At 41.5% G+C, this 57,671-nt stretch carries 50 protein-coding genes (1 of these 50 only partly in view); 33 read left to right on the top strand and 17 right to left on the bottom strand.

From position 1 onward, the window contains the following. Positions 1–86, bottom strand: the start of a protein-coding gene (locus tag AACS92_RS19280) for a TetR/AcrR family transcriptional regulator (RefSeq protein ID WP_099109245.1). Its footprint begins 547 nt before the window's first position; only the first 86 of its 633 coding nucleotides appear in the window; its start codon is at positions 84–86; its stop codon lies off the left edge, out of view. A 247-nt stretch (positions 87–333) separates the two neighbouring features. On the opposite strand from AACS92_RS19280, the gene AACS92_RS19275 reads away from it, so the two are divergent. After that, positions 334–1,563 carry a Tm-1-like ATP-binding domain-containing protein gene (locus AACS92_RS19275; RefSeq protein ID WP_099109244.1) on the top strand — a complete coding sequence of 410 codons (1,230 nt, stop codon included), beginning with the start codon at positions 334–336 and terminating at the stop codon, positions 1,561–1,563. Between the two features lie 376 nt (positions 1,564–1,939). Next, the gene (locus tag AACS92_RS19270; protein ID WP_099109243.1) at positions 1,940–2,326 is read left to right on the top strand and encodes an acyl-CoA thioesterase; all 387 of its coding nucleotides are present in this window, start codon (positions 1,940–1,942) and stop codon (positions 2,324–2,326) included. A gap of 55 nt (positions 2,327–2,381) precedes the next feature. On the opposite strand, the gene lsrK is transcribed toward AACS92_RS19270, so the two are convergent. Together lsrK and lsrR are read right to left on the bottom strand one after the other, a co-directional pair. Beyond that, the gene (gene lsrK, locus AACS92_RS19265) at positions 2,382–3,974 is read right to left on the bottom strand and encodes an autoinducer-2 kinase (RefSeq protein ID WP_099109242.1); all 1,593 of its coding nucleotides are present in this window, start codon (positions 3,972–3,974) and stop codon (positions 2,382–2,384) included. Positions 3,975–4,141: 167 nt separating this feature from the next. Continuing rightward, entirely contained in the window at positions 4,142–5,212 is a 1,071-nt protein-coding gene (lsrR, locus tag AACS92_RS19260) for a transcriptional regulator LsrR (protein WP_099109241.1), read from the bottom strand. Between the two features lie 384 nt (positions 5,213–5,596). Here lsrR and lsrA point away from each other — a divergent pair, with 384 nt between their 5' ends. The 6 genes from lsrA to lsrG all read left to right on the top strand — a co-directional run bounded on the left by lsrA (position 5,597) and on the right by lsrG (position 11,492). Further along, positions 5,597–7,096 carry an autoinducer 2 ABC transporter ATP-binding protein LsrA gene (gene lsrA, locus AACS92_RS19255; RefSeq protein WP_099109283.1) on the top strand — a complete coding sequence of 500 codons (1,500 nt, stop codon included), beginning with the start codon at positions 5,597–5,599 and terminating at the stop codon, positions 7,094–7,096. Between the two features lie 5 nt (positions 7,097–7,101). Further along, on the top strand, positions 7,102–8,130 hold the full coding sequence (gene lsrC / locus AACS92_RS19250; RefSeq protein ID WP_369800377.1) for an autoinducer 2 ABC transporter permease LsrC: 1,029 nt from the start codon (positions 7,102–7,104) through the stop codon (positions 8,128–8,130). After that, complete coding sequence (gene lsrD, locus AACS92_RS19245) at positions 8,127–9,125, top strand: autoinducer 2 ABC transporter permease LsrD (protein ID WP_304440762.1); 999 nt, start codon at positions 8,127–8,129, stop codon at positions 9,123–9,125. The genes lsrC and lsrD overlap by 4 nt, the downstream gene beginning before the upstream one ends. A gap of 87 nt (positions 9,126–9,212) precedes the next feature. Continuing rightward, positions 9,213–10,250 carry an autoinducer 2 ABC transporter substrate-binding protein LsrB gene (gene lsrB / locus AACS92_RS19240; protein ID WP_099109282.1) on the top strand — a complete coding sequence of 346 codons (1,038 nt, stop codon included), beginning with the start codon at positions 9,213–9,215 and terminating at the stop codon, positions 10,248–10,250. A 56-nt stretch (positions 10,251–10,306) separates the two neighbouring features. Beyond that, positions 10,307–11,191, top strand: coding sequence for a 3-hydroxy-5-phosphonooxypentane-2,4-dione thiolase (gene lsrF / locus AACS92_RS19235; protein ID WP_099109239.1), 885 nt, complete (start codon positions 10,307–10,309; stop codon positions 11,189–11,191). Position 11,192: 1 nt separating this feature from the next. Continuing rightward, entirely contained in the window at positions 11,193–11,492 is a 300-nt protein-coding gene (gene lsrG / locus AACS92_RS19230) for a (4S)-4-hydroxy-5-phosphonooxypentane-2,3-dione isomerase (protein WP_099109238.1), read from the top strand. A gap of 104 nt (positions 11,493–11,596) precedes the next feature. Here the strand turns inward: lsrG and AACS92_RS19225 are convergent, their stop codons facing one another. The 3 genes from AACS92_RS19225 to mobA form a co-directional block, all read right to left on the bottom strand. Next, on the bottom strand, positions 11,597–12,346 hold the full coding sequence (locus tag AACS92_RS19225) for a hypothetical protein (RefSeq protein WP_099109237.1): 750 nt from the start codon (positions 12,344–12,346) through the stop codon (positions 11,597–11,599). A gap of 496 nt (positions 12,347–12,842) precedes the next feature. Further along, positions 12,843–13,403: a molybdopterin-guanine dinucleotide biosynthesis protein MobB gene (gene mobB / locus AACS92_RS19220; RefSeq protein ID WP_099109236.1), complete on the bottom strand. Its 561-nt coding sequence runs from the start codon at positions 13,401–13,403 to the stop codon at positions 12,843–12,845. Next, complete coding sequence (gene mobA, locus AACS92_RS19215) at positions 13,400–14,002, bottom strand: molybdenum cofactor guanylyltransferase MobA (RefSeq protein WP_099109235.1); 603 nt, start codon at positions 14,000–14,002, stop codon at positions 13,400–13,402. Before mobA ends, mobB begins: the two co-directional genes overlap by 4 nt. A gap of 241 nt (positions 14,003–14,243) precedes the next feature. Between mobA and AACS92_RS19210 the strand changes: the two genes are divergently transcribed. The 4 genes from AACS92_RS19210 (at position 14,244) to AACS92_RS22050 (ending at position 19,512) form a co-directional block, all read left to right on the top strand. Continuing rightward, positions 14,244–15,221 carry a serine/threonine protein kinase gene (locus AACS92_RS19210; RefSeq protein WP_099109280.1) on the top strand — a complete coding sequence of 326 codons (978 nt, stop codon included), beginning with the start codon at positions 14,244–14,246 and terminating at the stop codon, positions 15,219–15,221. A gap of 17 nt (positions 15,222–15,238) precedes the next feature. Further along, entirely contained in the window at positions 15,239–15,862 is a 624-nt protein-coding gene (gene dsbA, locus AACS92_RS19205; protein WP_099109234.1) for a thiol:disulfide interchange protein DsbA, read from the top strand. Positions 15,863–16,346: 484 nt separating this feature from the next. Next, positions 16,347–19,184 (top strand): DNA polymerase I, encoded by a 2,838-nt coding sequence (gene polA / locus AACS92_RS19200; RefSeq protein WP_099109233.1) that lies wholly within the window; start codon positions 16,347–16,349, stop codon positions 19,182–19,184. Positions 19,185–19,464: 280 nt separating this feature from the next. Then, entirely contained in the window at positions 19,465–19,512 is a 48-nt protein-coding gene (locus tag AACS92_RS22050) for a hypothetical protein (RefSeq protein ID WP_438361642.1), read from the top strand. Between the two features lie 222 nt (positions 19,513–19,734). On the opposite strand, the gene yihA is transcribed toward AACS92_RS22050, so the two are convergent. Next, entirely contained in the window at positions 19,735–20,358 is a 624-nt protein-coding gene (gene yihA / locus AACS92_RS19195; protein WP_099109232.1) for a ribosome biogenesis GTP-binding protein YihA/YsxC, read from the bottom strand. 111 nt (positions 20,359–20,469) lie between these two features. Beyond that, complete coding sequence (locus tag AACS92_RS19190; RefSeq protein ID WP_099109231.1) at positions 20,470–21,366, bottom strand: LysR family transcriptional regulator; 897 nt, start codon at positions 21,364–21,366, stop codon at positions 20,470–20,472. Between the two features lie 124 nt (positions 21,367–21,490). Here AACS92_RS19190 and AACS92_RS19185 point away from each other — a divergent pair, with 124 nt between their 5' ends. The 3 genes from AACS92_RS19185 (at position 21,491) to AACS92_RS19175 (ending at position 24,144) form a co-directional block, all read left to right on the top strand. Then, positions 21,491–22,453: an AEC family transporter gene (locus tag AACS92_RS19185; protein WP_099109230.1), complete on the top strand. Its 963-nt coding sequence runs from the start codon at positions 21,491–21,493 to the stop codon at positions 22,451–22,453. A gap of 238 nt (positions 22,454–22,691) precedes the next feature. Further along, positions 22,692–23,261: a peptidylprolyl isomerase A gene (ppiA, locus tag AACS92_RS19180; protein WP_099109229.1), complete on the top strand. Its 570-nt coding sequence runs from the start codon at positions 22,692–22,694 to the stop codon at positions 23,259–23,261. A gap of 307 nt (positions 23,262–23,568) precedes the next feature. Then, positions 23,569–24,144, top strand: coding sequence for an aminodeoxychorismate synthase component II (locus AACS92_RS19175; RefSeq protein ID WP_099109228.1), 576 nt, complete (start codon positions 23,569–23,571; stop codon positions 24,142–24,144). Positions 24,145–24,345: 201 nt separating this feature from the next. On the opposite strand, the gene crp is transcribed toward AACS92_RS19175, so the two are convergent. The 3 genes from crp to AACS92_RS19160 form a co-directional block, all read right to left on the bottom strand. Beyond that, complete coding sequence (crp, locus tag AACS92_RS19170; RefSeq protein WP_004240730.1) at positions 24,346–24,978, bottom strand: cAMP-activated global transcriptional regulator CRP; 633 nt, start codon at positions 24,976–24,978, stop codon at positions 24,346–24,348. A gap of 406 nt (positions 24,979–25,384) precedes the next feature. Then, on the bottom strand, positions 25,385–26,254 hold the full coding sequence (locus AACS92_RS19165) for a phosphoribulokinase (protein WP_099109227.1): 870 nt from the start codon (positions 26,252–26,254) through the stop codon (positions 25,385–25,387). 159 nt (positions 26,255–26,413) lie between these two features. Further along, the gene (locus AACS92_RS19160; protein ID WP_099109226.1) at positions 26,414–26,632 is read right to left on the bottom strand and encodes a YheU family protein; all 219 of its coding nucleotides are present in this window, start codon (positions 26,630–26,632) and stop codon (positions 26,414–26,416) included. Between the two features lie 139 nt (positions 26,633–26,771). Here AACS92_RS19160 and AACS92_RS19155 point away from each other — a divergent pair, with 139 nt between their 5' ends. Then, positions 26,772–27,374, top strand: coding sequence for a LysE family translocator (locus tag AACS92_RS19155; protein WP_099109225.1), 603 nt, complete (start codon positions 26,772–26,774; stop codon positions 27,372–27,374). Between the two features lies 1 nt (position 27,375). Here AACS92_RS19155 and murP read toward each other — a convergent pair whose 3' ends face one another. Then, positions 27,376–28,824 (bottom strand): PTS N-acetylmuramic acid transporter subunit IIBC, encoded by a 1,449-nt coding sequence (murP, locus tag AACS92_RS19150; protein ID WP_099109224.1) that lies wholly within the window; start codon positions 28,822–28,824, stop codon positions 27,376–27,378. Positions 28,825–28,868: 44 nt separating this feature from the next. Continuing rightward, positions 28,869–29,774, bottom strand: a complete 906-nt coding sequence (murQ, locus tag AACS92_RS19145) for an N-acetylmuramic acid 6-phosphate etherase (protein WP_099109223.1) — start codon at positions 29,772–29,774, stop codon at positions 28,869–28,871. Positions 29,775–30,113: 339 nt separating this feature from the next. Here murQ and AACS92_RS19140 point away from each other — a divergent pair, with 339 nt between their 5' ends. Next, complete coding sequence (locus AACS92_RS19140; RefSeq protein ID WP_193756891.1) at positions 30,114–32,513, top strand: inverse autotransporter beta domain-containing protein; 2,400 nt, start codon at positions 30,114–30,116, stop codon at positions 32,511–32,513. A gap of 234 nt (positions 32,514–32,747) precedes the next feature. Next, a complete protein-coding gene (locus AACS92_RS19135) occupies positions 32,748–37,163 on the top strand; it encodes an inverse autotransporter beta domain-containing protein (protein WP_099109221.1) in 4,416 nt (1,471 codons plus the stop codon). Positions 37,164–37,827: 664 nt separating this feature from the next. Here the strand turns inward: AACS92_RS19135 and AACS92_RS19130 are convergent. Both AACS92_RS19130 and AACS92_RS19125 read right to left on the bottom strand, forming a co-directional pair. Further along, positions 37,828–39,369: a hypothetical protein gene (locus AACS92_RS19130; RefSeq protein ID WP_099109220.1), complete on the bottom strand. Its 1,542-nt coding sequence runs from the start codon at positions 39,367–39,369 to the stop codon at positions 37,828–37,830. Positions 39,370–40,310: 941 nt separating this feature from the next. Continuing rightward, positions 40,311–41,591, bottom strand: a complete 1,281-nt coding sequence (locus AACS92_RS19125; protein ID WP_099109218.1) for an Ig-like domain-containing protein — start codon at positions 41,589–41,591, stop codon at positions 40,311–40,313. 659 nt (positions 41,592–42,250) lie between these two features. On the opposite strand from AACS92_RS19125, the gene AACS92_RS19120 reads away from it, so the two are divergent. Together AACS92_RS19120 and AACS92_RS19115 are read left to right on the top strand one after the other, a co-directional pair. After that, positions 42,251–42,883: a hypothetical protein gene (locus AACS92_RS19120; RefSeq protein WP_099109217.1), complete on the top strand. Its 633-nt coding sequence runs from the start codon at positions 42,251–42,253 to the stop codon at positions 42,881–42,883. A gap of 910 nt (positions 42,884–43,793) precedes the next feature. Beyond that, positions 43,794–44,684 carry a LysR family transcriptional regulator gene (locus AACS92_RS19115; protein WP_099109216.1) on the top strand — a complete coding sequence of 297 codons (891 nt, stop codon included), beginning with the start codon at positions 43,794–43,796 and terminating at the stop codon, positions 44,682–44,684. A 283-nt stretch (positions 44,685–44,967) separates the two neighbouring features. On the opposite strand, the gene AACS92_RS19110 is transcribed toward AACS92_RS19115, so the two are convergent. Next, positions 44,968–46,917 carry an ABC transporter ATP-binding protein gene (locus AACS92_RS19110; RefSeq protein WP_099109215.1) on the bottom strand — a complete coding sequence of 650 codons (1,950 nt, stop codon included), beginning with the start codon at positions 46,915–46,917 and terminating at the stop codon, positions 44,968–44,970. Between the two features lie 125 nt (positions 46,918–47,042). On the opposite strand from AACS92_RS19110, the gene kefG reads away from it, so the two are divergent. The 4 genes from kefG (at position 47,043) to slyD (ending at position 50,380) form a co-directional block, all read left to right on the top strand. Further along, a complete protein-coding gene (kefG, locus tag AACS92_RS19105; RefSeq protein ID WP_099109214.1) occupies positions 47,043–47,606 on the top strand; it encodes a glutathione-regulated potassium-efflux system ancillary protein KefG in 564 nt (187 codons plus the stop codon). Between the two features lie 2 nt (positions 47,607–47,608). Beyond that, on the top strand, positions 47,609–49,408 hold the full coding sequence (gene kefB, locus AACS92_RS19100) for a glutathione-regulated potassium-efflux system protein KefB (RefSeq protein WP_099109213.1): 1,800 nt from the start codon (positions 47,609–47,611) through the stop codon (positions 49,406–49,408). Positions 49,409–49,496: 88 nt separating this feature from the next. Next, the gene (locus AACS92_RS19095) at positions 49,497–49,700 is read left to right on the top strand and encodes a YheV family putative zinc ribbon protein (protein ID WP_099109212.1); all 204 of its coding nucleotides are present in this window, start codon (positions 49,497–49,499) and stop codon (positions 49,698–49,700) included. A gap of 143 nt (positions 49,701–49,843) precedes the next feature. Then, positions 49,844–50,380 carry a peptidylprolyl isomerase gene (gene slyD / locus AACS92_RS19090; RefSeq protein ID WP_099109211.1) on the top strand — a complete coding sequence of 179 codons (537 nt, stop codon included), beginning with the start codon at positions 49,844–49,846 and terminating at the stop codon, positions 50,378–50,380. Between the two features lie 116 nt (positions 50,381–50,496). On the opposite strand, the gene AACS92_RS19085 is transcribed toward slyD, so the two are convergent. Continuing rightward, complete coding sequence (locus tag AACS92_RS19085) at positions 50,497–50,715, bottom strand: SlyX family protein (RefSeq protein WP_099109210.1); 219 nt, start codon at positions 50,713–50,715, stop codon at positions 50,497–50,499. Between the two features lie 369 nt (positions 50,716–51,084). Here AACS92_RS19085 and fkpA point away from each other — a divergent pair, with 369 nt between their 5' ends. The 9 genes from fkpA to AACS92_RS19040 all read left to right on the top strand — a co-directional run. Continuing rightward, on the top strand, positions 51,085–51,849 hold the full coding sequence (fkpA, locus tag AACS92_RS19080; RefSeq protein ID WP_099109209.1) for an FKBP-type peptidyl-prolyl cis-trans isomerase: 765 nt from the start codon (positions 51,085–51,087) through the stop codon (positions 51,847–51,849). 368 nt (positions 51,850–52,217) lie between these two features. Beyond that, positions 52,218–52,970 (top strand): helix-turn-helix transcriptional regulator, encoded by a 753-nt coding sequence (locus AACS92_RS19075; protein ID WP_099109208.1) that lies wholly within the window; start codon positions 52,218–52,220, stop codon positions 52,968–52,970. Continuing rightward, complete coding sequence (tusD, locus tag AACS92_RS19070) at positions 52,970–53,365, top strand: sulfurtransferase complex subunit TusD (protein WP_099109207.1); 396 nt, start codon at positions 52,970–52,972, stop codon at positions 53,363–53,365. The genes AACS92_RS19075 and tusD overlap by 1 nt, the downstream gene beginning before the upstream one ends. Positions 53,366–53,419: 54 nt before the next feature. Next, positions 53,420–53,779 carry a sulfurtransferase complex subunit TusC gene (tusC, locus tag AACS92_RS19065; protein ID WP_099109206.1) on the top strand — a complete coding sequence of 120 codons (360 nt, stop codon included), beginning with the start codon at positions 53,420–53,422 and terminating at the stop codon, positions 53,777–53,779. 19 nt (positions 53,780–53,798) lie between these two features. After that, complete coding sequence (gene tusB, locus AACS92_RS19060) at positions 53,799–54,086, top strand: sulfurtransferase complex subunit TusB (protein ID WP_099109205.1); 288 nt, start codon at positions 53,799–53,801, stop codon at positions 54,084–54,086. 240 nt (positions 54,087–54,326) lie between these two features. Continuing rightward, positions 54,327–54,701, top strand: a complete 375-nt coding sequence (gene rpsL, locus AACS92_RS19055) for a 30S ribosomal protein S12 (protein ID WP_038269449.1) — start codon at positions 54,327–54,329, stop codon at positions 54,699–54,701. A gap of 99 nt (positions 54,702–54,800) precedes the next feature. Beyond that, positions 54,801–55,271, top strand: a complete 471-nt coding sequence (rpsG, locus tag AACS92_RS19050) for a 30S ribosomal protein S7 (protein ID WP_099109204.1) — start codon at positions 54,801–54,803, stop codon at positions 55,269–55,271. Between the two features lie 94 nt (positions 55,272–55,365). Further along, positions 55,366–57,474, top strand: a complete 2,109-nt coding sequence (gene fusA, locus AACS92_RS19045; protein WP_099109203.1) for an elongation factor G — start codon at positions 55,366–55,368, stop codon at positions 57,472–57,474. 71 nt (positions 57,475–57,545) lie between these two features. Further along, a partial coding sequence (locus AACS92_RS19040) for a GTP-binding protein (RefSeq protein ID WP_230333040.1) occupies positions 57,546–57,671 on the top strand: 126 nt, incomplete at its 3' end.

The following is a 57,671-nucleotide window of genomic DNA, read 5'->3' as shown; positions in this document are numbered from 1 at the left end:
AATAGAGTTAGAGCAGTGTTAATGAGTAATTGATAAGTACGCTTACGAGTACCTGTATAGTTCGGAAATGTGTGAATAGGCAGCATCACTGAGCCCTTTTAAAATTAAATTATTTTATTTTTTAATTGGTTATTATTTTTTGTAATTCAATCAACTAGTTGTTTTATATTGATATTGTTATTGGCCTTGTGATCTTTCTCGTCTTTATTGATTAGATAAATTTTAAAATGAGACTGCAGTCTCATTATATATGATTGATAAATGATACTGTAGTCTCATAAAAATAGTTTCTTGCTTTTTACATCATGAGTTGTGGCGAGTAAAGGTCTTCTTATGAAAAAGTATCAAGGATTTGTCTATATTGCCGCAACATTGGATACTAAAAGTACAGAAGTTTTTTATGTAAGTGAACTAATAAAAAAAATCGGTCTTGTTGTCCGTATTGTTGATTTAACAACAAAGCCTAACCAGTTAGTTCATGAGGCAGATGTTCATTCAGAGATAATTGCAGGTTATCACCCTGATGGGAAACAAGCCGTATTTTGTAGTGATAGAGGAGAAGCTATTGCGGCAATGGCAATTGCTTTTCGTAATTATTTACAGCAACAAACCGATATTGCTGGGATTCTAGGATTAGGTGGCTCTGGTGGCACAGCGTTGATTACCCTTGCAATGCAGGCTTTGCCTATAGGTTTACCAAAGCTTATGGTTTCAACGATGGCATCGGGTAACATCTCAGGTTATATCGGGGTAAGTGATATCTCTATGATGTATTCAGTTACTGATGTTTCAGGCCTAAACTTTATTTCTCGAAAGATCTTGAGAAATGCGGCTTATCAGATTGCTGGATCAGTTTATTTTAATGATCAGGAAGATATATATTTCCAGCAGAAACCAGCAGTAGCGTTAACTATGTTTGGAGTAACAACACATTGTGTCCAGCAAATTACTGCCAAATTAGAGAACGATTATGATTGTCTGGTATTTCACGCCACCGGGAGTGGCGGTAAAGCAATGGAAAAGCTGGTAGACAGTAATTTATTACATTCTGTGCTGGATATTACAATTTCTGAGGTATGCAATTATCTTTTTGGTGGTGTTTTGGCTTGTGATGAAGATCGTTTTGATAGTATTGCTCAGACAAAAACGCCATGTGTTATATCTTGTGGTGCACTAGACATGGTTAATTTTGGACACTCCTCGACAATACCTGAACAATATAAAAATCGTCAACTTTATCATCATAACGCACAGGTAACATTGATGAGGACGACTCGAGAAGAGAATCATCAATTAGGGATGTGGCTTGCTGAAAAACTTAACCGTTGTGAAGGGGAGATTCGTTTTATTATTCCAACAGGTGGTTTTTCTGCTTTAGATATTGAAGGTGGAGTTTTCTGGTCTCCAGATGCTAATAATGCTTTCATTCAGTCATTTTCAACTAATTATAAAATAACGGAAAAACGAAAACTTATTTTTAGTCCATATCACATCAATTCAACAGAGTTTTGTGAACAAGTTATTCAGTTACATAAGGAAATGATAAATAGCATAAAAGTTTAGTAATTTCTTAATAAATTAGTTAATCCCATTGTTCAATGATATTGATTCAATTAAATGTCGCGGTAAATAACATAATAATCAACTGCGTGAATTTATAATTAAAACGAAGATTTACTTTATTACCAACACCAGGCACGCCTGTGGAAATATCCACAGGCGTGTTTTTATTTATTGTTTAATTTATCAATTAACTTTATTATCAGATCGGTTTATTAATTAATTGGAAATTTTGTGCTCTTATTATAAAAATGATAGGAGATGGATGCACAGTTGTATGAGATAATATTCCCAGAAATAATATAAATAATGTCTTCAATAAACTAAGACTTATTTTTCCGATGAGATTTGCTCTGTTAAATTATTTTAAGGATCTGTGATGTTTTCTAAAGAGTATTTAGTGGACGATCAGCACGTTGATTTTCAAGGTGTTGTTGATGGACTTTATTATCCGTTCTATCTGGAATGGACCCGGCATGCGTTTATGAAAGAAGCGTTAGGTCTAGATTTAGAAGAAGAATTCAAAGCCGGGCGGATGCACGTCATTATTGAATATAGTCTGCGTTTTAGAAAAAGCCTCCAGAAAGGGAATAAGATGGAGGTGACCTGCAAAGTCGCCAGAAATGAAAAACGTAACCGGATTAATTTTGAGCAGCAAATTTTGGTTGATGGCGTTGTGTATGCTGATGCGACGTTTGTCGCTACTTGTTTAGTGAATGGGCGCCCGACTGTACCTGAAATTGTGATGAATGCGGTTGAAGACTAAAGATAATCGTGTCTATTCTGGCCTCTGATTAATAAGAGGCCACTCAACAAAAAAATCACAAACCCGGCGCTTTCCACAACGAGGTTGTCAGCCCATCATCGACGAGATGAAGTTGATCAGCATAGACTGCCTGCCAATCTTTTTTTGCTTTTTGATAAACATCCCAGTGGCCTGAGTTCGGCAGATATTCCCGCTCCCAGCGCACTAATCTTTCCCCGGTTTCCGGCATGGAGTCATACAGTGACACCCCGACGCCTGCGGCGATAGCACATCCCAGAGCCGTAGCTTCTTTAACGACGGGAACTCTTACCGGTAATCCGGTGACATCGGAGAGGATCTGGCTCCAGAGTTTGCCTTTTGAGCCTCCACCAGCAAAAACCAGAGAATCTGGCTGAACACCCGAGAATGTCGCAACGATATCCAGATTACAGGCTGAGACGATAGCCGCATTTTCTTCCAGTGCTCTGAACAGAGTGGCTTTGTTGCATTTTTCCGGATCAATCGACAGGTTGAGGAAGGAAGGCGCAGCGTGATACCAAGATTTAAAGCGCATGACATCGGAGAAGATTGGCATTACACCATATGATCCGGCGGGAACCCGTGCCGCCATCTCTTCCAGCAGAGCGTAAGCATCAATACCCAGCCGATCTGCCATCAGTTTTTCTTCGGCACAGAAAGCATCGCGGAACCAGCGCATGGTAAGGCCGGTGAAGAAGCTGATTGATTCTGCCTGTGCCATGCCGGGGATGACGTGAGGATTAATACGGATGTTCATGTTGGGGTCGGTCATCGGTTCCGGCAGGTTAACGACCTGCTGCCAGAATGTTCCGCCAAGCACTGCGGTTTGAGCGGGCCTGACAACACCAATACCAAGGCAACCGAGCTGAACATCTCCACCTCCCATAATGACCGGTGTTCCGCTGTCGAGACCACACTCTGCTGCCGCTTTGTTTGTTATGTATCCGAGTAATGTGCCTGTTTCTTTAACCGGAGAGAGAATATCAGAACGCAATCCGGCCATTTCCAGCAGGCTGGGGCGCCAGTCGCGGCTCACTAAATCCAACATGCCGGTTGTGCCTGCGTTGGATGGATCAACGGCCAGTTCACCACTTAGCATATAGGCCAGCCAGTCACTGATCATCGTTAACGTACTGGCTTGTCGATAAATGTCGGCACGGTGGTGAGCAAGCCATAATAAGCGGGGCATTGCTCCCAGCGCTAATGTCTGGCCCGAATAGCGATAAACATCATATTCAAACGTATTATTGTACAGCTCTTTCAGTTCACTGACTTCATGACTGGAACGGGCATCAACGTTGGCACATGCCCAAATGGGATCGCCGTTCCGATTGTACAGGACGATCCCTTCCCGCATTGAGCAAGCCGCAACTCCCTGAATTGCGCTGGCTGGTAGTTCAGCCTTTTGCAAGGCTTGCCGGATACATTGGCAGGTAAGTTGCCAGTTGGTTTGCAGATCAAATTCCATTGAGCCTGCGACATTCGGTACAGGCTGGTGCACCCATTCTGACTGCCCAACAGAGATTTGATTACCTTCCAGATCAAATATGACTGCACGTATACTGCCTGTTCCTGCATCAAGCGCCATCAGATAATTCCCTGATGAGTGAGCATGAGTGCGTTGGTTCATGATGCTATCCTCGTTTGTCGTTATCTCATTAGCCTGCTGGTTGTTGATTAAGGACTACGATATGGCACGGGGAATTTATACTCTTCGTCTTTTTAAATTACCTCTTTGTTGGCTGCATTCCTTTGCTGCCGTGATATTGCTTGAAATCCATTGTGTATATTAGACAATCACATCAGCATCGCCCTTGCGGTTTTTTCTTCCGTGACCAGTGAATTAATATAGCCGCCTTTTAGCGCCGCAACGATGGCATCGGCTTTTTCAATTCCACCAGCGACACCAATCACATTCGGTATGGTTTTCAGCTCTGGTAGTGAGAGGCCGATCAGTTCCTGATGAATATCGATATCACTGACCAATTCACCTTCAGCATTGAAGAAGTAACCGAGAATATCTCCGATAGCGCCTTTGCGCCCGAACATCAGTTGTTCACCATCGCTGATATAGCCGGAACGCATGATGGTTGCCTGTTGCCTCTGGTTGATGGCGCCAATGCCGACAACGGCGATATCAGCAGCACAGGCAGTCAGTATGACATCCCGCACACTGCGTTCTTCACGGAATGTTGTGGCAACCTGTCGGGTTGATGCCCGAAGTGGTGCAGGGATGATGCTGACAGGGCAGTCTGCGTCAAGCTGGCCGATACCGGTCATATAAGAGCCAACACCACCGGATAGTGTTACCAGACGTACCTGTTGGGAGGAAATAAAACCGCTCAGATGCTGTAAAGTGCACATGGGAGCTTCACCAAAACCGATCGCCAGAAGCTGTCGGGGTTCAATCAGTGACATCAGTAAAGGGGCAGCTCCGGTACCTAACCGGGTATTCAGGTTAATGCCTTCAAGGGCGGGAAGAACACGCACTTTATTCAGATTAAAACGTTTTTTCAGAGCATCTTCCAGCTCCAGACAGCCCTCATAGCGAGAGTTTATCTGAACGTGGATCACACCGGATTTCCGCCCTTTTTCCAGCAAACGGGAGACCTTAAGCCGGCTTAGACCAAGCAATTCACCGATGTCTCCCTGTGTCAGGCCATCGTGATAGTAAAACCAGGCAACCCGGGCCAGTAGTTCTTCTTCACTCATGTTGTTTCCTGAATCGCTGTTTTCTGGATAACTATTTTCTGGATAACTATTTTCTGAATAGCTATGGCTGGTATAGCCATTACCCGAATAATGAAGATCCTCGGATGACACGTTTTTTTCTGATGCTGATTTTTTCTTGTTTGGTTTGATTGTCATAACAACTTATTTATTCCCTGAAAAAGAATTAAGCATGAAAGCCTCTGTCGTGCCAGAGGTATTCCACAAAAATTGAACATATCTTAATGAAGATCTAATTTTTTCATAAAATGTGATCAAAATTTTGCAAATATTTCATAATATGAATTAGAGTCATGAACAAAAGATTTTTAATCTTATAAATGTTCATATTGAGTATCGGAGTCAGTGTCAGAATTGGGACGGAAAGCAGAAGCAAAATCATAAACACCCTGAGGTAGCATGATGTCACAAAGCAATTCCGCCAATGATTCATTGCAAACTCATTTATTGCAAAGGCATCCATCACAACAGCATTCGTCACAAAAACATTCGTTACAAAATCAAGCCGCTAATACATTACCTATGTTACCGCTATTGGCTGTTAGAGGGATCGCTAAACAGTTTTCCGGTTTAGCCGTGTTGAAGCAGATTGATTTCACTCTGATGGCAGGGCAGGTTCATGCCTTATTGGGAGGAAATGGAGCGGGTAAATCAACACTGATGAAGATCATTGCGGGCCTTGAGCAGCCGGATGCAGGGACGCTGATGATGGAAGGAAACGCCATTAGTCAGCTGACTCCGGCTAAAGCGCACCAATTGGGCATTTATCTGGTACCGCAGGAACCTTTGTTATTCCCCAATCTTTCTGTTCAGGAAAATATTCTGTTTCGCCTGCCTAAGCACCTAGCCAGTAAAAGCCGGATGCAGCAACTGCTGACACAGCTGAACTGCCGGTTAAACCTGAGTGCACCAGCAGGAAGTCTGGATGTAGCGGATCAGCAGATGGTGGAAATCATGCGTGGCCTGATGCGCAATTCCCGTATTCTGATCCTTGATGAACCGACAGCCTCCCTGACACCCGCCGAAACAGAACGTTTGTTTGAACGGATACGGGAATTACAGCAGCAACAGGTTGGGATCATTTTTATTTCCCATAAAATACCTGAAATTCGTCAGATTGCTGATTATGTCAGTGTGATGCGGGATGGAATGACCGCTCTTAGCGGTGCAATGGCGGGTTTTTCAACAGAAACTATCATTCAGGCAATAACGCCCACGGTAAAAGATTCTGTATTAACAAAAACGCAGAAGTTATGGTTGGATGCCGGAAATCTTCAGCACATTGGTGATCACGCTGATCCAATGCTTGAAGTGACTGCTTTGTATGGTGAAGGTTTCCGGGATATTTCCCTGACACTGAAAGCCGGGGAGATTGTTGGTCTGGCGGGTGTTGTAGGGGCCGGGCGTACGGAGCTGGCGGAAACGTTATATGGATTGCGGCCAGTGGTGAGTGGTGAGATCCGTTTGCGTCAGCAGGTACTTAATTCGTTGAATACCGCAGCCCGATTGCGGTGTGGTCTGGTTTATCTGCCGGAAGATCGGCAGGCATCGGGGTTATTTCTTGATGCTTCCCTGAGCTGGAATGTGTGTTCACTGACTCATAACCAGAACGCTTTCTGGGCTCGCCCTGCCTATGATGCCGCTGTGCTTGAGCGTTATCGCCGGGCACTCAATATTCGTTACAGCCATGCCAGTCAGCCGGTACGTACTTTGTCTGGTGGGAATCAGCAGAAGATTTTGATTGCGAAATGTCTGGAGGCGAAACCCGCTGTTTTGATTATTGATGAACCGACACGGGGTGTTGATGTCGGTGCGCGTACTGATATTTATCAGTTGATCCGTAGTATTGCCAGCCAGCAAGTGGCGGTTCTGCTTATCTCCTCTGATCTTGATGAAATTGTACAACTGGCTGACAGGACGCTGGTGATGCATCACGGAGAAATCTGTGGCCACCTTGATAAATCCAATATGAGTGTAGATGCCATTATGCATCTTTCGTTTGGTGAGAGGGCGCTATGTTGAAATTCATCCAGACCTTTATTCAGAACAATCGCGAAGCTACCGCATTGCTCGCTATTTTAGGTTTGTTTGCCCTGCTAAGAAGTCTGGAGCACGATGTTTTTAGTTTCCAGACTGTCACCATGATTTTTGCGAATGCGCAAATCCTGATGTTGCTGGCAACGGGAGCTGCGCTGGTGATGCTCACGCGTAATATCGATGTCTCTGTCGGTTCGACCACTGGGTTATGCGCTGTGGTGCTGGGGATATCACTCAATGCCGGTTTTCCTCTGTCGATAGCCTGCCTTATAACACTCTTGGTGGGTATGGCCGCAGGGCTGGTAAATGGTGTGCTGGTGGTCTGGCTGAAAATTCCGGCAATTGTCGCTACGTTAGGTACGCTGGGTTTATATCGGGGTCTGATGTTACTGCTGACCGGCGGGAAATGGATCGAGGGCCTGCCAGCTGATGTAAAAGAACTTGCCAGACCTGTTTTATTGGGCATCTCGTTCATCGGGTGGTTGTTGATCTTACTGGTTTTAGCAATGACGTGGATGCTGAAAATCACGAATTTTGGCCGCGGATTCTATGCTACCGGTGACAATCTGCAAGGGGCGCGACAGATTGGTGTGCCGGTGAATCGCATTCGTATTGCTGCGTTTGCCACAAATGGTGTGATGGCGGCACTGGCTGGCATTGTATTTGTGGCTCAGATTGGATTTATTCCGAATCAGACGGGAAGCGGGCTGGAAATGAAAGCGATTGCTGCCTGTGTGTTGGGTGGTATTAGTTTGCTGGGCGGCGTGGGAACCGTGATAGGGGCGATTTTCGGTGCTTACTTCCTGACACAAATCGACAGTGTGTTGGTATTACTCCGGTTGCCGGCATGGTGGAACGATTTTATTGCCGGTCTGGTTTTACTGCTGGTGTTGGTACTTGATGGCCGGTTGCGCAGCGCCGTTGAAAAGAACCTACGTCAGCAACGTTATGCCAGTTTTCTTAAACCCGACGATGAACCCGTAGCCCATTCATCGGAAGCAGGCAGGAGAACATCATGATAAGTGCGATTAAACGTCATGGATGGGAAACGGCCCTCGCTATTTTGCTGGTACTGGAGATTCTGTTATTTGGCATAGCCAATCCACGTATGCTGGATATCAATGTGTTGTTGTTCAGTACCAGTGACTTTATCTGTATTGGTATTGTTGCTCTGCCACTCACGATGGTGATTGTCAGTGGCGGAATTGATATTTCGTTTGGCGCTGTTATCGGCTTATGTGCTATTGCACTGGGGATAATGCATCAGGCTGGAATGCCGATGATAGCCGCTCTTCCTTTGACTTTGATTGTGGGAATGATATGCGGCCTGATTAACCACGGGCTGATTTTCTATACCGGTGTGAATCCTCTGGTGATTACCCTCGGAACTATGTACCTGTTTGGCGGGAGTGCGTTATTACTGTCGGGGTTATCCGGTGCGACAGGTTATGAGGGCATTGGAGGTTTTCCGGCTACATTTACTGATTTTGCCAATCTGACACTATTTAAACTGCCTGTCCCGTTGGTTGTTTTTATTTTTTGCGTTATCGGGTTCTGGTTGTTTATGCATCGCACTCATCGGGGACGCAACGTTTTTCTGATTGGGATGAATAACCGTGTCGCCCGTTATGCGGCGGTTCCTGTTAATAAAACCCTGTGCCTGCTGTATGCCCTGTTGGGTTTGTCTTCAGCTCTGGCTGCGATCATTCTGGTGTCCTATTTTGGTTCAGCCCGCTCAGATCTGGGGAGTTCGTTCCTGATGCCAGCCATTACTGCGGCAGTTTTAGGTGGAGCTAATATTTATGGTGGCTCCGGTTCTATTATCGGCACAGCATTGGCTGTTTTGCTGGTGGGATATTTGCAGCAGGGATTGCAGATGGTGGGGATCCCGAATCAGATATCCAGCGCCTTATCCGGCGCTTTGCTCATCGTGGTGGTGGTCGGGCGTTCTGTTTCTCTGCATCGCTATCAAATCCGGGACTGGTGGCAGCGTTGGAGGACATCGGCTTTTTAATGAACTATTCCTGAATGATTTCTTAAATAGAAAACGGTTCCTGAACTGAAAGAGAAAAGAGCGGAGACAGGCATGAAAGCACTGATAATGAAAAAATCGGCAATGAAAAAACTGGTTTTAGCGGGTGTATTGAGTCTGGCATGTACTTCCTGGGCACAGGCTGCTGACAGGATTGCGTTTATTCCGAAGCTGGTCGGTGTCGGGTTCTTTACCAGCGGTGGGCAGGGAGCAGTGGCAGCGGGTAAGGCGCTGGGGATTGATGTCACTTATGATGGCCCGACCGAGCCAAGTGTGGCGGGACAGGTACAGCTTATCAATAATTTTGTCAATCAGGGATATAACGCAATTATCGTGTCGGCAGTATCACCGGACGGTCTGTGTCCGGCATTGAAACGAGCTATGCAGCGTGGTGTAAAAGTACTGACGTGGGATTCAGACACCGCACCAGAATGCCGCTCCATCTATATCGATCAGGGAACACCAAAACAGTTGGGTGGGTTATTAGTGGAAATGGCCGCCAGTCAGGTGAAAAAAGAAAAAGCGGAGAAACAGGGAAAAACGAAAGTGGCGTTTTTTTACTCCAGCCCCACAGTGACAGATCAAAACCAATGGGTGAAAGAAGCCAAAGCCAAAATTACCGCAGAACATCCTGACTGGGAAGTTGTGACCACGCAGTTTGGCTATAACGATGCCACCAAGTCTTTGCAGACTGCGGAAGGCATTTTGAAAGCATGGGGTGATTTGGATGTGATTATTGCTCCGGATGCTAATGCACTGCCAGCGGCGGCACAGGCTGCGGAAAACCTGAAACGTAAGGATGTGGCGATTGTCGGATTCAGTACGCCGAATGTCATGCGCCCTTATGTCGAAAACGGCACAGTCAAACAGTTTGCCCTGTGGGATGTCGTTAAACAGGGCAAGATAGCGATTCATGTTGCCAGTGAAATGCTGAAAAAGGGCGACCTGAATGTGGGCGATAAATTAACTATTCCTGACATCGGTACACTTGAGGTTTCACCGAATAGCGTTCAGGGATATCGCTTTGAAGCGAAGGGCAATGGCATTGTTGTGATGCCGGAGCGCGTGATTTTTACCAAAGAAAACATCAACCAATACAATTTCTGATTCATGTTTCGCAGAGTCGGCACACAGCCTGACTCTGCTATTTTCTGGAGAGAAAAATGGCAGATTTAGATGATATCAAAGACGGTAAAGATTTTGGCATTGATACACCGCAAAAGAATACGCTGTTTGAACTGAAAGGTTGTGGCGCGCTGGATTGGGGAATGCAATCGCGTTTAGCGCGTATTTTCAATCCGGCAACCAATAAAACGGTGATGCTGGCGTTTGATCACGGTTATTTTCAGGGGCCGACAACCGGGCTGGAGCGTATCGACATCAATATTGCTCCACTGTTTGAGCATACCGATGTGCTGATGTGTACGCGCGGTATTTTGCGCAGTCAGGTTCCGCCAGCCACTAATAAACCGGTGGTGTTGCGCGCATCCGGTGCAAACTCCATGCTGACTGAGCTTTCAAATGAGGCGGTTGCTGTTGCTATGGAAGATGCACTCCGGCTGAATGTTTGTGCTGTGGCGGCCCAGGTTTATATTGGTTCAGAGTATGAACATCAGTCCATCAAAAATATTATCAAGCTGGTGGATCAGGGCACGCGTTATGGTATGCCGACGATGGCGGTAACAGGCGTAGGTAAGGATATGGCGCGTGATCAGCGTTACTTCTCACTGGCAACCCGCATTGCTGCGGAAATGGGCGCGAATATCATCAAAACTTATTATGTTGATACCGGTTTTGAACGCATTGCGGCCGGCTGCCCGGTGCCGATTGTGATTGCCGGAGGTAAGAAATTACCGGAGATGGAGGCGTTAACCATGTGCTATCAGGCCATTGATCAGGGGGCATCCGGTGTCGATATGGGGCGCAACATTTTCCAGTCAGAAGCACCGATAGCCATGCTTAAAGCTGTTCAGGCGGTAGTGCATCACAATGAAAAGCCTGCTCAGGCCTATGAGTTGTTCCTGAGTGAGAAAGCAAAGGGAGAATAATATGCACGTTACTTTAGTTGAGATTAATGTCAAAGCCGACAAGATCGCCGAATTTATTGAGGTATTCCGTGATAATCACCTTGGCTCTGTGAGAGAACCGGGCAATTTACGGTTTGATGTATTGCAGGATGAGAATATCCCGACCCGTTTTTATATCTATGAAGCCTATATTGATGAGGCAGCCGTTGCGGCTCATAAAACAACACCACATTATCTGCGCTGTGTTGAGAAACTGGAATCCCTGATGAGTGAACCCCGGAAAAAGACCTCATTTATTGGGTTGATGCCGGAAGGAAAATAAATCTTCAATTGGGAATAACGCCTTGGTGATAACATCAAGGCGTTTATTTTTTACTGGTTTAATTAAGCCAGTTGTTTGTAATTACATTCAGCAGAAATTTTGCGTTAAATATTCAAGAGATTTTTAATGCTTTCTGCAAGCATTCCAGGATCTCCGATGCCTTGAATTTCTTTCAAGAATGGAAGGCCCAATTGCTCTGCCAATTCATCCATATTGATATCATTACCAATAGTTTGTTCGAATTCCAGCTGATTCATACCGCTTTCACCAGATTGTTCGAATTCCAGTTGCATGATCTGGTTCCAGAGTTTTCCTGCAAACCATGAACAGTTTGTTACAGGCGTATATGCACCATTCTTCATATCTTCAGAGGTCAGTTTCATCAGTTTTGACAACTGATTACTTTCATCGACTAATTCAGGAATAAAATGCTGTTCTATAAATTCAGGAGTGATAGATTTGTCATTAATCTTCACACAATGCTGAATATGAAATTTTCTCTCGGCTGAATCATCGGTCGTGCTATGTTCTGAGTTTTTTACGAATCCATATCCCGGATGAAAAGCATATGAAGTATTATCACCCTCTTTTTCACTATTAAAGTAAATAACCCATGCATGGCCAAAACCGCCACTACCAAAGGCAACTCCCAGTAACTTTAATACGCCTTTAATAACAACTTCTTTCTCATTATCATTCAAACTCCAAGGGAAGTTTTTGGCGATAAACATAGCTGCGGCTATCATTGGCGTTACATTCGTACGTTCAGCGGTTCGATTAGTTCGAATACAAATTTGTGGGTAGCCAATGCTTGCGTCGCCAACTGGCTGATATTTATCTGTCTTGATCATCATTATTCCTTTATCTATATATAATTAAAATGGTCATTCTTTAAGAATGAAAAATAACCTGATTAAATGGTTCGAAGTATTTCACCTAAATAATTAGCGTTCACGTAACTGAAAGGTTGCGTGTTATTTAAGTGAAAATTTTTATTTAATATAAAAGCAATTGGATTAAGTGTTTTTATATTGTTCGGATTTTATTTGTCCTTTTGTTATTTTTTATTTCCTTTTGTTTATCGATATTTTTATTTAAAAAATAGAATTACTAGATGATGTAATCCGAGGTCGGTAATATTGCCGTTTTTATTTTCCATAATAAAATGACCACCACTGTATGGCATGTATTACAATTGGCTCAAATCATTTCAATTGGAAATTACATTAATAAAAGAAATTATTATTATGAATTAAAACAGGGAACCCCTTTGATATAAATCTCAGAGGTTGTTGAGATGGGAAATAGTTATTTTATGAAACTATATTCAGTTAGCAGGTCAGTTTTCTTTTATTGTGAATGAGCCAGAGAGAAAGTAGCTGGCGGGGTTAATAACAGCCACTTCACAATAAATTCAGCTACCTGTTCCGGTCGGTTAATATCAAGCTGTGGTAGTGGCGTATTCAGCGGGATATCGCTGGCGACAGCGATGACATAGGGATCAATGAGTTCTTCGAAGGTGTGATTTAAACCATCCCGGTACAGGGCGATTTTCGCAATAGCTTCATTTTTGAACCCCTCAACCAGAATCAAATCCAGTGAAGTCGCATCAAATCGACTGGCAAGATAATGCAAATCCAGTTCGGGGAGTGCCGGTGTTTCTGTCATTAAGGCCCAGCGTTGTTGGCTGGCAACCAGTGTTTGTGCCGCTCCCGATTTTCTCAGCTCATAGCTGTCTTTTCCCGGCTTATCGACATCCATATTATGGTGAGTATGTTTAATTAACCCCACCCGGATTTGTTGCTGGCGTAACAGGGGAATAACCTGTTTGAGCAGGGTAGTTTTACCGGTTCCACTGTAAGCGGTGATCCCCAGTAATGGCAAATTCATCGGGGTATTACTTTGATTCATGCTGACTCCCGAAGACATTCCCAGTGCTGGCATTGCCAGTTTTGGCACTCTTCTGGTGTATTCAGATTGGTGAAGGATTCTGGATGCGGAATATAGACGGTTTTTGCTTTAATCATTTGCATAAAGAACATCAGTTTTCTGTCACCTAATGCAAGGTAGCTTTCCAGTCTGGGTATCAGGCTGCGGTGCATCAGGGCAAGTGTCGGATGGGCACGTTCACAATCGTGTACATAAGCCGCCCATGCGTGTTCTTTATAGCGCCAAAGCTTTTCCACCAGATCATCAGGGAAATCCGGTACATCGCAAGGCACGAATATCACCCACTCATGAATGGCCTTCTTCAATACTGCCAGCATTCCGGCCAATGGCCCGGAAAAATCAGTGATGATGTCAGGAATAATGGGATAACCACTTTGTTGATACACTGCCTGATTGCGGTTGGCGTTAATCAGCAGTTCATGAACTTGTGGCTGCAACTTTGCAGCTATGTGTTGGTATAATGGTGCTCCACCGAATTGCAGTAATCCCTTATCATTTCCGCCCATGCGGGTGGATAGCCCTCCGGCCAGAATGGCACCACTGATTTTTGGATACGTCATGTTAAATCACCTGATATTTTTAACCGATATATTTTATCTTTGGTTATGTAACCCTTGTGAATCAATATGTAACAGTGCTTATATGAACAAATGAGTATAACCTTTACGCGCGTTGACAGCCCAATTTTTTCTCCCAATCATGTCCCTTTGTTGTAATAAGGGTTATGGTTGCGGGCTGTTCACTGTACCTCCAGGGTATGATTAACGACTGATTAAAGAGAACTTTGTTGTGGCAGAAACTATGGCTTTTAATTTTCAAAATATTACGCCGGATTTGATAATGGATGCACTGGCGCAGTCTGGTCTGCGTGTTGATTCGGGTTTAACTGAGCTGAATAGCTACGAAAACCGGGTCTATCAGTTTATGGATGAAGACCGTAAACGTTATGTCGTGAAATTCTATCGTCCTCAGCGCTGGAACAGGCAGCAAATTCAGGAAGAGCATGAATTTACGCTGGCGTTACAGCAGGCAGATTTATCAGTTGCTGCGCCGCTGGTTCTTGATGGGCAAACAGTACTGGAACATGATGGGTTCTTTTTTGCCGTTTTCCCCAGTGTAGGTGGCCGTCAGTATGAGTCTGATAATTTTGATCAGCTGGAAGATGTCGGGAGGTTACTGGGGAAAGTTCATCAGATAGGCTACCAGAAAACATTTTCTGCCCGCCCGACTATCAGCCTCAATGAATATTTATACCAACCCTATCAATATTTGACAGAATGCAACCTCATACCTGATGCGCATAAAGCTGCTTTCTTTGCTTCGCTGGACGAACTGAATAAAGTTGTTGAGTCACAGTGGAATGTTGACTGGCAGGGATTACGGCTGCATGGTGACTGCCATGCTGGTAATATCTTGTGGCGCGACGAGGCATGGTTCGTTGATCTTGATGATGCCCGTAATGGTCCGGCGATTCAGGATTTATGGATGTTACTTAACGGCTCACGGCAAGAACAGTTGATTCAACTGGATATTCTGCTTGAATCATATAACCAGTTTGCGGAGTTCGATCTGAAAACACTGGCTCTGATAGAACCTTTGCGTGCGATGCGGATGGTCTATTATCTGGCATGGGTTGCTCGTCGCTGGCAGGATCCTGCTTTTCCCAAAGCGTTTCCATGGATGGCCGACAGTGACTTTTGGCATAAGCAGATAAGTCTTTTTGCTGAACAAATCCGGCTGTTACAGGAACCCCCCTTACAGCTAACCCCGATGTATTAATTTTTCTGGAGATCACGATGAAAAAATTTTGGTTCGCATTGGTGGGAGTGTTTATGGCATTTAATGCCAGCGCTTCTGATTTTTCTGAAGGCAAGCAGTATGTTGAACTTAAAAAAGCGGTTGCTGATCAACCTCAGGTTGTGGAGTTTTTCTCTTTTTATTGCCCGCACTGTTACCAGTTTGAGAATATCTTTCATGTTCCCGGCACGATAGCAAAAAACCTGCCGGAAGGCGTTACGCATGAACGTTATCACGTTGATTTTCTCGGGCCTTTGGGGAAAGATCTGACAGATGCCTGGGCTGTTGCTATTGTTCTGAAAGTACAGGATAAAGTGTTACCTGTATTATTTGATGGCATCCAGAAAACTCAGACTATCAATACTAAAGCTGATATCCGTAATGCATTTATTAAAGCCGGTATTTCTGGTGAAGATTATGACGCAGCGCTGAATAGTTTCATTGTGAAATCGGTAGCATCTAAAGAACGTCAGGCGGCTCAGGATTTTCAGTTGCAGGGTGTTCCGGCCACGTTTGTTCTTGGTAAATACATGATTAATAATGGCGGAATTGAGACTAAATCGGTTCAGGACTACGCTAAAAAATTCTCGGATGTTGTGAATTATCTGGTAACCAAAAAATAAGCAATAAAAAAACTTTAGTTTTATATGTACTCAATGGATTTCAAGCCGTATCGCAGTGCAAGGGAATAACAAATTTGTCGTGAGCGAATTTTCCCGGCCAACCTGAAAGACAAAGAGTAAAAAATAATACAGGCATTGTGCCAGCTAATTACAGGGCTGGCACAATGCTTGCTGAAATTACCCTTTCATAACATAAACTCCGGTTATATCCACAAGTCGGTGATTTGTAAGCAATTGCAATATTTTCGTAATATTTGACGTAATTCATTGATTTTTACCTCCAGTTATCCGTTTTTGATATGGATATACATAAATCTGTTTTATGTGCCAATTTTTTGTGCACAAAGTTATCCACAATTCATTTATCAGAAAACTTATTAAAGAGCGGGTATCAGAACGAGAAAATGATCGCAACATTCGTCTATGACAGTACAGTGTGGCATCCTATTCTTTATTCATACTCCAGAACGACGAAGACAATTTTATGGTACAGATAGCAGATAATCCCCTGATTTTGGTTGATGGTTCTTCATACCTTTATCGCGCATACCATGCTTTCCCTCCTCTGACAAACAGTGCGGGCGAACCGACAGGCGCCATGTATGGTGTACTGAATATGCTGCGCAGTTTGATCATGCAGTATCGGCCCAGCCATGTTGCGGTTGTGTTTGATGCCAAAGGCAAAACATTTCGTGATGAATTATTCGCTGAATATAAATCCCATCGCCCGCCGATGCCGGATGATTTGCGTGATCAGATTGAGCCTTTGCATAACATGGTCAGGGCGATGGGCTTACCCGTTCTGGTTGTGCCGGGCGTTGAAGCGGATGATGTCATTGGCACACTGGCACTACAGGCAGAAAAAGAAGGCCGTTCTGTCCTGATCAGTACGGGTGATAAAGATATGGCTCAACTGGTCACGCCGAATATCACCCTGATAAACACCATGACCAACACAATTTTAGGTCCGGAAGAGGTCATTGAAAAGTATGGTATTCCTCCGGAACTTATCATCGATTTCCTCGCACTGATGGGAGACTCTTCCGATAATATTCCGGGTGTACCGGGTGTCGGTGAGAAAACGGCTCTAGGGTTATTACAGGGGCTTGGCGGGCTGAATGATATCTATGCCAGACTGGATGAGATTGCAACGCTCAGCTTCCGTGGTGCAAAAACACTGAGCGGCAAAATGGAGCAGCATAAAGAGGTGGCTTATCTCTCTTACCTGCTGGCAACCATTAAAACCGATGTTGATCTGGATAAAACTTGTCTGGATTTGGCGGTCTTTGCCCCTGATAACGAGGAATTATTGGCACAATTCAGCCGCTACGAATTCAAACGCTGGCTGAATGATGTACAAGACGGCGGTTGGCTGGAAAGTCGTTCGGCGGAAAAAGGCGGGAAAAAGTCAACGACAGGCGCTGCACCGAAATCTTCAGCTCCCGGAAAACCCGCTGTTGTCAATATTTCTCCGGAAAGCTACCAGACTATCCTTGATCGGAAATCCCTTGATGAATGGATTGAAAAACTGAAACAGGCTCCGGCATTTTCTTTCGATACAGAGACCGACGGACTGGATACGTTAACTGCTAATCTGGTGGGCATGTCTTTTGCCGTTGTAAGTCAGGTCAATGATGTGGAAAAACCGGCAGAAGGGGAACCGGATGTTGAGGCTGCATATCTGCCGCTGGGGCATGATTATCTGGATGCCCCACAACAGCTGGATCGGAATGAGGTGCTTGAAGCACTGAAACCGCTGCTGGAAGATGCGAGCCTGCCTAAAATTGGTCAGAACCTGAAATTTGACCGAGGCGTGCTCGAACGTTATGGCGTGGCACTGAATGGTATTGTTTTTGATACGATGCTGGAATCCTATGTGCTGAACAGTGTTGCAGGGCGGCATGATATGGATAGCCTTGCAGAGCGTCATTTAGGCTATAAAACCACGACTTTTGAAGAAATTGCCGGAAAGGGTAAAAAACAGCTTACTTTCAACCAGATCGCTCTGGAAGAGGCGGCTAAATATGCTGCGGAAGATGCCGATATTACTCTGCGTCTGCATCAGGCTATGTACCCACAGGTTGATTCTGTTCCGACACTGAAAAAAGTTTTCCAGAATATCGAAATGCCGCTGGTTCCGGTGCTTTCCCGCATGGAAAGAACGGGTGTTCTGATTGATGCCAACACGCTGGCAGAGCATTCAAAAGAAATTACGGCACGTTTACTCGAACTGGAAAAATCGGCTTATGAGCTGGCTGGAGAAGAATTTAATCTGGCTTCACCTAAGCAATTACAGGTTATTCTGTTTGAAAAAATGAGCCTGCCTGTTGTGAAAAAAACACCGAACGGTGCGCCATCGACCAATGAAGAAGTGCTGGAAGAGCTGGCAGAACATCATGAGCTGCCGAGGGTTATTCTCGAACATCGCGGTCTGGCAAAACTGAAATCGACCTATACTGACAAGCTGCCACAGATGGTCAGCCCAGTGACACAGCGAGTTCACACCTCTTATCATCAGGCTGTAACTGCGACCGGGCGCCTCTCTTCCCGTGATCCTAACCTGCAAAATATTCCTGTCCGTAATGAAGAAGGACGACGTATCCGTCAGGCATTTATTGCACCAGAAGGTTATCGCATTCTGGCAGCGGACTATTCGCAGATTGAGTTGCGGATTATGGCGCATTTATCGCAGGACAAAGGCTTGCTGGAGGCTTTTGCACAGGGTAAAGACATTCACCGTGCAACTGCCGCAGAAGTTTTTGGACTCCCTCTGGAGCAGGTGACGAGTGAGCAACGCCGCAGTGCTAAAGCGATTAACTTTGGCTTAATCTATGGCATGAGTGCGTTTGGCTTGTCCCGTCAGTTGGGTATTCCGCGTGGAGAGGCCCAGCGTTATATGGATCTTTATTTTGAGCGTTATCCGGGCGTGCTGGAATATATGGAACGTACCCGTCAGCAGGCGGCTGAACATGGGTTTGTTGAAACGCTGGAAGGGCGTCGCCTGTACCTGCCGGATATCAAATCACGTAATGGCATGCGCCGTAAAGCCTCTGAACGCGAAGCTATCAATGCTCCAATGCAGGGTACTGCGGCGGATATTATCAAACTGGCCATGATTGCAGTCGATGAATGGATCGTCCGTGAACAGCCAAAAGTGCGTATGATCATGCAGGTTCACGATGAATTGGTATTTGAAGTGCATGAGTCAGAGCTGGCTGCCGCAGAACAGAAAATCAGAGAGCTTATGGAGAAAAGCATGCAGCTCGATGTCCCTCTGAAAGTAGATGTAGGAACGGGGGATAACTGGGATCAGGCTCACTGATTTTTCTTGAATAATTTTTATATAAATGACGTCTATTTAATGAGCCAAAAATCTCTCCGTTATGCCGTGAATAGGCATGATATAAGAATTTTGGTTCATTTTTAGATTAGATCTAGATCTCACAAATATGTAATTAAACTACAAAAAAAATGGTGTAATCTCGGTGTTTGATCACATAATTTGGGCTTAATCGAGACATTTTATGAAAATTAATTACAAAAAAATCTTTTGCTGATAAAAAAAATAGGGTAAAGTTGTCGGCGTAGGGTACAGAGGTAAGATGTTCTATCTTTCAGACCTTTTACTTCACGTAATCGGATTTAGCTGAATATTAGCTGCCCCAGCCATCTCTTTTGGCTGGGGCATTTTTTTATTTCCCCTTCATCTTTCAAACCGCCTCTTTGTTGGCTTCACTCACTCACCCCAGTCACATAGCTAACTATGCTCCCGGGGATTCGCTCATTTGCCGCCGCGATGCAACTTGAAATCTATTGGGGAAGAGGGCGTGGTTTACGGTTTTTTCCGAGGACGGGAGAAAAAAAGGTGGAAATTACTCCACCTCAATAGCAGGCTGGCTGAACCAAGTATCAAGTTTTTGTTCAAGTTTATCGATACCGATTTTTTTCAGAGCAGAGAAATACTCAATCTGAATGTTACCTTCCAGAAATGCCAACTCCTGACGTACCTTATTCAACTGACTTTTACGTGCACCTGATGCCAGTTTATCGGCTTTGGTCAGCAGAACCATGACAGGAACCTGCATCACAACGGCCCATTCGATCATCTGCATATCCAGATCTTTCAGCGGATGACGGATATCCATCAACACAACCAGCCCTTGCAGACACTCACGTTTCTGGAGATATTCACCCAGTGCTTTCTGCCATTTGAGTTTCATCTCCTCTGGCACCTGTGCATAACCATAACCCGGCAGGTCAACAAGGCGTACGCCTTCCTCTACCTGAAACAGGTTAATCAGCTGGGTACGTCCGGGTGTCTTACTGGTACGAGCAAGGCTCTTTTGCCGGGTCAGTGCATTCAGGGCACTGGATTTACCTGCATTTGACCGACCGGCAAACGCGACTTCAATGCCCGTCTCCGGAGGCAGGTGGCGGATATCTGGCGCACTCGTGACAAAGTGGGTCATGTGATAGTTATAGTTCTTGATGGTCAAAATGGTTATCTCCCTGCGGAATACACGAAAAACAGCGTGGTGATTATAGCGAGAGCAGCGGCTTGTGGACAGGTTAACTTTTTGGCTGCTCTTGTTGCTGCTAAGCAGAGATCAAGCTTCTGCCAGTGAACGGCGTAGATATTCAGCAAAAAGTGTGTACAGTTCACCTTGGGTTACAATTTTAAGAGCGAGCTGAATTGCCGGAACGCCGGGAACAGCATGCTTAGAAGATAAAACGCATAAATCATCAGTTATGGCACTGTCCGGTAATAACCCGATTCCCAAACCATGTTGTATTGCACTGCTGATATTACTAAATGAGGCACTGACGTACGCCAAAAAATAGGGCTTATTCATATCTTCCAATGCCTTAATAGCACACGCTCTGATGACGCATCCTTCAGAAAAAGTCACTAATGGTATTTCTTGCAGTTCATTGAAATATAAATCTTTTGAGGCAACCCAGTGTAATGGCTCAATTTGAAGAAGTGTTTCAGTCTCAGTATTGACGGGTTTTCCTTCCACACTTTTAAGAATAACCACATCCAATTGTTGCTTCTCAGTCATAGCCGAGAGTATCGGAGAGGGCGCTGCCGTAATTTCTATCTTTAACCCCGGATTTTTTTCTAGACACCATGAGATAGCCTGGTGTAGGTTTTTAATGTTGAAATCATCCGGCACACCGAGAGCGATCCTGCCTCTGAGCTGAAATGACTTCACTGAGTGCAGGGCTTGTGTCATGCGAAATAAAATATCTTTTGCTACGGGTAAGAGTTGTTTTCCTTCATTGGTTAAACCAATAATCTGCCCTTGTCGTCGATTAATTAAACGGCAGCCAATATCTTCTTCAAGTCGTTTAATACTCAAGCTAAGCGTAGATTGAGTTCTTCCTAATTCTTCTCCTGCACGGGTAAATCCGCCGTGTTTGGCGACGAAGACGAATGCTCGTAATTGTTCAAATGTGACTTGCCGACCATCCAGACGATCAGCACGAATATTCTGCTCCATAGGGCACCTCGCATTACCATCATTGATAAATTCAATGATAAGAAAGGAATTATTTATTTAACAAAATTAAACCGTTATCGCAATATTGGCAAAAAAGAACTTTGACCTGCATAGGAGTGATTCAATGTTTATTATCGTTATTCCTATATTTCTCATCATACTGGTTGGGTACTGTTTTGGTCGTCTGCGCCCTGATAGCGGTAATTCCGATAAATTAATTAATGATTATGTTCTCTACATCGCACTGCCAGCCTTATTATTTCTTTCTATTGCACGTTCAGATATCAACGAGTTAGAACAGTGGGGATTTATAGGAGCCAGTTTAGCCGGGATCTGCATTGTCTATGCCATGGGAACTGTCATCGCAAAGTTTATGGGGATTGGTTTTCCTCAATCTTCAATTTTAAGTATGGGAGCCTGTTATGGCACAACGGGATATATGGGTATCCCAATATTGCTCTCCATTTATGGGGAACCCGCAGCGCTTCCGGCAGCAATCGCGACAATTTTACATAATATACCTGCCATCATAGCGGTTATCATTAGCTATGATATGACTACCACGCGGCACAGCGCTAATGGCAGAATTTCTTTTTTCTACAGTATAGCGAAAGCATTAAAAACAACCTTTACCAACCCACTCACTGTTTCAGTTATTGCAGGATTAATCTTTGTTGTGTTTAGGATCCCACTGCCAGAATTTTTACAGTCATTTACCCACCTTCTGGCAAATGCAGCAGGGCCAACGGCATTATTTGCATTGGGGTTAGGGTTGTCCCGCTTTAACTTAAAAGAGCACGTTAACAGAGATGCACTAAAATTGGTGGCCCCGATGTTATTACTGAAATTAGGAATACAACCGTGGGTGACTTTTATTTGTGCTTATTATTTATTTGGTATGCAGCAACTCAATAATATTTGGTTTATTGTTGCTGTTGTTATGGCTGCACAACCTATCGGTGCCAGTGTTTATATTTTCGCCAGAATATATAATTTCAGGCAGGAAGTCATTTCGCTCTCTATCATCATTTCACTTCTGGTCGCATTGATTACCATTCCGCTTATATTACAATTTATTTCGGTCTAACAACGCTTTTCGGCCTAATTTGTATGAATACATATCAAGGCAGGTGTTATTCGGAAAATAAACACTATCCGAAATATGAGAAGATAATATTTATCTGGATGATATTATTCAGTAAAACGCATTATTGCTCGTAAAAATGAGTAAATCTTTGCCACTTTGCTTGGTGGGGAATTACACTTAATGCGTTTTACTGATTTTATGAGTTTTGTTATTGACCTCGAGAATAAAGGAACCATCAATGTTTAAACGTATTTTTGTGCCGCTTATCACGGCATGTGCTATTAGCGTGATGGCTGCCCCAGCACTGGCTGCCGAAACTTATGTAAAGCTGGTGACATCAGCGGGTGAAATAGAGCTTGAGCTGAATGGCGATAAAGCACCAATCACCACAAAGAACTTCATTGAGTATGTGGATGAGGGGTTTTATAACAACACTATTTTCCATCGTGTCATCCCCGGCTTTATGGTTCAGGGAGGCGGCTTTACAAAAGATATGAAGCAGAAAGCAACCAAAGCCCCTATCAAAAATGAAGCTGATAATGGGTTGCGTAACCTGCGTGGCACGATAGCAATGGCACGTACCGCAGATAAAGATAGTGCAACCAGCCAGTTTTTTATCAATGTGGCGGATAATGCCTTCCTTGACCATGGTCAGCGTGATTTTGGTTATGCTGTTTTTGGTAAAGTCGTAAAGGGGATGGATGTGGTTGACAAGATTTCTCAGGTCAAAACAGAAAATGTTGGTCCTTATCAGAATGTTCCGGTTAAACCAATAATGATCCTCTCTGCTAAGGTGGTTTCTCAGTAACTCTGATGGGAAAACCGCGTTTTTTATCTGTAAATTAGAACATCGGCGGTATTTGCCTGTTATTACACTTTTCCGAAGTGTCAGGCCTTTAAAAATACCGTCTCTCCCTCAATTCTTTTTCATCACTCCTGCAATCATGGTTCACTCCGCTGGTCGCCGACCCTATTTTAAAGTAGCTTATGTGGTATGATGAGTGTCCTGCTATCGTTGACGTTGATTTACCTGATTTTACCGTAATACATAACGCACAGTGCCCAATAGGGCAAAGCAATATATAAAACTATAAAAATCAGTAGGATGTGATCCTATGCTATTAATAATAGATAACTACGACTCTTTTACATTCAATTTATATCAATACTTTTGTGAGTTAGGGACGCGTGTTTTAGTTAAACGTAATAATGAGCTACAGCTTGAAGATATCGAAGAGCTGGCACCGACCCATTTGGTGATCTCTCCGGGGCCCTGTACGCCGGATGACGCTGGGATCTCACTGGAGGCTATCTCTCATTTTGCCGGGAAATTGCCGATTCTGGGCGTGTGTCTCGGGCATCAGGCGATTGGACAAGCCTTTGGTGCGAGTGTTGTTAAAGCTCGTGAAGTCATGCATGGTAAAACCAGCTTAATTCACCATAATCAGCAGGGTGTATTCAAAGGATTGAACCGACCGCTGACAGTAACCCGCTACCACTCTTTAGTTGTTGCGGCAGAAACATTACCGGCTTCTTTTGAAGTCACCGCATGGAGTCAACATGATGGTAATGTGGATGAAATAATGGGAATACGTCACCGTACTTTACCTCTAGAAGGCGTGCAGTTTCATCCGGAAAGCATTCTGAGTGAACAGGGGCATGACTTACTGAATAATTTTCTGAAATACTAACGAAAACTATTTAATTCCTCTTTCGGCTATTTTTCATATCAGCTTTTGTGTAATACCCATAATCAGGTTATGGCGCTTAATTTATTTATGCGTCTGCGGGTTTCATTTCTTAGCAGGGGAATGAAGGGAGCTGAGTGATGAAAAACAAAAAGCCAGTGCGCGATGGGATGCACTGGCCTAATTCAAGCGCGATTTCAGGAACTAACGTGTTCCGTAAACGACAATAGTTTTGCCGTGCGCAGAGATCAGGTTTTGATCTTCCAGCATTTTCAGAATGCGACCGACTGTTTCACGGGAGCAACCGACAATTTGCCCGATTTCCTGACGTGTAATTTTGATTTGCATACCGTCAGGATGAGTCATTGCATCAGGCTGTTTAGCCAGATTCAGCAATGTTTGGGCAATGCGGCCTGTAACATCCAAAAATGCAAGGTTTCCTACTTTTTCTGACGTTGTTTGTAAGCGGCTTGCCATTTGAGCAGATAAACGCATTAAAATATCAGGATTAACCTGAATTAACTGGCGAAATTTCTTATAGGAAATTTCAGCCACTTCACAGGCGCTTTTAGCTCGCACCCATGCTGTACGCTCTTGCCCTTCTTCAAACAATCCAAGTTCACCAATAAAATCCCCCTGATTTAAATAAGAGAGGATCATCTCTTTACCTTCTTCATCTTTTATTAGAACAGCAACTGAACCTTTAACAATATAGTAAAGCGTTTCTGCCTTCTCACCTTGATGAATAAGCGTGCTCTTGGATGGATATTTGTGAATATGGCAGTGTGACAAAAACCATTCAAGAGTAGGGTCTGTTTGTGGCTTGCCGAGAACCATTCGCTTTATCCTCTGTTGTTATTTCCGCCTTTATGGTCAGAGAAACAGATCGTTTCTCATCAGGCTGGCTTTATAAAGTCAATAGATTAACATATTAACTTGCTGAAAAACTGACAAGCAGGAATTTTATATGGAAATCTCAGGGTATCAGCATGTCGATGCATTGCTCCGAGCCCATAAAACTTGCCCGTTTCACGTGTAGCACTGTTTGTAACACAGGAAAAGGATTATGTCTCCTCCTGTATCGCTTCAGCATATAAAACCAGTTAACAAATAGCCAGAATTCTATTTGAAAAGCCTGATTTACTACATTTTCATTTATAAATGAGTGAATAATTGATGTTTTATCACAGGTAACATTATTTTTTGTTACCTGCATTATCGATAAATAAATAGCGGGCAATATTTAGGATATTTTTTTGCCTTCAAGTAATTGCTGAACTAACGGCGCCATAATTAACTCCATTGCCAGCCCCATTTTACCACCCGGAACAACGATAGTATTTATACTGGAAATAAACGAACCTTGGAGCATTGCCAGTAAATAAGGAAAATCGATTTGGCTTAAACCGCGGAAACGAATAACGATAAAGCTTTCGTCTAAGGAGGGAATTGCCTTGGCAGAGAATGGGTTGGAGGTATCGACTGTAGGAACACGCTGGAAATTGATGTGAGTGCGGGAAAACTGGGGCGTAATATAGCGGATATAATCGTCCATTGAACGTACCACAGAATCCATCACAGCTTCCCTTGAATGTCCGCGTTCGCTGGTATCACGAATGAGCTTCTGTATCCACTCAAGGTTAACGATGGGAACAACACCAATCAGCAGATCCACATGGCTTGCGACATTATGCTGTGGAGTGACAACACCACCGTGTAATCCTTCATAAAATAGCATATCGGTGTTTGATGGTAGTGGCTCCCACGGGGTAAACGTACCCGGTACCTGATTGTAGGGAACAGCTTCATCATACGTATGCAGGTACTTCCGCCAGCGGCCTGTGCCTGTTTCGCCATAATCAGAAAATGCTTTTTCCAGCATCTGGAAATCATTCGCTTCTGGGCCGAAATAGCTGATATGCCGTCCTTGTTCTTTTGCTTTACGTATTTCTGCGTCCATTTCGGGACGGGTATAACGGTGAAAGCTATCCCCTTCGATAAGAGCAGCGGTAATACCCAGTTGTTGGAAAATCTTGCGGAATGCCACACTAGTGGTTGTCGTTCCGGCTCCACTGGAACCGGTTATGGCAATGACAGGGTGTTTGGCAGACATAAGAACAGACTCCTTATCAGTAAAAAAACAGTTGGGATGATCTTTCTCGTAACCAGCAATTTTGAGCCAATAAAGCAGTACCAATAAAACAATGCCAATAGAACATACAAAAATTGAATAAAATGCTATTGAGCCGAAAAGGGTATAAAAAGAATCAGCTTACGGGCGAAACTGCTCCTTAGGCATGATATTGACAGTTTCGTGCAATTCAGACCAGACCAGAATAACTTCGTTCCGTTCAAGCTGGCGTTTTACATCCTGTACTTTCTGCTCCAGCGTTTTTTCAGACTCACCATAATCAGTGCCTTCCCGTAAGACAAAACTCTCGATTAAGTTACGTAAAGTATCAGGTTCTATTTGCTGCCACGGGATAATCATTTTGTTCTCCATATATACCCTGCATCTTCCAAGTTGAATTACACACTTCGAAAACGGGTATAACTCATCTTGTGTGCTAAATAACATACTGCTATTTTCTCTGAAAGAAAATGACAATAATTAAGAGATATCACAACTCATGACTGCTAGCCTCCTCTTCTCACTCAGTACATTTATGTTTATTTCCGCCATTACGCCCGGCCCTAATAATATGTTAATGACAACATCGGGTGCTAATTTTGGATTCCGCCGCTCGTTAATACTTTTTCTGGGAATGGTAATTGGAATGCAGACCATCCTGCTATTATCTGCATTTGGTGTTGCCGGGTTATTGTTGATCTATCCGGCTGTACACACAGGTTTGAAAGTGCTGGGTAGTCTGTACTTACTCTGGCTGGCCTGGAAAACCGTAACAGCACAGTATAAACAGTTGGATGCACAACCCCTCGGAACACCTCTTAAAGGCTATCAGGGCTGGCTATTACAGTTTCTGAACCCCAAAGCATGGATGATGGGATTAGGATCTGTCAGCAGTTACAGCTTAGCCGGAGATTTATATATCCACTCTATTTGGGTCATCAGCGTAGTGATGATACTCAGTAATATAGCCACAGGCTTGGTATGGCTGAATCTCGGTGTCATGATTGGTCGCCTGTTAAAAGGCCGTACAGCATGGTTTACTTTCAATATCGTGATGGGGCTCTTGACAGCAGCCTGTGTGCCATTGATATGGATTAACTGAATCAGCTTAAATCAATATTTTTGCTGCCAAAGAAGAACGTCAGCACAAAGCCGCTGATATACGCAACAATCAGCCCCGCACCGTATACCGCCATTCCCGTGAATATTCCTGTCAGGGATGTCATCAAGGGCAACGCGACTACACCGGAGGGGCCGAATACCGTATTCAGGCCGACAGGTACACCTAACCAGGCAATCAGCCCGATAAAAAAGCCGCCGATTGCGCCACCAAAACAGGCCGTTACAAAAGGCTTAATGCGGGGCAGAGTCACGCCATAGATTAAAGGCTCACCAATTCCCAGAAAACCGGGGATAATGGCGCCTTTGATTTGAATACGCAGCAATGAATCTTTTTTCGCTCTTGCATATAACGCGAGAGCAGAACCAACCTGCCCGGCTCCTGCCATCGCCAGAACCGGAAACAAGGAGTTAAAGCCCTGTGTTTCCACCAGAGCAAAATAAACCGGTATAAATCCCTGATGCACACCAAACATCACGGCTATCAGGAACAACCCGGCTAAAACAGCCGTCCCGAACGGATTACCATTCAGATTGGTGAAAAGCCATGACATTGCCATAAACAGGTAGCTCCCGATCGGCATAATCACGATAAAAGTTACTGCACCCATGATAAGAAGTGTGATGGCAGAAGTCAGGATCATATCCAGATCAGCGGGTATGATTTTGCGGATCTGCTTCTCAACCCAGGCTCCCAGAATACAGGCAATCAATACCCCGAAAATATTGCCCCGTGGGTCGATAGCAAAGCCAAAGAAATTGTTGATACCGGAATAAAAACCACTGGTGGCATCGGGGTTATAACCCAGAATAAACAGAGCAGCGATAATCGCACCATTAATACCTGAACCGCCGAATGCCTTCTGCGCATTATAACCAATCAAAATGCTGAAGAAAGTGAACATCCCTTTACTGAAAATCTTCATATAGCCGATCATTTCAACCAGCACAGCATTAGGTTGTGCAACGCCCTGAATAAAAATTTGTTCCAGTAAAGTGGCGATCCCCAGTAACAGTCCGACAGCAATAAAACCGGGGATCAATGGTGTAAAAATAGTGGCGAATTTAGCAAGGAACTTATGGATTGAGCTGGTTTGCTTCTCTTTGAGGTGTTTTTTATTGGAAGAAGCAATATCTTTCAAATCTGCTGAATGGTGTTCCGGAGCCGTATGCTCGGCAGAACTTAATAACTCATTCATCATCGCTGCGGCTGTCTGGGCTTTGCCGGGGCCAAGAACGATCTGAAGCTGCTCATTACTTTCGACCACACCCAGAACGCCGGGGATTAGTTTTAGTTTTGCCTTATCGACGATTGAATCATCACGTAATGTTAACCTCAGGCGGGTCATGCAATTACCGCACTGTATGACATTACTTGCCCCGCCAATGGCGCTGAGTATTTCAGGCAACATATTCGGATTAATTTTAGCCATTTAGCACCCTTACCATCTATACCTATATAGGGAAAAGGTAATCACTATCGGACTGTTGAAATGGCAGGCCGGATAAATCCCTGATGTTCTGTTAATAACACTCGGGCTTCTTCGGCGCTGATCCCCGATAGAATCATCACAATTGCGGTTTTGCAGTGGCCGTTACAGGCACTCAGGGCTTGTTCTGCCACTTCTCTGTTGCATTCAGTAGCTGCCATCACAATATTTTTTTGCCGTTCGATTAACTTAGCATTAGTGGCTGCAACATCCACCATCAAATTACTATATACCTTGCCGATACGGATCATGGCACCAGTTGTGATCATATTCAGTACCAGCTTTTGCGCTGTACCTGCTTTCATACGGGAAGAACCGGTGACAACTTCCGGCCCGACAACCGGGGTGATTGCGATATCAGCCAGCCGGGTCATCGGGCTGTCAGGGTTGCAACTAATACAGGCGACAGTTGCTCCTATGGATACCGCATATTCCATCGCACCTAACACATAGGGAGTCCGGCCACTGGCGGCAATCCCGACCAGTACATCTTTTTCACTAAAGTGTAGTCCTTTAAGATCATCTGCGCCCAGTTGCCGGTTATCCTCCGCATTTTCTACCGCTTGAAGAATAGCCTTATGCCCGCCAGCGATTAAGCCGACAACCTGTTCTGGTCTGGTGCCATAGGTTGGCGGGCATTCACTGGCATCCAGAATTCCTAATCGCCCCGATGTACCTGCACCGCAGTAAATCAATCTCCCGCCACGACGGAAAGCCTCTGCCACTTTATCCACTACAAGAGCAATTTGAGGTAACGTCTGCTCAACGGCAAGAGCAACTTTTTTATCTTCATCGTTAATGACACGCAGCATATCCAGTGTCGATAACTCATCAATATGAGTACTGGCAGGATTGCGGCTTTCCGTTACCAGATTATTGAGATTGATTTTCATGGTTTGTTCCAACTATCTACTATACGGTGTGAGAGCGATTATGGATTATTACATTGATCCTACAATATAGCTCTTATAATCATAGCGCTCACTTCCCGGATTATTTCTTTTCTCGAATGATTCATCGTAATAGAGAACAATATTTTCAAATAATAGAATTGATTACCTTTTGATAAATAACAGTGATTACTTTTATTTATTGCCTGATAAAAATCTTTCATTACTTAATAATAAAAAAGTTTCCTACTTTATGTTGATTGTGCAAAAAGCTTTTATTTCAACTGATAATTTAATGTGAATGTGCAGATGAAATTTTGCATTCTCTTGAGGAACGTACCTATGAAGTTTATTTTTGTTAATAAATCCCTGCGATTTTTAATATTAATTTTTTCTTTTTTATTGCCGTTTGTCTCGATGAATACATTTTCAGTGAGTGAAGATCATCAAAACCTAACAGTAAAACCACTTTTTCCGAGTGCGAGCGATGAAAATAATTTAGATGTAACAGAAAAAGATAAAGCTGGCGTAATTGCACAAAATATTCAGACGATAGGTGGTTTATTATCATCTTCGTCATCTCAACTTACAGAACAGGCGAAATCCTACGCTTTAGGAAGAGTAAACGGAGTAATAAATAGTGAGGTACAAGAATGGCTGTCACAATTTGGTACAGCCAAAGTTAATTTATCTCTCGACAGAAAAGGTAAACTGCATAACAGTTCATTAGATCTGTTATTTCCACTTTATGATAACAAAGTAGATTGGCTGGTTTTTTCTCAGTTGGGTTATCGTAATAAAGACAGCCGAAATACGGTTAACCTCGGTTTTGGCAGCCGTTATTTCACTTCGGGCTGGATGTATGGTTTTAATACTTTCTTTGATCAGGACATCACAGGAAAAAATAACCGGCTGGGATTAGGGGCAGAAGCATGGGCTGATTACCTGAAATTATCAGCTAATACTTATATTCGCCTGAGCAAGTGGCATCAGTCACGGGATGATAAAGACTGGGAAGAGCGCCCTGCTAATGGCTTTGACATCAATGGCGAGTTCTTTCTGCCCGCTTACCCGCATATCGGCAGTAAACTGGGTTACGAAAAATACTTCGGTGATAACGTGACTCTGTTTAACCGTGATACCAAACAGAAAAATCCCGGCTTTGCTAAAGTAGGCATTACTTATACGCCGATCCCGCTGATAACGATGGGCATAGATTACCGGCATGGCAGTAACAAACACAGCGATGCCCGCTTTCAGGCCAATTTAAACTATAGATTTGGTGTCCCGCTGAGTGTTCAGTTATCACCGGATAGCGTTGCATCAATGCGCACACTGGCAGGTAGCCGCTATGATCTTGTGGAAAGAAATAACAACATTGTGCTGGATCATAGGGAGAAACCGAGGCTGGAAATTAGCTTACCGAATATCATTCAGGGACGTGGTGCTCAGGAGGTAACAGTAACAGCTAACGTGGAGTCAAATAGGCCGGCTAAAGCGGTTAAATGGAGTGCAGGAGAAGAGTTCCACAAAAATGGAGGAGTGCTACCGAGTAGCGGTAATTCTATTAGAATTACACTACCAAGATATTTTGATAAAGGTGTAAACAGTTACCCAATTCATGCAATGGTGGAATTAGAGAATGGCAAGCTCTCCAAAACAGCTGAAATGACTGTTAAGGTTACTGGAGGAGGTCCATTCGAAGGTAATATGAAAGTTTCTCCTGACGGAATTATTTTCGGAAATGGGAGAGATGCGTATACCTATAAGGTTTTAATTGTTGATGAAAAAAGTGCTCAACCGTTGCGTAATCATAGTTTTGAGAATGTAACATGGAGTATTGTAAATAATAAATTACCAGAGCATGTGAAATTTAAAGAAACTAAAACTACTACAGACGGTGACGGATATTTAACTGCTTCATTGGTTAGTAATGTAGGAGTGAATGGTGTCATAGCTAAAATGGAGCTTACCGCTGCTGACAATAACGTATATGAAATCAGTGACAAAAATGGTGTGAGTTTTAAAGCGGTGCCGCAAAGTGCAGATTTGATGTTCACCGCAGCTAATCATCACTTCGGGTATCTTGAAGGACCGAATAAGCCTTATAATGTTTATGAAGGTTTAAGAATCAAACTTGCAAAAAAAGGATTTAATTCAGAAGGTATGCTCGAGCCTATTGCTGGACATCATGAGAATGTCAAATATGAACCTTCATCTGACCTTGTGAAAATAATTGAAGAACCAGGAGGGCCTGAAATTATTTTCCCAGCTGAAAATTTTAGATCATATAAAAAAGCAACGGTTACTGCGACAGTCACTAATATGGAAACAGGGGCTAAATATGTTTATGAATATACATTCGAACCTCTGAGATATGTTTTTAGCCCACAGGTTGGTAATGATGGTTATGTAAGCCTTGGAGATAACAATAGTAAGAACAGTACGTGTGAAAAACTTGATCCTAAGAAGCTTGGGCGTAACGCTATATCAATGACTGAGGAAGATGTTGGGATAACAATTCCTAGTGATACTTCTTTAGAAAGTGATTATGGGGATATTGACGGTTTTGGTTTTTTACCTCTTCCTCATTATGATGAAAATGAACATGAGATGAAAATAAAAATAGCAAAAGATAAATCGTTATCGGTATTCTCTTTAATTAATTACATTTCAAAGAGTAAGTTGGTGGATATTAATCCTAAGGATGTTGGAAGGTTACTGTGTAAGTTCGAAAGTTAAAATATAGTATCGATAAAAAAGTACAGGCTTTTGTAGTCTGTACTTTTTATTTTTAATTAATTAAGGATGTCAATAATTTTATATAATAACAAGTTATTATCAACCGATAACCAAAAGTTATTGGAGGAGTATAAAATTTTTTCTAATATATAAATTGGATAACTAACACTTACTCTAGTGGAGTTAGTATCAAAATAAGGTTACTAATAATAACATCTAATTGGGTGCTTATATATGCCATCATATATTGGTAAAATTATTGTTTTTTTCACAATCCTTTATACGTTACTTATCCCTTCTACCATTATGAATGCGTTTGCTGAGGGGTATATAACTAATGAAAAAACAAGCAAATCCAAGATAGATAATGCAGACACCCAAGTAACCGAATCAAGTAAAAAATTTCTAACTCCAGAAGCTGATAAAAAAGGTGGAACAGGAAATACAAGTCATACATCAGAATATGAACATGCCGATGCTATTGGACGTAATATTCAGATGGCAGGGAATATTCTATCGTCATCCTCTTCAGAATTAGCAGAACAAGCCAAATCTTATGCTTTGGGTAAAGTTAACAGTACTATCTCTTCCGAAGCTCAAAAATGGCTCTCCCAATCTGGTACAGCAAAAATTAACTTTAGTTTTGACAGAAAAGGCAGGCTGGAAAATAACTCAATAGATCTGTTATTGCCTATTTATGATAATCAAGCCACCTGGCTGTTTTTTTCTCAATTAGGTTATCGCAACAAAGATAGCCGGAATACAGTTAATCTCGGTTTGGGAGGGCGTTATTTTTCTCCGAACTGGATGTATGGCCTGAATACTTTTTATGACTATGACATTACGGGTAAAAACAGGCGGGTAGGGTTAGGAGGAGAACTTTGGGGAGATTATATTAAATTTTCCACCAACGGCTATTACCGTTTAAGTGACTGGCAAATCTCGCGGAATTTCGAGGAGCATCACGAACGACCCGCCAATGGCTACGATATTAACGGAGAATTCTTCCTATCTGCCTACCCTAATCTGGGAGGCAAATTTTCTTATGAGCAATACTTCGGTGATAACGTGACGTTATTTAACCGAAAGACCAAGCAAAAAAATCCAAGTCTGGCAAAAATAGGCGTGACGTATACACCAATTCCATTGATAACAATGGGCGTGGATTATAAACAAGGCGAGAGAGGACAGAGTGAAACCCAATTTCTGACAAACTTTAATCTCAGATTTGGTGTGCCACTGAGTGCACAGTTATCACCGGATAACGTTGCATCAATGCGAACACTGGCAGGCAGCCGTTATGATTTGGTGGAAAGGAATAATAATATAGTGCTTGATCACCGGAAGGTTCCGGTTGCTAAGTTTTCTATACCAAAAACAATTGTGGGTTATAGCTATGGCGTATTTGATATCCCAGTGAAATTTCTTACTGATGCCTCTGTTAGGTCTTTTGGCTGGAGTATGCCCGGCAATAGAAAAGAAAAATTTGAAAATAATGGCGGTAAACTTGCCTATAAATCAGGAAACATTAAACTTACTTTCCCTAACTATCTAACTGAGGGAAATCAAGATACAAACAATAGCTACACGGTTTTTGTTGATTTTGGATTAACTAATAATGAGAAAACAGAGTCGGAGCAAATACAAGTTATTGTTAAACCTTTTATGATACAAAAAAAAGGAGAGGGTTCTAATTTTACTCCGTCAGGACCACAACCTGCGACGGGGAAAATAAAAGACGGATATACTTTTGACCCTGTGATTACTTTCGATACGCAGAATAATTTGAAAACAGTCCAGAATGACACTATTCATAATGTTGAGTGGGTGGCTATACCAGAACAAGATACACCTGAAAATAGGAAGAAATTGAAATTTCATCCCCAAGGTGAATTTGATCAAATAACCTTAGATGAAAATGGCCATTTTCCTAAAGATGCACGTGTTATTTTAACCAGCGATGGATATGTCGGGAAAGTAGATGTTTATTTATCAATGGATGGGCAAGATAAACAACTTGTGGGAAAAGTAATCTTTAAACCTAATAACTTAAAATATAAAATTAGTGATATAACTGTCTTCCCTAAACCTTCTAATAAAGTATTTGCAGATGGTAAAAGTACATATACATATAGTGCAACTATTGAAAATGGCGATAATACTAAAATCAAAGAAGGAACAAAAATAGATAACGTAAAATGGATTGCAAAAGATGCTACTGATAAAGATATTACTGATAAACTTATAGTAGTTAAAAAAAGTGATTTAGTTGATAAAAATAGTAATTTAGAATGGGAAATAGCTAGTGTTCAACCCTTTAAAGATATAACGGTTTCTTTATCGATTGAAAATCAGCCTTCAATCTTAGCTAAACAGAAAGCTACTTTTCTAAAACCTGAAATCAGACTAGAGATTCCTTCTGGTCCATTTATTGTAAATGAGTCTTACATAGTAAAAGCAATAATTGATGATGAAAACTTAAAAGGATCAATTAAATGGGATATCAGTTCTGAAGCTATATCAAAAACTTCAGATATTAAAAATGAAATTAGGGTAACCACTGATAAAAAAGATGAAATTAGAGTTGTAGCTTCTATTAATAATAATGGTGAAATTATTTCCAGTCCTCCTGTAACACTAAATTTTGAATGGCCAGTTATAAATAAAATAACAACTGTTAATGCAGATCATTATCCCGGAGATAAATATACTTTTAAGACTGCTGTTACAGATAGTACTGGTAAAGTTAGTTATACTGGACATGGAAATACATTTAATTGGTATATTAAAACTCCAACTAGTTGGGAAGAACAAGGTTTAACATTATCACCTTTAGAATCAAAAGATGTGTTAGTTGATAACGAAGGAAATTTAAATTCAGTTCTAATTAGCTCACCAGATAAATCAGCAGTAACTGGAATTACTGTTTGTGCTAGAATAAAAAATAAAAATATTATTATACCTGAAACTGAGATGTGTAGTAATCCAGTGGATTTTATTGAAAATAAGTCGGAATATACAATTAAATACCTCGATATCATTCCTCCTAAAAAACCTGTACCTTTAATTGCTGATGGCGAACAAACTTATGTTTACGAAGCACTTATTATTAATCATGAAAAAAATCCCGTAAAAAATGAAATAATTTCAGGGGCGAAATGGAATATAGATAATCCTACCGATGGAGTAAGTATACATTTCCCCGAAGGGAAATTACGAACAGATAGTGAAGGAAGATTACGAGCAACATTAACTAGTACTAAAAAAGTAGAAGATATATGGGTTTCACTTATTATTGAAAACCACCCCCCAAAAAAAGCTAAAAATGGAGCATCTTTTACGTGGCCACTTATTAGTAAACCAGAATTTACACCAGAAAGTGGAGATGTGATTAACGATGGAAAAGATTCTTATACATATACAGCTCAATTATATGAATCTGACGGTAAAACGCCTTATATTGGAGATAAAATAAAATTTATATGGAGCCTTCAAAAACCAGAAGGAGATAGTACAACTTATTTGAAACAAACAGGAGAGGTTACTACCTCCCCTAAAGGAGAACTCACAAATTCTTTGGTTAGTTCCCATAATCCACCAGTAGAAGATGCCGTAGTTTGTGTTGCCATTGCTAATAATCCTCCTTCTGAAAATGGGCAGAAATGTGCAAATAAGGTTTCTTTTAGTAATAAGTATATTTTGAATCTTACGGTTAATAATCCTCCAGAGGGACTTAAAGGTGATGGTGAGCAGAACAAATATATTTTTACTGCGACAATTAGAAATAAAGAAGATAATAGTTCACAACCAAATATACCAATAACCTGGAGCACATCTTTACCAGTTCCTTTATCGCAAGAACCTAATCTCATGATAACGCATGAAGATTCAACAAATTCTAAAGGACAAGCAACCTTTACGATGTATAGTAAGCTAGGAGGATTTGAAGGTATTACAGTAACTGCTGCAGCTAGTAATAGCAGTCCAGCGACTAAATCTGTAACAGTAAAAATCGACACTAAACCTAAATATGTTGATAAAATAGTATTATTAACATCTAGTGGTGGTAACTCAGGTACTGCAGCAACTACGCCAGAAAATGGATTTTTCGCTAAGGATTTAACGTTTGGTTGGAAAAACTTGCAATTTATACTTTATTCTAATCCGGATGATAGGGATATTTGGAATGCTAATAGCTACCAGTATATTTCTAAAAAACCTGATATAATTGAACCCATAAATAATAGCTATTTTCAAGTAAAAAAAGCTGGAGATTCAGAGGTGGAAACCCGTTATTTATTTTCTTCAGGTCGTTATTTTTCACGTATAACAACAATAGCTATTAATAAAATGGTATTTTCTGATACTGCAGGGCTTAATGGCAATGGTGCTGGCAATATGTTTTCTGATGATAACCAGGTTAAACCTCCCGCTAGTTGTACGACAGGAATACCAGTAAAAACTACCGATATAGGCGTTAATCTTGAAAAAATTATAACTCAAGGAGTAGAGTTGCAACCTGCGGGATTAATCGATAATGCTACAACATTTCAATATGTTGGATTAAATACTCCGGAGTATACTCAGGCATATCAAATAAATAGTGATGCTCCTCCTCTGTATATTTTACTTTGTCAGGAGGGAGAATGAATGCCTATAAGATGGAGTTTGTCGCATTAACGGAACCTCAGGTAAACTCCCAGGGTTTCTGCGTGAGTTCCAAACGATGTACTTGATCTGAAATGCGTTTAAGTGCTTACATTGTCTTGTCGATATGATTGCTTAATGTGTCTATTGGTATCCAGAAGGGGGATTCGTCAGCATGGTCAGCCAGAAAAACCCATATCTCAATAACCGGATTGAGCAGGATTATTACAATATCAAACGGTGAATCTTTCCTATACTGGGATTTAAAAATTTAATGGTTGCTCAACCTTGTTAGCGGCTATTGAGTTCGTCAATATGTTGAAAAAGGACAATACACTAAGAGTCAGAATACCCATTATCACTTGCGCTCTTTTTCTACCCATTCACAATATAAAAATTATTCAATGCAATTCAGTCCGCAACCTTTCTGCGAATACGGTAGAACCATTTCTAATTATCTCCATTAAAAATATATGATAGGACTTGTGTACCATATTTTTTGAAATTATTTTCATTAGAATTCATCTGAAAAGTAAGCTGGAATTTATAATATACCAATTCAACTTCAAGATGCGTGTTATATCTCCCTGCGTCGCGGGGAGATATAATAACTCGTCTCACATTATCAGTTGTAACTTGAAGTTTATCGGTATATAAATTATTTTAATCAGAGGTCTGATGGTTGTGTATCAATATATGCTTGCCAGGTCTTTGAATATTCCCGACCATTATTAATATAATAAATAGCTATAGGAGATGGATGACCCTGAGAATCTGTGTTAAATCCCATTAACGCACTTTGGGGAATCGAGACGTGAATCTGCTTTGCTTGAACATCTTTAGGTTTTATGGATTTTGAATCTATTAAAGGATTATCAACACTTGGGTCATCAGTTTCTGGATCAAATCTAATGACATAGATATAATAATCAACTTTATCTCCCAATTGTACCTGATTTTTATCTCCAACAGGAATAATACAAGTCAATCCATTTTTAACTGAATCTATACCAAGAACATGATGTTCGTCAAAGTCAAGTCCGGAAGAGTCCTGAATTGTAACTCGTTCCAAATTTCCACTAGGTACAAGATAATCGTTACTCTGACCTAATTTAAAAAGTAACTCTCTAGATCTATAAATATTGCCGTTTAACTTTAAAACATAATAAAAAAGAGTGTTAATTTGAAGTGGAGTGAAAATATCATAAGGAATTTTAAATGGTTCATCTATGTTTTTTCTATTACCATATAAATCTGATGTACATAATGTATTATATTGATTATTTACTTTACTCATAATGTATATAGTATCTGTTGATGTAAGTGTATCAGAGTAAGGTAAATTAGCATTAAAACTAATATCTAGTTTACTAGACGGGGGGGGGACTTCATCTCCATCCAGATATTCAATTGTAGGATTATCAAAATTGTCAGATGGAAGGATCTTTTTTGTGATAATTAATATGTTTTTTGAAGGAGGAGCTGTTTCATCTCCGATAACATTGGAAATAATTACCTCTTTGAAATATGAACTTGCCATCTGTCTGGCAAAAATTGTAACATCAAGATTACCGTCATCTCCGGTATTAATATAATACATGTTATCATTAAAAGGAGGAACTTCTGTTTCTCCATTATATAAACGCATATACTCTATATTAGTTACCTTTAGTGCGATTTGACAATTATTCATTGCAACGCCACTTTTATTTCTTGGGTAAATTAATACATTTAAATGTGCATTCTTCTGATTATCAGGTAGTTGTCCATCAGGTGCTGGAGAAAAATCTTCAATAAGATTACTACCTATTACTATAGGAAATAGAGATTTTAGTTGGAGATCATGGTCGCTATACGGATGTTGTGTCAGAGTAATATCTTTTATACCTGCAGCTGTAGAGTTAGTAACATTCTTAATTGAAAACTCTAGCTTAATAGAAGAGTTTTCTGTGGAATTTTTTATTTCGATAATATAAGGTGCTATTATTTTATTTCCTTTGTTATCAGTGTGTTTATACCTATATTTATCTTTATAAGGACTAATTATTACATTTTGATTGCTTGATGTATTTTCGACAGTGATATCACTACTATCAGATACAGTTTGATGTTTACTAGTATCTCCAGTATAAGTGGCTATTATAATAATCTTTGAACCTTGAAAAACATCAGTACCTTTAAAATCAATGTCTAAATTTTCAGTAGCCATATTAGTGCCTCTTAATGTTTTTAATGATTTCTATTAAAAAAATAAAGCTCATCACTACTTGATTTCTATTTCAATATGGTTCTTCTTTAAGGAGAACTGTATCTATACATGGTTTCTATTTTTACTATATTTTTCAGTGTAATTAAACTCCTCAATTATTTACTGTTAATTTAACTATATAAAGTTATTTTTTAAAGCAATTATAAAAAGTGATGGTTTTCATTGTGTTTAAATAATAATGAAAAAATGTTATAAGCGAAGTAAGTAAGTTGATGTTTCTTTAAATTATTAATTAGGTGTTTCACAAAGATTATTATTCAACTAATTTATCATTAGGCTAACCTCTTGCTCTGATTCTTGTTAAAATTAGTTTCCTTTGGATGGGGATTTTTGATTAATTCATTTGTATTTTCATATTTTTTCTTTCCCAAGATAAATATGGTTGAGAGAGATAAATTTTGTCCCTGAAATTTTACTGTGTTTGAAACACCGTTTACTATTTTATCTCCAAATTTAATTAACTATTTTTATTCAAATAAGATCAATAATGCATTTTTATGGTTTTTGCCAACGATAGTATCTTCTTCCCAATTACCGATATGCTACTTTTTATCAATACATTCTGGGTGTTTTTCAATGATGATTTTGTTTTTGATTTCCTCTTTGTGTTCATTACTCCTATAGTGTTTAAGATACGGTTTTTTCAGGACTCAAATCTTGCCAAATTAACTGATTAATCGATTTGACGATATCCAGTGTCATTTTCACGATTTTTATCGCGGGCTCTAAGATTTTAAGCTGAAAATTTGGTATCTTTCTGTTTCGGTCAGTTTTGTATAGATTATAATGTATTCTCCTTTAGCGAGAAAGATGCCTATTATAGTAACTAACCACCTTTCTTAGAAATTGCATTTATTAGGTGAATCCAAGTAAATATTCATTTATCCGATACCACTACTTCTATGTATTTGAATTTGTGTGCTTACATATTCAGTATATCCCTGAGGACCTTTAATGGTAGCTACAGCAGTAACATACTCTGGACCATTTGACCAATTTATATTTCCACCGCTTACATTCGTTATAAACTGACCATTTTCAGTTAGGCCTGAAATTGGCGTAAAAAACAACGTACCATTACTGAACTCATCATTACTGAATTCAACTAACACACCATTCAACAAATGATTATTTTTATCTTTTACGGTCACTGTAAGTATTATGATACCTTTAGGGTATAAAACATCACCTGAGCACTCCATTGTAATATTATTCAGATTAGTAACTATAATATCTGCTAAGCCATGAAATCCTAAGGAATAATTTTCAGCTTGTACTTGAATACGGCTTGCGTTATAGCTAGTAAATATTGTTGAAGCCTCTCCCATATCGTTTGTTTTTTTAGAGGGTGGATTAAATGTGGCCTTAACTGGAATTGATGTAAAATAATTTCTTGCATTTAAGAAATCAATTTCTATTTCTTCTTTAGTTCCCCACATTACAGTAGCTGTTAGCGTTACGGGAGATCCTACAGTTATTGTACTATTCATGAATTTTAAAGGTAGAGCGTTTATTGAAGTGAATTTAACTGGTAACGGCGGAGCTTTAATTTTTGGATTGTTGGTAAAATAAGCACTTATAGTAAATTCAATATTTTTATTTTGTAGGGAAATAATAGATAGGTTTACTAGACCGCTAGAATCTATTTTAGTATTCCACTCTTGGCTATTTGTCATTTTAAATACTACATCAGTATGATCTAGTTTAAAAGTAACATCAGTCTTAGGAACGATACCATGAGATTCTAACAATAATTTTTCATGTAATGTTTCATTTGCATTAGCTTGAGAAAGTACATTTATCCATTGAAGTTTAATATTACCTATTGATGGAGAGTTAATTATTTTAACATGAGCTGGTTCAGAAAAACCTGTGTTAGCAGCATCAGTTACTGTATAAACAACATCATAATCACCATCAGGTATTTTAGAAAAAGGGATTGGTATATGTATAGAATATGGAATAGGGGGTTCTATAAAATAATATGCATCTTTAACTTTAACACCATTCAATAATATGTTTATTTTTTCTTCTGGTTTTTCAGTGTCAAAATAGTTAATAACAATTAACATGAAATCATTATGCTTTATACTAACATCAATAATTCCATTTTTATCTTCTTGTGGTAATGTGGGTTTTTTTAGAGGGTTGTTTTTAAACATGATATGCCTCTTTAGTTATTTTTTTAAAAAAAGGTAAAGTTCATCATTACTTGATTATTATTTCAATATGGTTCTTCTTTAAGAAGAGCTGTATCTATATACATTTTACATTTCACTATATTTTTCAGTGTAATTAAATCCCTCGATTATTAACCGCTAGTTATTAATCATAAAAATTATTAATTGTTATTAAAGATCGATTAACTATATAAAGATATATTTTAAAAAATCAATTATAAAACTTATAAGTGATTTCATAAAAAATGATAGTTGTCATTGTATTTAAATCATAAGTGAAGCACAGTTATGAAAAAAATAAATAAGTCGATGTTTCTTTCAATAATTAATTTTGTATGTAGCAATGGTTATTATTAAAGCAGCTTATCATCAGGTTGGTTTCTTTCTCTGATACCTGACTAAAATTAGTTTTGGTTTGAAACTAATTCATTTTGGATTTATATATCCGGGGCTTGTTTCTAAATGTAATGTAATATTTATGTAAGCTGTTGTTTTTTTATTTTTCACTCTATCGATAATTTAAGTCATTGCATGGTGATAACTTTTTTTCATTGGTTTTGTTTTTTCTTATATATATTCTAATTAAAGATTGATGTGGTTATTTATAGAGTTTTAATTAATTAAATAAGGAGATATTATTTATGGCTGATATTATCATTCAGAAAAAAACTCAACCTAAAGATGTAAAAATAGCTAATGTTGCTGGTGATGATCGTATTGTTGTATATTCCAGTTTCGGTGTGAGTCCTGATAATATAGTAGAGCAGTATCCGGCTGTTTGTGGTAACGAAACAGTTCATAATGTTATTAATTGTTATACTTTATCTAATTATAAAAATAATCCACTACCTCCTGGTTCTACTGATGATGCAGATAGGGCTGGGTTATTTGTAGTGGTTAATACGAATCGTTTAGCACCTTCAGATTCTAGTGTTACTTTAGTTATGAATATAGCTGCTTGTTATAATGTTTCAAGGAACTATGGACCAATATATATGCCTCCAGGTAGTGATAATGTTACTTTTTCTATTCCTTATTATGACGTGACTGGAATATTTAATCGAGGAGATTGCCGGATTAATGGTGGTTCTCCATTTGGATATGGTTCTATTACGTTCCAATTTTATTCAGATGTAATTAATTCTCTTTCTATACCACCCTGGCAGGGAAGAATTATCACTTGTGGCTCAGCGTATCAAGGGTGTTCTGGCCCCGGTTGCCCTGACCATAGTTATGACTGTCCGGACTGTGCAAGTGATTGCCCTAATGGTTAAGGTGGAAAAAATATCCTTTTGTAAGAAAATAGAATAAATATAACGTTACATTAGTCTTAAGAATAGATAATTGCTTAAGTTAGCACCCATATTTATGGGTGCTAATAACAGAGGAATTATTGCCTTGAGATATTTTTAAATAGGAACATTATATTTGTGATTAATTAACGTTTTTTGATTTCTATCTCATATAATATAGATTATTGAGATTAAATTGATGTTATATGATTAATAATATTCGCTAAAATAGATGTCAATTACTGCTCTAATTTTAACTTTTTTGTTTTTATATATTTACCTTGCCATCGTTTCTAAATTCATTTTCCCTTTCCTTGATACGCTTCAATTATCACATAACAGGTGTTTATAACACTTTACTGATAAAATTATAGTGATTTCATTACAAATAAAAAATTAACCTCCATTTATTTTTTCATTATGCGAGTGAATCAGGCTTATGTTCTTTTGTTTGTTTTTGTTATTAATCTATTCACTTGTGATTTGATTGTATGGTATTTTATTAAAATAATACTTTACTTAATCAATTTTTGGTTTGATGCTCTTAAGTTATTTGATGTAAAGGTTATTGTTTTTGCAAATGTCAATAATTGTAATAAATGAAGTGAAAAACGTGGTTTTATGTATAAATAATTTAATTATTTTGAGGAGATAAAATTATCTTTTTGTAGTATTAAATTCTTCACTTCCATTACCAATGTTATTATAAATTACTGTGATTAAGAAGTCGTGGTAAATCTTTTGCTAATTGTATCCTTATTAACTAACATTTCATTAGTCAACGTTTTTACCAGTAGTTCCGATAAGACCTTTGGCAAAGCGCTAAGTTAAAATGCTATCACCATGAATCTGTAATGTTTTGTAATTATTAACAACCATTGGGCGAAAGAACATGGATATACGCAATCTTGAAGCTTTCATCGTTTTGGCTGAGACTCTTAATTATCACAAGGCATCAGAGAGGCTTTACCTTTCTCAGCCTGCTTTGACGAAAAAAATACACGGTCTGGAAGATATTCTGGGGGCCGAACTATTCAGAAGAGGACCAAACGGAACAAAATTAACAGATTTTGGTCAGAAAACGCTGGAGAATGCCAGAAAGTTTTTAACGCATTATGAACAGTTTAAAAGCCAGGTGCAATTTGATTCAAAGAAGGAAGTGACCCGGCATTTATATGTCGGCTCGTGTTTTCCTATCCATAATTATTCTCAAATCGAGAATCAGCTTGCAGAGAAAAAAGGTAATATTGTATTGGCTTTGATGACAGGTCTATCAGTTGAGCAGCAGGTTAATTTACTTAATGCAGGTATGCTTCATGTGGCTGTTATGCCTCTGGCAGCGGCAAAACCGTTTGACTTAAAAAAAACATTTACTGAAGAATTAGTTTATCTTTTTAAGAAAAGGAGTCCGTTGATATCTAAATTCAGAATAGGAAATAGTCAGTATGGTAGTAAGAATTCTTTGACGATGACGTCTGAAAAAAGAGAAAATACTGATTTGAATGACTGTCTGAATGTTTTTCCTATTTATGGTAGTGATAATATGAATTTGTTATTAAAAACAAATGATATTATGTTGATGATGGAGATGATTACAAAAAATGGTGCTTACGCATGTGTGCCTAAGAGAATGATAAGTGCAATTCCGGCTTATTATTTGAATTCCCTGGAACTTGTTGAAACAGATAAGAAAATAGATTTAGGTGTCGTATGGAGTAAGACAATAGATGAGGATCTGATTGGTGATGCTGAAAGCTTTTCTGCATGGGTGATCAATCTTTAAAATAACAGTCTAAATAATCAGTGAATCACTTTTTTTAATTGTTAATGCTTTTTCAAAGCAGATTATAAACAATATGATTGTGCGATTTTTATGATGAATATTTCTACTAATCGATGTGTGAAAGATATTTCTTAATTATATGATTTTAAGTTTTTATCATCAGCAGGGTAATTTCTTGTGTAGATTACAAAATGGTATGTTTTTAGGTCTGAAAATATCATAATCGGGCATGAGGTTAAAATGCCCGATTATGATTGCACGAGAATAAATATTCAGAATAAATTTACTGATTCACGTTAAACGTTTCTGTCATTTTTTCAATTTGCTCCTGAATATCTAACCACTCCATTTCAATATCTTCCAGTTTGGATTTAGTGTTATTCTGTTGATACAGGCACTCGGTTAATTCCGTTTTCCGATCATTTTCATATATTGTGTTATCTGACAGCTTTTCTTCTATATTTTCCAGCTTTGTGCTTAAATCATCCATTTGCTTTTCAAGAGCTGTTAGCCGCTTACGTAATGGTTGTGTTTGGCTGCGGAATTCTGCTTCACGTCTTTTTTGATCTTTACGCTCCTGCGCACTGAAATTCTGTGTGTTATTGGTAGATGAATCAGTGTCGGCAGCAGTTTTTTCTTCCTGGCTTTCACGCAACTGTTGACGCTGTAATTCTGTCAGCCATTGTTGGTAGTCCTCGAGATCCCCTGTGAAAGATTCTACTTTGCCATCATGTACCAGATAGAGCTCATCAGTAGTAGAACGCAGCAAGTGTCTGTCATGGGATACCACGACAAGAGCGCCATCGAAATCGATCAGAGCTTCAGTCAGTGCTTGTCTCATATCCAGATCAAGGTGGTTGGTGGGTTCATCGAGTAGCAGAAGGTTCGGGCGTTGCCAGACAATCAGGGCAAGCACCAGACGCGCTTTTTCCCCGCCGGAAAAACGGGCACTCGGGTCAGTCACTTGGTCTCCTTTGAAACCAAAACCGCCAAGATAGTCCCTCAGTTGCTGTTCTGATTCCTGTGGTGCGAGTCTGGCTAAGTGCTGTAAAGGCGATTCATCCGCACGCAGGAATTCCAGCTGGTGCTGGGCAAAATATCCCAGTTTGATACCTTTGGCTAAGGCAATATCCCCCTGCTGTGGTTCAAGTTCACCTGCCAGTAATTTGATAAGGGTTGATTTACCTGCCCCGTTACGACCTAGCAGACCAATGCGTGAACCGGGAACCAGATTTAATTTAATCGAATCCAGCACGGTCTTGTCGCCGTATCCGGCACTGATTTTTTCCATATTCAGTAGCGGGTTTGGCAGGCTATCCGGCTTGCGGAAGCTGAAACGGAAGGGGTTATCAACATGGGCTGGGGCAATCAGTTCCATGCGCTCCAGCATTTTGATCCGGCTTTGTGCCTGTTTTGCTTTGGTGGCCTGTGCGCGGAAACGGTCAATATAGCTTTGCAAATGCGCCACTTTTTCTTGCTGGCTTTGGTACAGAGCCTGTTGTTGGGCAAGTTTGGCAACGCGTTGCCGCTCAAAGGAAGAGTAATTACCCGTATATTCGAATAAATTTTGTTGCTCGATATGCAGGATTTTATCGATGATCGGGTCGAGGAAATCCCTGTCATGGGAGATCAGAATCAAAGTGCCTGTGTAGCTTTTCAGCCATTTTTCAAGCCAGATTACTGCGTCCAGATCAAGGTGGTTAGTCGGTTCATCCAGCAGTAGCAGATCAGAGCGGCAAATCAGTGCCTGAGCCAGATTGAGGCGCATACGCCAGCCACCGGAAAATGAACGGACAGGCTGTTCCAGTTGTGCCTGAGAAAATCCCAGCCCATGCAGCAAGCTGGAAGCGCGGGAGCGGATTGTCCACGCCTGAATAGTGTCCAGTTGGCCGTGAAGGTGGGCGATAGCGTGGCCGTCATTCTGTTCATTGGCTATGTTCAGTTTTTGCTCCAGTTGGCGGAATTCGCGATCACCGTCGATCACATATTCAAGCGCTGAAATTTCCAGAGCGGGAGTTTCCTGATTTACCCATGCCAAAGCCCAATTACCGGGAAATGTCACAGAGCCATTTTCAGCCTGAAGTTCACCTTTCAGTAATGAAAGCAGAGTTGATTTGCCACAGCCATTTTTACCCACCAGTCCAACTTTCTGGCCGGGATTGATGGTTGCGCTGGCATTGTCCAGCAGAACACGGACGCCTCGTCGGATTTGCAGAGAAGAAAAAACAATCATGATGTTGTCTGTATAGAGTATGTTAAGTTAATAATTACATTGTATCTGTTCGTTTCGTTGTTTCGATAGTCTGGCGTGCATGGTAGCGGAAAATAGGTGACCTGACACGTCCTGAGGGGGGATTGATGATATTGTCATCTCATGTTTTGCCGCCCAAGGTATTGCTGGTGTATATCCATCCCGAATCGCAGGGTTCTGTGGTCAATAAGGTGTTGCTCCAGACGGTTCAGGAGTTGGAAAACGTCACTGTTCACGATCTGTATGGCTGTTATCCTGACTTTTTTATTGATGTTCGGGCAGAGCAGAAGCTCTTAAGTGAACATCAGATCATCGTGTTTCAGCATCCTCTTTATACTTATAGCTGCCCTGCTTTATTGAAAGAGTGGATGGATCGCGTGTTAAGCCGTGATTTTATTGGCGGCACCGAGCCGATGCTGAGAAATAAATACTGGCGCTCTGTCATCACTACGGGTGAGCCTGAAGGTGCTTTTTGCAGCAGTGGGCACAACCGTTATTCGATGGAAGAAATTCTCCGGCCTTTTGAATTGGTGGCTTCGATGTGCCATATGCACTGGCTGTCCCCGATGATCCTCTACTGGGCCAGACGTCAGCCACCTGAGGTGCTTGTCAGTCATGCTAATGCATATTGGGAATGGCTTAAAGCGCCACTGTCTTTGGGAGGGCTTTAATTATGGAGACTTCAGCGCTGTTAAGCGCCGGAATATTGTTTCTGTTTGCTGCTGTTGTCGCTGTTCCTCTGGCTCAGAAGTTCAGAATCGGAGCCGTTCTGGGGTATCTTCTTGCCGGGATCGCACTTGGCCCTTGGGGAGCCGGGCTTATCAAGGATGTCGGTGAGATCCTCCATTTCTCTGAGCTTGGTGTCGTTTTTCTGATGTTCATCATCGGTCTTGAACTGAATCCGGCAAAACTCTGGCAACTCAGGCGTTCTATCTTTGGTGCTGGTACAGTGCAGGTTGTGCTGACTACTCTAGTTCTGGCCTCATTTCTTTGTCTGACAAATTTCTCATGGCAGGCTGCTGTTATCGGTGGTGTGGGGCTTGCTATGTCGTCAACCGCGATGGCCCTGCAGTTAATGCGGGAAAAAGGCATGGCAAATAATGAAGGCGGGCAACTTGGTTTTTCCATTCTGCTGTTTCAGGATATTGCGTTAATTCCGGCTTTAGCTTTAATACCGATACTGGCGGGTGGTACGGCTTCCGGTGACTGGTATCGTATCGGCCTTAAAATTATTGCCTTTGCCGGTATGTTGTTGGGGGGGCGCTATTTATTACGTCCTTTATTTCGTTTGGTGGTGAAATCAGGTGTCAGAGAGGTATTTACCGCTGCTGCGTTGCTGGTTGTTCTTGGTGCTGCGGTTTTTATGGAAACACTGGGTTTTTCGATGGCACTGGGGACGTTTATTGCGGGGGTGTTACTTGCTGATAGTGAGTATCGCCATGAGCTGGAAATTTCCATTGAACCCTTCAAAGGATTGTTGCTGGGGCTGTTCTTTATTTCTGTTGGTATGTCATTGAATATTGGTGTGCTGTTGAGCCATTTGCCTGATGTATTGCTTGCTGTTTTGGCTTTGGTGCTGACAAAAAGCACCATATTGTATGTTCTTGGTAGAATTTCTGGGCTGGGAAACTCATTGGGTATGCAGCTTTCCGGTGTGTTAAGTCAGGGGGGAGAATTCGCCTTTGTTTTATTTTCAGCCGCGCTTGGGGAGAAGGTGTTAGACCAGAACCAGATGTCATTTTTGTTGGTGGTGGTGACATTATCGATGATGACAACACCACTGGTGATGACATTGGTCGAGCGGATATTAACCGGTCGTTACAATACACAACCGGAAAGCAGTGAAACACCTTTTGTGGAAGATAACGCTCCACAGGTTATTGTGGTGGGATTTGGTCGTTTCGGACAGGTTGTCGGGCGGCTTTTAATGGCAAATAAAATCCGTATTACTGTGCTGGAACGCGATGTCAGTGCGATCGGTACGCTGCGCCGTTATGGTTATAAGGTGTATTATGGTGATGCAAGTGAGCTGGAACTGCTGCGTTCTGCGGGAGCTGACAAAGCTAAAGCGATAGTCATTACCTGTAACGAGCCGGAAGATACTATGACCATTGTCCGATTATGCCAGCAACATTTTTCTCACCTGCACATCATTGCACGTGCAAGAGGGCGCTTTGAAGCCCATGAGCTGTTACAAAGTGGTGTACAGGATTTTAGCCGGGAAACATTTTCAAGTGCGCTGGAAGTCGGGAGAAAAACCATGATAGGGCTGGGTATTCATCCTCATCATGCCTATCGTGCCCAGCAACATTTCAGGCGTCTGGATATGCGCATGTTGCGTGAGTTGATGCCTCATCTACAGGGCGATGTGGCGCATATATCCCGTGTAAAAGAAGCCCGTCGGGAATTAGAAGAATTATTTGAACGGGAAATGCTCAATGAACGTCGTCAGCCGGAAGGTTGGGATGAGTGATGATATGAAATAACTATACACTTTGTCGAAATCCATTGTGTATAACAACAATAATAACATCGCAGTATATGAAGTAATGGGGGAAAGTATGTCAGTCAGTCGTAAGCGTTTTATTGCAGGAGCCGTTTGCCCGAAGTGTCAGTCACAGGATACTTTGGCCATGTGGCAGGAGAATAAAGTGGATGTTGTGGAATGTGTCAGTTGTGGGCATATTCAGCGGCAAACCGATGAATCTGTAACGCCCCATGTCAGAGATCAGGAGCAGGTTATCGGTATTTTTACGCCGAAATAACTGAATTAAGTTACAACAGATAATGGATAAATTTTTTCATTACCAGATACAGTGAAGTAGAATTCCGGTACAATCAGCGGCATTTTTAGTCGTAACGTAAGAATTTTCCCTCACGTTTTTACCCCGGTATTGTAGGAGATGTCATGAAAGTAGCAAAAGATTTGGTGGTCAGCTTGGCTTATCAAGTAAGAACAGAAGATGGTGTTTTAGTTGATGAGTCCCCGGTGAGCGCACCGTTAGACTATCTGCATGGCCGTGGTTCCCTGATCAGCGGTTTAGAGAAATCACTGGAAGGTCGTGAGGCTGGTGAGCGCTTTGACGTAAGCGTTGAAGCTGACGATGCATATGGCCAGTATGATGAAAATCTGGTTCAGCGCGTACCAAAAGATGTTTTTGTTGGCGTTGAAGAATTAGAAGTGGGTATGCGCTTCTTGGCTGACACTGATATGGGGCCTGTACCTGTTGAAATTACCGCTTTAGAAGGTGATGACGTTGTTGTTGATGGCAACCACATGCTGGCTGGCCAGAACCTGAAATTCAATGTTGAAATTGTTGCGGTTCGTGAAGCAACAGAAGAAGAACTGGCTCACGGTCATGTGCATGGTCAGGGCGGTTGTGGTGATCACGATCATCAGCATGATCACGAAGGTCATAGCTGCTGCGGCGGCAGCTGCCACTAATTGGCAGGAAAAAAGGGAAGCTGACGGGCTTCTCTTTTTTACGGTTTGCCCCGGCCTTGGCTGGCAGGTATTGACTCTGGTCAGTAATGCTGGGGCTATCCCCACTGAGTAGGCTCTTAATAGTGCGGAGGGGGTGTTTCTTCTGACATTGGTGCGATAATTGATGACTGGTGGGTTTTCAGTCGTTCGGCCATTAATTTTAGCTGCTCTTTCAGTCTATCTATTTCTACCTGCTGCTTTCTAACCTCTTGGTTTAATTCTTCAATGGTCATTTCCTGATAGGCTAGTTTAGTTTCCAGTTGCTCAAATCTTTGTTCAAAGCTGGATAATTCCATTATTTCCCCTCTCATCTTTGTTTGTTGTTTGTTCATTTAATTTCATGACGAAACGATTATTCTAATCGGGTTGATACTATAATACCGGTGGCCTGATGCCTATACCCTTCGTCTTTCAAGTTGCCTCTTTGTTATTGGCGGCGATGCAACTGGAAATCCATTGGGTATAAACCTGTTAGCAAAGGGAAGTGCAGAGAAAAGTGAAGAAAAAACGGAATAAGTAAAAAGCTTTTGACATCAATATGGTGCTAATCTTTTTCAGGCCACTGTATAGCAAATATTGTTATTGGTTTTAGTAGGCAGTTATAGTACACGTGGTTGCATGATTTTTGCTGATGACAAATTCAGTCAAATTTATTGGAGAATATGATGAAATCATTCTTAAAAACAACTTTGTTAGCAACTACACTGGCAATGACATTCGGTGTGCCTTATGTAATGGCTAATGAAGCAAAAGCCAGCGAAGAAGTGAAATTGAATAAAGCTTTCAAGACCGCAGAACAGCAGAATTCTTATGCGCTGGGAGCTTCCATTGGTCGTTATATGGAAAAATCTTTAGAGGAACAGAAAGCTCTGGGTATCGATCTCGATAAATCTCAGGTTATGTCTGGCTTTGGAGACGCAATAAATAATAAAAGCAAACTGAATGATAGCGAAATTCAGCAGATCCTCAGTGAGTTTGATGCAAAAATCAGGGCTTCTTTACAAGTTAAACTGGAAAAAGAAGCTAGTGAAAATAGCGAGAAAGGGAATAAATTCCGCGAACAGTTCGCTAAGGAAGCCGGAGTAGTCAAAACTAAATCGGGTCTTTTGTACAAAATTGAACGTGAAGGAACGGGCAAGACTCCTACATTAACCGATACTGTCATCGTGAACTACAAAGGTTCCTTGATTGATGGGAATGTGTTTGATAGCTCCTATGACCGGAAAGAGCCTTTGTCTATCCCTCTGGATGGCGTTATCACAGGTTGGAAAGAAGGCCTTCAACACCTGAAAAAAGGTGGAAAAATGAAGCTGGTTATTCCACCTGAGTTAGCTTATGGTAAAAATGGTGTTCAGGGAATTCCGGTTAACTCAACTCTGGTCTTTGAAATTGAATTGCTGGATATTAAACCTAGCGCGAAAACAAAATAATTTTCAGCGTAATTAATACGTGATTTTATAACAGGGGCTATCATGCCCCTGTTTTGTTATGAGAATATTTACTTCGGCTTGATAAGTTATAAAGATTAAATATAGAAAATGAGTTTGACCACTTATTATTTTCTACGGTATTAAATAGAATAACTTTCTCATATATCAGGTGTATTCGAACACTAAGCGGTGATAAAGCCGAATGGTCTGCCCAGCGAGAACTTGACGATAATTTAATGTAGTTTTAACGTCATTATTCTGGATAGAATACAGCGTATTAAAAATGTTTTCTGCTAAGTGCGGTTATAATAAATCTCTCCCTGATGTTTTGGTGAGGCGGAGTCTAAGCTTGAAGGATGGTGTATTACATGTCTACCCCGTTATTTTCTGGTGAAAAAATATCTGGTGATAAAATATCCGGTGATAACAGTGATATTGATTTACTGGAAAATCAACCGTTCAGTGAAACGGATCATGAAATCTTAAAGTCTTATGAAGCGGCAGTTGATGGCCTGGCTATGCTGATTGGTGGGCATTGTGAAATTGTTCTTCATTCACTGGAAGACCTTAAATGTTCAGCTGTCAGAATAGCTAACGGAGAACATACCGGTCGTCAAATCGGTTCTCCTATTACTGATCTGGCATTGCGGATGCTGCACGATATTACCGATGAAGACTCTTCTGTTTCCAGAGCCTACTTCACAAGGGCGAAAAGTGGCGCATTGATGAAATCGGTCACTATTGCTATTCGCAATCGTCAGCGCCGGGTTATCGGGCTTTTGTGTATCAACATGAATCTTGATGTTCCTTTTTCTGAAATTATTCAGACTTTTATCCCTGAGAAAACCCACGACGTTTCTTCAAACGTCAATTTTGCTTCTTCCGTGGATGATCTTGTTGCTCAGACACTGGAATTCACTATCGAAGAAGTGAATGCTGATCGCAATGTTTCCAATAATGCTAAAAACAGGCAGGTTGTTCTGAACCTTTATGAGAAGGGCATTTTTGATATCAAAGATGCGATTAATCAGGTCGCTGACCGCCTGAATATCTCCAAGCATACGGTATACCTCTATATTCGCCAGTTTAAAAACGGTGAATGTGCACACCCGGAGAAGTAATGTTGCCACTGTCTTACTGCTTACTGGTAACCGGGCCGGCATACGGGACTCAGCAAGCCAGTAGTGCCTATCAGTTTGCTCAGGCACTTATTGCCTCTGGTCATAAATTGCATAGCGTGTTTTTTTATCGTGAAGGCGTCCAGAACGGTAATCAGCTCACTGCACCTGCCAATGATGAAGTTGATCTTGTCAGGGCGTGGCAGTCATTGGCTGTTCAGCATCAGTCTGAGCTGTTTATTTGTGTCGCAGCCGCGTTACGACGCGGTGTCGTGGATGAACAGCAGGCAAATGAACTGGATTTGAGATCCGCAAATCTCGCCGATGGTTTTGAACTCAGTGGCCTCGGTTCTTTGGCTGAGGCCATGATGCTGTGTGATCGCGTAGTACAATTTTAAGAGTACGACAGCTTAATAGCACAGGGTTAGGGGCATAACAGGAAGACATTTATAATGAAAAAAATCGCCTTCATTTTTACTGAGGCCCCCCACGGCTCTTCTGCTGGTAGAGAAGGGCTGGATGCACTGCTTGCAACATCAGCACTGACGGAGCAGGTTGGCGTATTCTTTATTTCTGATGGAGTACTTCAGCTGCTATCCAACCAGCAGCCGGATAAAATCCTGTCACGGGACTATATTTCAACATTTAAGATTTTACCTCTGTATGACATTGAAGAATGTTATATTTGCCTTGAAGATCTGACTGTTAGAGGGTTTTCTCCAGACGATGATTTTATTCTGGAAGCTGAATTTCTCTCGGCTGCGGCAATCCGGCAAATGCTGGCGGGCTACGATGTTGTGTTGAAATTTTAATCTACTTTGGAGAGATGACATGTTATATACTGTTAGATGCTCACCTTATCAGAATGACTTCAATGCAATACTTGGCTTGATCACTGATGCAGATGATGTCCTGATGCTGCAAAATGGGGTATTACTGGGTGTTAATGACAATCCCTATTTAGCTGAGCTGATTCACACGGGTGCGGGTATCTATGCCTTACAGGAGGATTTGGATGCCCGAGGGCTTACGGAGCGGGTTTCAGAGCATGTAAAGATGGTCAATTACAATGGCTTTGTCAGTTTAACAGTGAAACATCAGCAAAGTTTAAGTTGGTAAATATTCCGCTTTTTTTCCGCAGATATTGCCTGTGATCATTCAGTTAATAAATCAGTGGCCTGTGAACTTTGTAGTACGCTGACATAATACTGACAGATACCAACATATAGAAAGACTGTATATTTCTTGACACCTCGTCAAGTCAGCAATAAAATTCCGCGTCCTCTCGTTTTGTCATCATGGCTGACAGAGGGTAAAATCCGTGTTTACGAAGCAAAAAAACCAGGAGTTTTTTTAATAATGGCTACTATTAACCAGCTGGTTCGCAAATCTCGTAGCTCGAAAGTTGTGAAAAGCAACGTTCCTGCTCTGGAAGCTTGCCCGCAAAAACGTGGCGTATGTACTCGTGTATATACTACCACTCCAAAAAAACCAAACTCAGCACTGCGTAAAGTATGCCGTGTTCGTTTGACTAACGGTTTCGAAGTGACTTCTTACATCGGTGGTGAAGGCCACAACCTGCAAGAGCACTCCGTTATCCTGATCCGTGGCGGTCGTGTTAAAGACTTGCCAGGTGTGCGTTACCACACTGTTCGCGGTGCACTGGACTGTTCCGGTGTTAAAGACCGTAAACAAGGTCGTTCTAAGTACGGTGTGAAGAAGCCAAAGGCTTAATGGGTCTCCGTTAAGTAAGGCCAAACATTGTTCACTTTAAATGTCAAAATAAACTCGTAGAGTTTTGGACAACCCTGAAATTCGAAACGGAGTATTTCCATGCCACGTCGTCGTGTAATTGGTCAACGTAAAATTCTGCCAGATCCAAAGTTCGGATCAGAACTGCTGGCCAAATTTGTAAATATCCTGATGGTAGACGGTAAAAAGTCTGTCGCAGAAGCAATCGTATATGGTGCGCTTGAGACCCTGGCTCAGCGTTCCGGTAAAGAACATCTGGAAGCATTCGAGCTGGCACTGGATAACGTGCGCCCGACTGTGGAAGTTAAATCCCGCCGTGTAGGTGGTTCTACCTATCAGGTTCCAGTTGAAGTTCGTCCGGTCCGTCGTAATGCTCTGGCAATGCGTTGGATCGTTGATGCTGCTCGTAAACGCGGTGATAAGTCTATGGCTCTGCGCCTGGCGAATGAATTATCTGATGCGGCTGAAAACAAAGGCGCTGCTGTTAAGAAACGTGAAGACGTTCACCGTATGGCAGATGCTAACAAGGCGTTCGCACACTACCGTTGGTAATCCATTTTTTTTGGAATCCATCGGCAGTAATATGTTCTGGGTAGCTGCGGCTGCCCGTTCTCCAAATTGAAGAACGCCCACGAGAGAGGAAAAAATGGCTCGTCAAACACCTATAGCACGTTACCGTAATATCGGTATCAGTGCCCACATCGACGCCGGTAAAACCACAACAACTGAACGTATTCTGTTTTACACAGGTGTAAACCATAAGATCGGTGAAACTCACGAAGGTTCAGCAACGATGGACTGGATGGAGCAGGAGCAGGAGCGTGGTATTACCATTACCTCCGCAGCGACTACTGCGTTCTGGTCTGGTATGGCTAAACAGTATGAACCACACCGTATCAACATCATCGACACCCCAGGCCACGTTGACTTCACTATCGAAGTAGAACGTTCTATGCGTGTTCTTGATGGTGCAGTAATGGTTTACTGTGCAGTTGGTGGTGTTCAGCCTCAGTCTGAAACAGTATGGCGTCAGGCTAACAAATATAATGTTCCACGTATCGCGTTCGTTAACAAAATGGACCGTATGGGTGCGAACTTCCTGCGCGTTGTTGATCAGATCAAAACTCGTCTGGCAGCTAACCCAGTTCCTCTGCAACTGGCAATTGGTGCAGAAGATACCTTCACCGGTGTTGTTGACTTGCTGAAAATGAAAGCAATCAACTGGAACGAAGCTGATCAGGGAACTACCTTCACTTATGAAGATATCCCAGCTGACATGGTTGAACTGGCTCAGGAATGGCATCAGAACCTGATCGAATCCGCAGCAGAAGCATCAGACGAACTGATGGACAAATATCTGGGCGGTGAAGAGCTGACTGAAGAAGAAGTCAAGGCAGCTCTGCGTAAGCGTGTTCTGGCTAACGAAATTATCCTGGTTACCTGTGGTTCTGCATTTAAGAACAAAGGTGTTCAGGCAATGCTGGATGCAGTTATCGAATATCTGCCAGCACCAACTGACGTTGAGTCTATCAAAGGTATGTTGCCAGATGGCAAAGATACCCCAGCAGAACGTCATTCAAGTGATGATGAGCCATTCTCTGCACTGGCGTTCAAAATCGCAACTGACCCATTCGTGGGTAACCTGACGTTCTTCCGCGTTTACTCCGGTGTTGTTAACTCTGGTGACACCGTACTGAACCCGGTTAAAGATAAGAGAGAACGTTTTGGCCGTATCGTTCAGATGCACGCTAACAAACGTGAAGAAATCAAAGAAGTCCGTGCAGGCGACATCGCTGCTGCTATCGGTCTGAAAGATGTAACTACAGGTGATACTCTGTGTGACATGTCTTCTCCAATCATTCTGGAGCGCATGGAATTCCCAGAGCCAGTTATCTCTGTTGCTATCGAGCCAAAAACTAAAGCTGACCAAGAAAAAATGGGTATCGCTTTAGGCCGTCTGGCACAAGAAGACCCATCATTCCGCGTGAGCAGTGATGAAGAGTCTGGTCAGACTATCATCGCAGGTATGGGTGAACTTCACCTCGACGTACTGGTTGACCGTATGCGTCGTGAATTCAACGTTGAAGCGAACGTAGGTAAACCTCAGGTTGCTTACCGTGAAACTATCCGTGCTTCTGTTGAGCAGGAAGGTAAACACGCTAAACAATCCGGTGGTCGTGGTCAGTACGGTCACGTTTGGCTACGTATCGAGCCTATGGAAGCTGGTGGCGCTGGTTACGAGTTCGCGAACGAAATCGTTGGTGGTGTAGTTCCTAAAGAATACATCCCAGGCGTTGACAAAGGTGTTCAGGAACAGCTGAAGAGCGGTGTTCTTGCAGGTTACCCAATTGTTGACGTTAAAGTTGCTCTGTTCGATGGTTCTTACCATGACGTTGACTCCTCAGAAATCGCCTTTAAAATTGCCGCATCCATGGCATTTAAAGAAGGCTTCATGAAAGCGAAGCCAGTTCTGCTGGAACCAATCATGAAAGTCGAAGTGGAAACACCAGAAGACTACATGGGTGACGTCATCGGTGACCTGAACCGTCGCCGTGGTATGATTGATGGTATGGATGATGTAGCTACGGGCAAAATTGTTCGTGCTCAAGTACCATTATCTGAAATGTTTGGTTATGCTACTGACCTGCGTTCTCAGACCCAAGGTCGTGCTTCTTACTCCATGGAGTTCTTGAAGTACAACGAAGCGCCTAGCAACGTCGCTCAGGCTATTATCGAAGCTCGTAAAGCTAGATAAGTTTTCGAGTTTACTATCTTTTTGGCTCCCTCATCATTTGTGACGGGGGAGCGGTATTAAGGAATAGAGTCGTGTCTAAAGAAAAGTTTGAACGTTCCAAACCGCACGTTAACGTTGGTACTATCGGCCACGTTGACCACGGTAAAACTACCCTGACTGCTGCAATCACCACCGTTCTGGCAAAAACCTACGGCGGT

The organism is Xenorhabdus sp. KJ12.1, from assembly GCF_963876495.1.
In the GTDB taxonomy this organism is placed as follows: Bacteria; Pseudomonadota; Gammaproteobacteria; order Enterobacterales; family Enterobacteriaceae; genus Xenorhabdus; species Xenorhabdus stockiae.
Note: the sequence above shows the minus strand (reverse complement) of the source record. Positions and strands in the feature narration are given on the sequence as shown.

Excerpts from the sequence above, each read along its gene's own strand:
- AACS92_RS19275 (WP_099109244.1), top strand. The coding sequence starts at position 334 with ATGAAAAAGTATCAAGGATTTGTCTATATTGCCGCAACATTGGATACT.
- AACS92_RS19270 (WP_099109243.1), top strand. The coding sequence starts at position 1,940 with ATGTTTTCTAAAGAGTATTTAGTGGACGATCAGCACGTTGATTTTCAA.
- lsrK (WP_099109242.1), bottom strand. The coding sequence starts at position 3,974 with ATGAACCAACGCACTCATGCTCACTCATCAGGGAATTATCTGATGGCG.
- lsrR (WP_099109241.1), bottom strand. The coding sequence starts at position 5,212 with ATGACAATCAAACCAAACAAGAAAAAATCAGCATCAGAAAAAAACGTG.
- lsrA (WP_099109283.1), top strand. The coding sequence starts at position 5,597 with ATGTTACCGCTATTGGCTGTTAGAGGGATCGCTAAACAGTTTTCCGGT.
- lsrD (WP_304440762.1), top strand. The coding sequence starts at position 8,127 with ATGATAAGTGCGATTAAACGTCATGGATGGGAAACGGCCCTCGCTATT.
- lsrB (WP_099109282.1), top strand. The coding sequence starts at position 9,213 with ATGAAAAAATCGGCAATGAAAAAACTGGTTTTAGCGGGTGTATTGAGT.
- lsrF (WP_099109239.1), top strand. The coding sequence starts at position 10,307 with ATGGCAGATTTAGATGATATCAAAGACGGTAAAGATTTTGGCATTGAT.
- lsrG (WP_099109238.1), top strand. The coding sequence starts at position 11,193 with ATGCACGTTACTTTAGTTGAGATTAATGTCAAAGCCGACAAGATCGCC.
- AACS92_RS19225 (WP_099109237.1), bottom strand. The coding sequence starts at position 12,346 with ATGATGATCAAGACAGATAAATATCAGCCAGTTGGCGACGCAAGCATT.
- mobB (WP_099109236.1), bottom strand. The coding sequence starts at position 13,403 with ATGAATCAAAGTAATACCCCGATGAATTTGCCATTACTGGGGATCACC.
- mobA (WP_099109235.1), bottom strand. The coding sequence starts at position 14,002 with ATGACGTATCCAAAAATCAGTGGTGCCATTCTGGCCGGAGGGCTATCC.
- AACS92_RS19210 (WP_099109280.1), top strand. The coding sequence starts at position 14,244 with ATGGCTTTTAATTTTCAAAATATTACGCCGGATTTGATAATGGATGCA.
- dsbA (WP_099109234.1), top strand. The coding sequence starts at position 15,239 with ATGAAAAAATTTTGGTTCGCATTGGTGGGAGTGTTTATGGCATTTAAT.
- polA (WP_099109233.1), top strand. The coding sequence starts at position 16,347 with ATGGTACAGATAGCAGATAATCCCCTGATTTTGGTTGATGGTTCTTCA.
- AACS92_RS19190 (WP_099109231.1), bottom strand. The coding sequence starts at position 21,366 with ATGGAGCAGAATATTCGTGCTGATCGTCTGGATGGTCGGCAAGTCACA.
- AACS92_RS19185 (WP_099109230.1), top strand. The coding sequence starts at position 21,491 with ATGTTTATTATCGTTATTCCTATATTTCTCATCATACTGGTTGGGTAC.
- ppiA (WP_099109229.1), top strand. The coding sequence starts at position 22,692 with ATGTTTAAACGTATTTTTGTGCCGCTTATCACGGCATGTGCTATTAGC.
- AACS92_RS19175 (WP_099109228.1), top strand. The coding sequence starts at position 23,569 with ATGCTATTAATAATAGATAACTACGACTCTTTTACATTCAATTTATAT.
- crp (WP_004240730.1), bottom strand. The coding sequence starts at position 24,978 with ATGGTTCTCGGCAAGCCACAAACAGACCCTACTCTTGAATGGTTTTTG.
- AACS92_RS19165 (WP_099109227.1), bottom strand. The coding sequence starts at position 26,254 with ATGTCTGCCAAACACCCTGTCATTGCCATAACCGGTTCCAGTGGAGCC.
- AACS92_RS19160 (WP_099109226.1), bottom strand. The coding sequence starts at position 26,632 with ATGATTATCCCGTGGCAGCAAATAGAACCTGATACTTTACGTAACTTA.
- AACS92_RS19155 (WP_099109225.1), top strand. The coding sequence starts at position 26,772 with ATGACTGCTAGCCTCCTCTTCTCACTCAGTACATTTATGTTTATTTCC.
- murP (WP_099109224.1), bottom strand. The coding sequence starts at position 28,824 with ATGGCTAAAATTAATCCGAATATGTTGCCTGAAATACTCAGCGCCATT.
- murQ (WP_099109223.1), bottom strand. The coding sequence starts at position 29,774 with ATGAAAATCAATCTCAATAATCTGGTAACGGAAAGCCGCAATCCTGCC.
- AACS92_RS19140 (WP_193756891.1), top strand. The coding sequence starts at position 30,114 with ATGAAGTTTATTTTTGTTAATAAATCCCTGCGATTTTTAATATTAATT.
- AACS92_RS19135 (WP_099109221.1), top strand. The coding sequence starts at position 32,748 with ATGCCATCATATATTGGTAAAATTATTGTTTTTTTCACAATCCTTTAT.
- AACS92_RS19130 (WP_099109220.1), bottom strand. The coding sequence starts at position 39,369 with ATGGCTACTGAAAATTTAGACATTGATTTTAAAGGTACTGATGTTTTT.
- AACS92_RS19125 (WP_099109218.1), bottom strand. The coding sequence starts at position 41,591 with ATGTTTAAAAACAACCCTCTAAAAAAACCCACATTACCACAAGAAGAT.
- AACS92_RS19120 (WP_099109217.1), top strand. The coding sequence starts at position 42,251 with ATGGCTGATATTATCATTCAGAAAAAAACTCAACCTAAAGATGTAAAA.
- AACS92_RS19115 (WP_099109216.1), top strand. The coding sequence starts at position 43,794 with ATGGATATACGCAATCTTGAAGCTTTCATCGTTTTGGCTGAGACTCTT.
- AACS92_RS19110 (WP_099109215.1), bottom strand. The coding sequence starts at position 46,917 with ATGATTGTTTTTTCTTCTCTGCAAATCCGACGAGGCGTCCGTGTTCTG.
- kefG (WP_099109214.1), top strand. The coding sequence starts at position 47,043 with ATGATATTGTCATCTCATGTTTTGCCGCCCAAGGTATTGCTGGTGTAT.
- kefB (WP_099109213.1), top strand. The coding sequence starts at position 47,609 with ATGGAGACTTCAGCGCTGTTAAGCGCCGGAATATTGTTTCTGTTTGCT.
- AACS92_RS19095 (WP_099109212.1), top strand. The coding sequence starts at position 49,497 with ATGTCAGTCAGTCGTAAGCGTTTTATTGCAGGAGCCGTTTGCCCGAAG.
- slyD (WP_099109211.1), top strand. The coding sequence starts at position 49,844 with ATGAAAGTAGCAAAAGATTTGGTGGTCAGCTTGGCTTATCAAGTAAGA.
- AACS92_RS19085 (WP_099109210.1), bottom strand. The coding sequence starts at position 50,715 with ATGGAATTATCCAGCTTTGAACAAAGATTTGAGCAACTGGAAACTAAA.
- fkpA (WP_099109209.1), top strand. The coding sequence starts at position 51,085 with ATGAAATCATTCTTAAAAACAACTTTGTTAGCAACTACACTGGCAATG.
- AACS92_RS19075 (WP_099109208.1), top strand. The coding sequence starts at position 52,218 with ATGTCTACCCCGTTATTTTCTGGTGAAAAAATATCTGGTGATAAAATA.
- tusD (WP_099109207.1), top strand. The coding sequence starts at position 52,970 with ATGTTGCCACTGTCTTACTGCTTACTGGTAACCGGGCCGGCATACGGG.
- tusC (WP_099109206.1), top strand. The coding sequence starts at position 53,420 with ATGAAAAAAATCGCCTTCATTTTTACTGAGGCCCCCCACGGCTCTTCT.
- tusB (WP_099109205.1), top strand. The coding sequence starts at position 53,799 with ATGTTATATACTGTTAGATGCTCACCTTATCAGAATGACTTCAATGCA.
- rpsL (WP_038269449.1), top strand. The coding sequence starts at position 54,327 with ATGGCTACTATTAACCAGCTGGTTCGCAAATCTCGTAGCTCGAAAGTT.
- rpsG (WP_099109204.1), top strand. The coding sequence starts at position 54,801 with ATGCCACGTCGTCGTGTAATTGGTCAACGTAAAATTCTGCCAGATCCA.
- fusA (WP_099109203.1), top strand. The coding sequence starts at position 55,366 with ATGGCTCGTCAAACACCTATAGCACGTTACCGTAATATCGGTATCAGT.